The 57,671-nt window shown below is 69.6% G+C and carries 48 protein-coding genes (2 of these 48 cut by a window edge); 32 read left to right on the top strand and 16 right to left on the bottom strand.

Going from position 1 to position 57,671, the window contains the following annotated elements; translation table 11 throughout:
• The 3 genes in view from nthA to ACSSVZ_RS05175 are tightly spaced (each overlapping or abutting the next) and all read left to right on the top strand, a layout consistent with a single transcriptional unit that may run on beyond the window.
• Positions 1-256, top strand: the end of a protein-coding gene (gene nthA / locus ACSSVZ_RS05165; protein ID WP_453968721.1) for a nitrile hydratase subunit alpha. It extends 452 nt beyond the left edge of the window; 256 of the gene's 708 nt are visible here — the last part of the coding sequence; the start codon falls outside the window, past its left edge; its stop codon occupies positions 254-256.
• Positions 253-597, top strand: coding sequence for a nitrile hydratase (locus tag ACSSVZ_RS05170; RefSeq protein ID WP_453968722.1), 345 nt, complete (start codon positions 253-255; stop codon positions 595-597). The genes nthA and ACSSVZ_RS05170 overlap by 4 nt, the downstream gene beginning before the upstream one ends.
• Positions 594-1,010 (top strand): DUF302 domain-containing protein, encoded by a 417-nt coding sequence (locus ACSSVZ_RS05175; RefSeq protein ID WP_453968723.1) that lies wholly within the window; start codon positions 594-596, stop codon positions 1,008-1,010. Before ACSSVZ_RS05170 ends, ACSSVZ_RS05175 begins: the two co-directional genes overlap by 4 nt.
• A 197-nt stretch (positions 1,011-1,207) precedes the next feature.
• On the opposite strand, the gene ACSSVZ_RS05180 is transcribed toward ACSSVZ_RS05175, so the two are convergent.
• Together ACSSVZ_RS05180 and ACSSVZ_RS05185 are read right to left on the bottom strand one after the other, a co-directional pair.
• Positions 1,208-3,766: an ABC transporter permease gene (locus tag ACSSVZ_RS05180; RefSeq protein WP_453968724.1), complete on the bottom strand. Its 2,559-nt coding sequence runs from the start codon at positions 3,764-3,766 to the stop codon at positions 1,208-1,210.
• A 4-nt stretch (positions 3,767-3,770) separates the two neighbouring features.
• Complete coding sequence (locus tag ACSSVZ_RS05185; protein ID WP_453968725.1) at positions 3,771-4,472, bottom strand: ABC transporter ATP-binding protein; 702 nt, start codon at positions 4,470-4,472, stop codon at positions 3,771-3,773.
• A gap of 120 nt (positions 4,473-4,592) precedes the next feature.
• Between ACSSVZ_RS05185 and ACSSVZ_RS05190 the strand changes: the two genes are divergently transcribed.
• The 6 genes from ACSSVZ_RS05190 (at position 4,593) to ACSSVZ_RS05215 (ending at position 8,969) form a co-directional block, all read left to right on the top strand.
• Positions 4,593-5,228 (top strand): arylesterase, encoded by a 636-nt coding sequence (locus ACSSVZ_RS05190; RefSeq protein WP_453968726.1) that lies wholly within the window; start codon positions 4,593-4,595, stop codon positions 5,226-5,228.
• 56 nt (positions 5,229-5,284) lie between these two features.
• Complete coding sequence (locus ACSSVZ_RS05195; protein WP_453968727.1) at positions 5,285-6,052, top strand: sulfite exporter TauE/SafE family protein; 768 nt, start codon at positions 5,285-5,287, stop codon at positions 6,050-6,052.
• Positions 6,053-6,091: 39 nt separating this feature from the next.
• Entirely contained in the window at positions 6,092-7,045 is a 954-nt protein-coding gene (locus ACSSVZ_RS05200; protein WP_453968728.1) for a threonine/serine dehydratase, read from the top strand.
• Between the two features lie 140 nt (positions 7,046-7,185).
• Positions 7,186-8,301, top strand: a complete 1,116-nt coding sequence (gene leuB, locus ACSSVZ_RS05205; protein WP_453968729.1) for a 3-isopropylmalate dehydrogenase — start codon at positions 7,186-7,188, stop codon at positions 8,299-8,301.
• A 138-nt stretch (positions 8,302-8,439) separates the two neighbouring features.
• On the top strand, positions 8,440-8,670 hold the full coding sequence (locus tag ACSSVZ_RS05210) for a hypothetical protein (RefSeq protein WP_453968730.1): 231 nt from the start codon (positions 8,440-8,442) through the stop codon (positions 8,668-8,670).
• Entirely contained in the window at positions 8,667-8,969 is a 303-nt protein-coding gene (locus tag ACSSVZ_RS05215) for a type II toxin-antitoxin system RelE/ParE family toxin (protein WP_453968731.1), read from the top strand. The genes ACSSVZ_RS05210 and ACSSVZ_RS05215 overlap by 4 nt, the downstream gene beginning before the upstream one ends.
• Positions 8,970-8,972: 3 nt before the next feature.
• Here the strand turns inward: ACSSVZ_RS05215 and leuD are convergent, their stop codons facing one another.
• Together leuD and ACSSVZ_RS05225 are read right to left on the bottom strand one after the other, a co-directional pair.
• Positions 8,973-9,578: a 3-isopropylmalate dehydratase small subunit gene (gene leuD, locus ACSSVZ_RS05220; protein ID WP_453968732.1), complete on the bottom strand. Its 606-nt coding sequence runs from the start codon at positions 9,576-9,578 to the stop codon at positions 8,973-8,975.
• Between the two features lie 85 nt (positions 9,579-9,663).
• Positions 9,664-10,260, bottom strand: coding sequence for a peroxidase-related enzyme (locus ACSSVZ_RS05225; RefSeq protein WP_453968733.1), 597 nt, complete (start codon positions 10,258-10,260; stop codon positions 9,664-9,666).
• 313 nt (positions 10,261-10,573) lie between these two features.
• Here ACSSVZ_RS05225 and ACSSVZ_RS05230 point away from each other — a divergent pair, with 313 nt between their 5' ends.
• On the top strand, positions 10,574-15,406 hold the full coding sequence (locus tag ACSSVZ_RS05230; RefSeq protein WP_453968734.1) for an NAD-glutamate dehydrogenase: 4,833 nt from the start codon (positions 10,574-10,576) through the stop codon (positions 15,404-15,406).
• A 236-nt stretch (positions 15,407-15,642) separates the two neighbouring features.
• Positions 15,643-16,266, top strand: coding sequence for a hypothetical protein (locus tag ACSSVZ_RS05235; protein ID WP_453968735.1), 624 nt, complete (start codon positions 15,643-15,645; stop codon positions 16,264-16,266).
• A 165-nt stretch (positions 16,267-16,431) separates the two neighbouring features.
• Here the strand turns inward: ACSSVZ_RS05235 and ACSSVZ_RS05240 are convergent, their stop codons facing one another.
• From ACSSVZ_RS05240 to ACSSVZ_RS05250, 3 genes are all read right to left on the bottom strand, one after another.
• Positions 16,432-17,205 (bottom strand): DUF2092 domain-containing protein, encoded by a 774-nt coding sequence (locus ACSSVZ_RS05240; protein ID WP_453968736.1) that lies wholly within the window; start codon positions 17,203-17,205, stop codon positions 16,432-16,434.
• Between the two features lie 149 nt (positions 17,206-17,354).
• The gene (locus ACSSVZ_RS05245) at positions 17,355-17,711 is read right to left on the bottom strand and encodes a hypothetical protein (RefSeq protein ID WP_453968737.1); all 357 of its coding nucleotides are present in this window, start codon (positions 17,709-17,711) and stop codon (positions 17,355-17,357) included.
• 297 nt (positions 17,712-18,008) lie between these two features.
• The gene (locus ACSSVZ_RS05250; protein WP_453968738.1) at positions 18,009-19,520 is read right to left on the bottom strand and encodes an AMP nucleosidase; all 1,512 of its coding nucleotides are present in this window, start codon (positions 19,518-19,520) and stop codon (positions 18,009-18,011) included.
• 224 nt (positions 19,521-19,744) lie between these two features.
• On the opposite strand from ACSSVZ_RS05250, the gene ACSSVZ_RS05255 reads away from it, so the two are divergent.
• The gene (locus tag ACSSVZ_RS05255; protein WP_453968739.1) at positions 19,745-20,887 is read left to right on the top strand and encodes a DNA methyltransferase; all 1,143 of its coding nucleotides are present in this window, start codon (positions 19,745-19,747) and stop codon (positions 20,885-20,887) included.
• Positions 20,888-21,170: 283 nt separating this feature from the next.
• Here the strand turns inward: ACSSVZ_RS05255 and mutY are convergent, their stop codons facing one another.
• Entirely contained in the window at positions 21,171-22,274 is a 1,104-nt protein-coding gene (gene mutY, locus ACSSVZ_RS05260) for an A/G-specific adenine glycosylase (protein ID WP_453968740.1), read from the bottom strand.
• 85 nt (positions 22,275-22,359) lie between these two features.
• On the opposite strand from mutY, the gene ACSSVZ_RS05265 reads away from it, so the two are divergent.
• The 8 genes from ACSSVZ_RS05265 to ACSSVZ_RS05300 all read left to right on the top strand — a co-directional run bounded on the left by ACSSVZ_RS05265 (position 22,360) and on the right by ACSSVZ_RS05300 (position 30,409).
• Complete coding sequence (locus tag ACSSVZ_RS05265; RefSeq protein WP_453968741.1) at positions 22,360-22,914, top strand: DUF721 domain-containing protein; 555 nt, start codon at positions 22,360-22,362, stop codon at positions 22,912-22,914.
• A 128-nt stretch (positions 22,915-23,042) separates the two neighbouring features.
• Positions 23,043-23,690 carry a DsbA family protein gene (locus tag ACSSVZ_RS05270; RefSeq protein ID WP_453968742.1) on the top strand — a complete coding sequence of 216 codons (648 nt, stop codon included), beginning with the start codon at positions 23,043-23,045 and terminating at the stop codon, positions 23,688-23,690.
• 69 nt (positions 23,691-23,759) lie between these two features.
• A complete protein-coding gene (locus ACSSVZ_RS05275) occupies positions 23,760-27,218 on the top strand; it encodes a chromosome segregation SMC family protein (RefSeq protein WP_453968743.1) in 3,459 nt (1,152 codons plus the stop codon).
• 362 nt (positions 27,219-27,580) lie between these two features.
• Positions 27,581-27,964 (top strand): AtpZ/AtpI family protein, encoded by a 384-nt coding sequence (locus ACSSVZ_RS05280; protein ID WP_453968744.1) that lies wholly within the window; start codon positions 27,581-27,583, stop codon positions 27,962-27,964.
• Between the two features lie 35 nt (positions 27,965-27,999).
• Positions 28,000-28,761, top strand: a complete 762-nt coding sequence (locus tag ACSSVZ_RS05285; RefSeq protein WP_453968745.1) for a F0F1 ATP synthase subunit A — start codon at positions 28,000-28,002, stop codon at positions 28,759-28,761.
• A gap of 62 nt (positions 28,762-28,823) precedes the next feature.
• Positions 28,824-29,051, top strand: coding sequence for a F0F1 ATP synthase subunit C (locus ACSSVZ_RS05290; protein ID WP_018700796.1), 228 nt, complete (start codon positions 28,824-28,826; stop codon positions 29,049-29,051).
• A 304-nt stretch (positions 29,052-29,355) separates the two neighbouring features.
• A complete protein-coding gene (locus tag ACSSVZ_RS05295) occupies positions 29,356-29,919 on the top strand; it encodes a F0F1 ATP synthase subunit B (RefSeq protein ID WP_453968746.1) in 564 nt (187 codons plus the stop codon).
• A 4-nt stretch (positions 29,920-29,923) separates the two neighbouring features.
• On the top strand, positions 29,924-30,409 hold the full coding sequence (locus tag ACSSVZ_RS05300; RefSeq protein ID WP_453968747.1) for a F0F1 ATP synthase subunit B: 486 nt from the start codon (positions 29,924-29,926) through the stop codon (positions 30,407-30,409).
• Positions 30,410-30,673: 264 nt separating this feature from the next.
• Here ACSSVZ_RS05300 and ACSSVZ_RS05305 read toward each other — a convergent pair whose 3' ends face one another.
• The 3 genes from ACSSVZ_RS05305 to ACSSVZ_RS05315 form a co-directional block, all read right to left on the bottom strand.
• The gene (locus ACSSVZ_RS05305) at positions 30,674-31,276 is read right to left on the bottom strand and encodes an HD-GYP domain-containing protein (RefSeq protein WP_453968748.1); all 603 of its coding nucleotides are present in this window, start codon (positions 31,274-31,276) and stop codon (positions 30,674-30,676) included.
• A gap of 532 nt (positions 31,277-31,808) precedes the next feature.
• A complete protein-coding gene (locus tag ACSSVZ_RS05310) occupies positions 31,809-33,563 on the bottom strand; it encodes a hypothetical protein (protein WP_453968749.1) in 1,755 nt (584 codons plus the stop codon).
• Between the two features lie 374 nt (positions 33,564-33,937).
• Positions 33,938-34,594: a DUF1134 domain-containing protein gene (locus tag ACSSVZ_RS05315; protein WP_453968750.1), complete on the bottom strand. Its 657-nt coding sequence runs from the start codon at positions 34,592-34,594 to the stop codon at positions 33,938-33,940.
• 270 nt (positions 34,595-34,864) lie between these two features.
• Here ACSSVZ_RS05315 and ACSSVZ_RS05320 point away from each other — a divergent pair, with 270 nt between their 5' ends.
• Positions 34,865-35,500: a histidine phosphotransferase family protein gene (locus ACSSVZ_RS05320; protein ID WP_453968751.1), complete on the top strand. Its 636-nt coding sequence runs from the start codon at positions 34,865-34,867 to the stop codon at positions 35,498-35,500.
• A 70-nt stretch (positions 35,501-35,570) separates the two neighbouring features.
• Here the strand turns inward: ACSSVZ_RS05320 and ctrA are convergent, their stop codons facing one another.
• The gene (ctrA, locus tag ACSSVZ_RS05325) at positions 35,571-36,272 is read right to left on the bottom strand and encodes a response regulator transcription factor CtrA (RefSeq protein ID WP_453968752.1); all 702 of its coding nucleotides are present in this window, start codon (positions 36,270-36,272) and stop codon (positions 35,571-35,573) included.
• Positions 36,273-36,745: 473 nt separating this feature from the next.
• On the opposite strand from ctrA, the gene ACSSVZ_RS05330 reads away from it, so the two are divergent.
• The 6 genes from ACSSVZ_RS05330 (at position 36,746) to ACSSVZ_RS05355 (ending at position 42,379) form a co-directional block, all read left to right on the top strand.
• Positions 36,746-37,075, top strand: coding sequence for a hypothetical protein (locus ACSSVZ_RS05330; protein WP_453968753.1), 330 nt, complete (start codon positions 36,746-36,748; stop codon positions 37,073-37,075).
• Between the two features lie 334 nt (positions 37,076-37,409).
• Positions 37,410-38,423, top strand: coding sequence for a TRAP transporter substrate-binding protein (locus tag ACSSVZ_RS05335; RefSeq protein WP_453968754.1), 1,014 nt, complete (start codon positions 37,410-37,412; stop codon positions 38,421-38,423).
• Between the two features lie 159 nt (positions 38,424-38,582).
• Positions 38,583-39,116, top strand: a complete 534-nt coding sequence (locus ACSSVZ_RS05340; protein ID WP_453968755.1) for a TRAP transporter small permease — start codon at positions 38,583-38,585, stop codon at positions 39,114-39,116.
• Positions 39,109-40,404, top strand: coding sequence for a TRAP transporter large permease (locus tag ACSSVZ_RS05345; RefSeq protein ID WP_453968756.1), 1,296 nt, complete (start codon positions 39,109-39,111; stop codon positions 40,402-40,404). Before ACSSVZ_RS05340 ends, ACSSVZ_RS05345 begins: the two co-directional genes overlap by 8 nt.
• The gene (locus ACSSVZ_RS05350; RefSeq protein ID WP_453968757.1) at positions 40,401-40,889 is read left to right on the top strand and encodes a DUF3237 domain-containing protein; all 489 of its coding nucleotides are present in this window, start codon (positions 40,401-40,403) and stop codon (positions 40,887-40,889) included. Before ACSSVZ_RS05345 ends, ACSSVZ_RS05350 begins: the two co-directional genes overlap by 4 nt.
• A 170-nt stretch (positions 40,890-41,059) precedes the next feature.
• Entirely contained in the window at positions 41,060-42,379 is a 1,320-nt protein-coding gene (locus ACSSVZ_RS05355) for a mechanosensitive ion channel family protein (protein WP_453968758.1), read from the top strand.
• A 27-nt stretch (positions 42,380-42,406) separates the two neighbouring features.
• Here the strand turns inward: ACSSVZ_RS05355 and ACSSVZ_RS05360 are convergent, their stop codons facing one another.
• From ACSSVZ_RS05360 to ACSSVZ_RS05370, 3 genes are all read right to left on the bottom strand, one after another.
• Positions 42,407-44,023: a BCCT family transporter gene (locus tag ACSSVZ_RS05360; protein WP_453968759.1), complete on the bottom strand. Its 1,617-nt coding sequence runs from the start codon at positions 44,021-44,023 to the stop codon at positions 42,407-42,409.
• A 142-nt stretch (positions 44,024-44,165) separates the two neighbouring features.
• On the bottom strand, positions 44,166-44,579 hold the full coding sequence (locus ACSSVZ_RS05365; RefSeq protein ID WP_453968760.1) for a universal stress protein: 414 nt from the start codon (positions 44,577-44,579) through the stop codon (positions 44,166-44,168).
• 505 nt (positions 44,580-45,084) lie between these two features.
• Positions 45,085-45,333, bottom strand: a complete 249-nt coding sequence (locus tag ACSSVZ_RS05370; RefSeq protein WP_453968761.1) for a CsbD family protein — start codon at positions 45,331-45,333, stop codon at positions 45,085-45,087.
• A 306-nt stretch (positions 45,334-45,639) separates the two neighbouring features.
• Between ACSSVZ_RS05370 and ACSSVZ_RS05375 the strand changes: the two genes are divergently transcribed.
• Positions 45,640-46,746 (top strand): AI-2E family transporter, encoded by a 1,107-nt coding sequence (locus ACSSVZ_RS05375; protein ID WP_453968762.1) that lies wholly within the window; start codon positions 45,640-45,642, stop codon positions 46,744-46,746.
• A 30-nt stretch (positions 46,747-46,776) separates the two neighbouring features.
• Here the strand turns inward: ACSSVZ_RS05375 and bcsN are convergent, their stop codons facing one another.
• Positions 46,777-47,949 (bottom strand): cellulose biosynthesis protein BcsN, encoded by a 1,173-nt coding sequence (gene bcsN / locus ACSSVZ_RS05380; protein ID WP_453968763.1) that lies wholly within the window; start codon positions 47,947-47,949, stop codon positions 46,777-46,779.
• 402 nt (positions 47,950-48,351) lie between these two features.
• Between bcsN and bcsA the strand changes: the two genes are divergently transcribed.
• The 4 genes from bcsA to ACSSVZ_RS05400 form a co-directional block, all read left to right on the top strand.
• Positions 48,352-50,664 carry a UDP-forming cellulose synthase catalytic subunit gene (gene bcsA / locus ACSSVZ_RS05385; RefSeq protein WP_453968764.1) on the top strand — a complete coding sequence of 771 codons (2,313 nt, stop codon included), beginning with the start codon at positions 48,352-48,354 and terminating at the stop codon, positions 50,662-50,664.
• Between the two features lie 8 nt (positions 50,665-50,672).
• On the top strand, positions 50,673-53,618 hold the full coding sequence (locus ACSSVZ_RS05390; RefSeq protein ID WP_453968765.1) for a cellulose biosynthesis cyclic di-GMP-binding regulatory protein BcsB: 2,946 nt from the start codon (positions 50,673-50,675) through the stop codon (positions 53,616-53,618).
• Positions 53,618-54,739, top strand: a complete 1,122-nt coding sequence (locus ACSSVZ_RS05395; protein WP_453968766.1) for a glycosyl hydrolase family 8 — start codon at positions 53,618-53,620, stop codon at positions 54,737-54,739. The genes ACSSVZ_RS05390 and ACSSVZ_RS05395 overlap by 1 nt, the downstream gene beginning before the upstream one ends.
• 339 nt (positions 54,740-55,078) lie before the next feature.
• Positions 55,079-57,671, top strand: partial view of a hypothetical protein gene (locus ACSSVZ_RS05400; protein WP_453968767.1) — the 5' portion only. The gene runs 161 nt beyond the window's last position; 2,593 of the gene's 2,754 nt are visible here — the first part of the coding sequence; the start codon lies at positions 55,079-55,081; the stop codon falls past the right edge of the window.

The following is a 57,671-nucleotide window of genomic DNA, read 5'->3' on the forward strand; positions in this document are numbered from 1 at the left end:
GTACAAGCTGAAGCCCTACCGGGCCCGGGCGGTGAGCGAGCCGCGCAAGGTGCTCGAGGAGTTCGGCACCACCGTCCCCGACGACGTCGAGATCCGGGTCTCCGATTCCACCGCGATGGTGCGCTATCTGGTGCTGCCGCGGCGGCCGGAGGGGACGGAGGGCTATTCCGAGGAGCAGCTCGCCGCCCTGGTGACCCGCGACGCGATGATCGGCGTCATCCCGGTCACCCTTCCCGAAGAAGGACTTGCGGCATGAGCGGCACCGAACAGCTCCTGAAGCGCCTGCCCAATGACATCGGCGGCGACGGCGCCGGCCCGATCGAGCAGGTCGAGCACCCGCTCGAGCCGTGGGAGAAGCGCTGCCACGCGCTCGCCGACGTGCTGGACTTCCACAAGATCATCAACACGGAAGAAAAGCGCCGCGGCGTGGAGGCGCTGGGCGCCGAGATCATCGGCAAGCTCAGCTACTACGAGCGCTGGATCGCCGCATTCGGCAACATCCTGTTCGAGAAGGGGATTCTCACGCCAGAGGACCTCGCCCGCAAGATGAACGAGGTCGAGGCCCGCTACACCGGCGCGACGGGGACGGGCGCATGAGCGTCGAAGGGCTGATCGTACTGCCGAGCGCCCACGATGCGGAGCGGACCGCCGATCGGCTGATCGAGGCGATCGAAGGCCGCGGCATCACCGTCCTCGCCGACATCGATCACGGCAAGGCGGCCGCCGACGCGGGGCTCGACCTGCGGCCGACCCGGGTGATCCTGTTCGGCAACGCGAAGGCCGGAACGCCGGTGATGCAGGACGTCCAGACGGCGGCGATCGACCTGCCGCTGAAGGCGCTGGTCTGGCAGGACGCCGACGGCGCCACCTGGCTCGGCTACAACGACCCGGCCTGGATCGCCCGGCGCCACGGGGTCGGCACCGGCTCCGACCAGGCCGTCGCGCTGCTGGCCCGCGCGCTGGCGGCGGTTGCCGAGGAGGCCTGCGGCGGGGCAGCGAAAAAAGGCTGAACCGTGGCGATTTCCCGGCCGGCATTCGGAAACGGTTAATAACCGGGCGCTAGTCTCACCCGTGTCCCGACCTCCTTGCCCAACTCTCTCGGTCCGACCACCTGACGGAACGAGAGCGGGACGCAGATGGTGGCGGCGTGTCGGACCTTCGAACAGTCCGGCACGCCATCCCCTGTCCGGCCGCCGCTGCTGGCCGCCTACTGGTTGCGGAGGATCGCCGCCGGCTTCTCGCCGAGCGCGCGCCAGGTCCCGACCAGCCCCAGCCCGACGGTCACCGCCAGTGCCACCAGCACCGCGCCCACCGCCGTCAGCGGCATCATCTCGAACTCGATGTCCATGATCGCGGTGAGCACGTACCAGGCCGCAAGCGAGCCCGTCAGGATCGCGAAGACCGCCGTCGCCGCCCCGATGATCGCGTATTCCAGCGCATAGGCGCCGATCAGCCGGCCACGGGTGGCACCGAGGGTCTTCAGGATGACGGCGTCGTAGATGCGGGTGCGGTGGCTGGCGGCGAGCGCGCCGGCGAGCACCAGGATGCTGGCGACGAGCGTGACGCTGGCCGCCGCCCGGATGGCCAGCGCGATCTGCGCCACCACGCCGTTGACGGTGTCGAGGGCATCCTTCACCCGCACCGCCGTGACGGTGGGGAAGGTCTGGGCTAGGGTGCGCAGCAGACCCACCTCCTCCTCCGTGGTGCCGCCGTCGGGATAGGTGAGCGTCGCCAGATGGGCGTGCGGCGCGCCGGCGAAGGTGTTGGGCGAGAACACCATCACGAAGTTGATGGAGAGGCTTTCCCAGGCGACCGTGCGGAAGTTGGCGACCTGCGTCTCGATCTCGCGGCCGAGCACGTTCACCGTGACGCTGTCGCCGACCTTGAGGCCAAGCTCGGTGCCCAGCTCCTCGGCGAAGGAGACCAGCGGCACACCGTCATAGTTCTCCGGCCACCAGGCGCCCTGGACGACCTTGGAGCTCTCCGGCACGTCGGCGGAATAGGTGATGCCGCGATCGCCGCGGAGCACCCATTGGGCCTCGGGCGGGGCGGGATAGTCGGCCGCCGGGATGCCCTTCAACGCGACGATCCGGCCGCGCAGCATCGGCTGGGTCTCGATCACCGCGTCGGGGGCCTCGGCGTGCAGCGTCTTCAGGAACGCCGCCTTTTCCGCATCCTGGATGTCGACGAAGAAGAAGCTCGGCGCCTCGTCCGGCAGCCGCGACGTGAGCGTGTTGCGCAGGTTGCCGTCGATCAGCGCCAGGGTGACCAGCAGCGCCAGCCCGAGCCCGAGCGACAGCACCACCGTGGGCGTCAGCGCGCCGCGGCGGTGGATGTTGCCGAGCGCCAGCCGGGCACCGGCGGCGCGCGGGCGCGGACTGATGCGGGCGAGCGCCATGATCAGCCACGCGACCACCCTGAGCAGCGCGAAGGCGATCACCACCGCCACCACGTAGACGAAGGCGAGGAAGCGGTCGTGGGCGAGCAGCACGGCAACGGTGGCGAGCAGCAGCGTGACCGCCGCGGTGGCGGCCAGGTAGCGGCGGCGCGGCAGGCCGGCCTCGCCGCCCGAGCGCTCGCGGAACAGCGCGGTGGGCGGCACGTCGTGGGCGCGGCCGAGCGGCCAGAGCGCGAAGGCGAGCGCCGTGAGCAGCCCGTAGACCACCGACAGCCCCAGCTGGCCCGGATAGAGGCGGCCGAGAGCGGAGACCGGCAGGATGCCTTCCAGCAGCATCGCCGCGATCGGCGGGATGACGGCGCCGATCACCAGGCCGATGGCGACGCCGATGCCGGCGAGCAGCAGGATCTGCACCAGATAGACCCGGAACACGAAGCCGCCGTCGGCACCGAGGCAGCGAAAGGTGGCGATCACCGAGCGCTTGCGCTCCAGGTAGGCGCGGACCGCGTTGGCGACGCCGACCCCGCCAACCACCAGCGCGGTGAGGCCGACCAGCGTCAGGAACTGGGCGAAGCGGTCGATGGAATCGCGCAGGCCTGGGGCGGCGTCGGTGCGCGAGCGGATCCGCCAGCCAGCCTGGGGGAACGCGGCGTTGGCGGCGTCGGTGATTTCCTGGATGCGCCCGGCCGAGAGCGGTCCCCTTTCGCCGGCGATGCGGTAGTGCCAGCGCACCAGACTGCCCGGCTGCACCAGCCCGGTGTCGTCCAGCGCCGCCGAGGAGATCATCAGCCGGGGGCCGAACTCGACGCCGCCGGAGAGCTTGTCGGGTTCGGACTCGATGGTGCCGACGATGCGGACCTGGGTGCGGCCGAGGGCGAGAACGGACCCCACGTCGATGCCGAGCCGGGCCAGCAGCGTGGCGTCCGCCACCGCCGTGTGCTGGCCGTCGCGGTCGGCGAGCGCCAAATCGAGCGGCTCCCCGGTGGAAAGGGCGACCGTGCCATAGAGCGGATAGGCGCCGTCGACGGCCTTGAGCTCCACCAGCGTCTGGTCGGAGGTGTCCGGCCGGCGCACCATGGCGCGCATCTCGGCGATTTCCGAGAGCCGCCCCTGATCGTCGAGGAAGGCACGCTCCGCGCCCTCCAGCCGGCGGTGGATCAGCGAGACGTCGAGATCGCCGCCGAGGATCGTCTGCCCCTCGGCGACGATGCCTTCCGTCAGGGCGCTCGCCAGCGAGCCGACGCCGGCGATGGTGCCGACGCCGATGGCGATGCAGGCGATGAAGACGTAGAAGCCGGCGAGCCCGCCGCGCATCTCGCGCAGGGCGAACCGGACGGCCGTCGTGAGGCCCTGACTGTTGCGCGCCATCCGCTCAGACCGCGTGCACGGCGGCGGCCGCGGGGGCGTGGTCGACCTCGCCGGCCCGCATCCGCACCGTGCGGTCGCAGCGCCGGGCGAGTTCGGGATCGTGGGTGACGATCACCAGCGTCATGCCGCGCTCGGCGCAGGCCTGGAACATCAGGTCGACGATGGTGGCGCCGGTGTCCTCGTCGAGGTTGCCGGTGGGCTCGTCGGCGAGCAGCAGCGCCGGCTCCGGCGCCAGCGCCCGGGCGATGGCCACGCGCTGCTGCTCGCCGCCCGACAGCTCGGTCGGATAGTGGTTGGTGCGATCGGCGAGCCCGACGGCCGCGAGCTCGGCGCGGGCCCGGTCGAAGGCGCCGGCGACCCCGGCAAGCTCCAGCGGCACCGCGACGTTTTCCAGCGCCGTCATGGTGGGAATGAGGTGGAAGGCCTGAAAGACGATGCCGACCGAGCGGCCGCGGAACCGCGCCAGCTGATCCTCGCTGAGGCCCGTCAGTTCGTTGCCGGCGACCGCGACGGTGCCGGCATCGGCACGCTCCAGCCCGCCCAGGACCATCAGCAGCGTCGACTTGCCGGAGCCGGACGGCCCGACGATGCCGACGGACTCGCCGGCCGCGATCTCCAGCGAAACGCCCTTGAGGATATGGACGCGGGCCGCCCCAGACCCCAGACTCAGGTGGACGTCGTCGAGTGCGATTGCTGGTTCGGCCAAGATGGCCCCCCTTTCGTCGAGATCGTGAAGTATCCGCGGCAGGCCCGCCCCGCCCGATGACCTCGGGCCCTTCGGGCATATGGTCTTCGCCGCCCTCATATCCAGCCGAAGCGGACGCCCATGCGGATCATCCTTGTCGCAGCCCTCGCCCTCCTCCTCGCCCCGACACCGGGACGGGCCGAGAATCCGATCACCATCGTCGCCTTCGGCGACAGCCTGACGGCGGGCTATCAGCTCGGTCCCGACGAGGGATTCGCGGAGCGCCTGCAGGCCAAGCTCGCCAAGCGCGGCCAGGACGTGACGATCGTCAATGCCGGCGTGTCCGGCGACACCACCTCCGGCGGTCTTGCCCGCCTCGACTGGTCGGTGCCGCCCGACGCCGACGGCGTGATCCTGGAGCTCGGCGGCAACGACGCCCTGCGCGGCATCGATCCGGCCACCACCGAGGCCAATCTGGACAGGATGCTGACGCAGCTTTCGGAACGCGCCATCCCGGTGCTGCTGGCCGGCATGCGCGCGCCGCCGAACATGGGCGCCGACTACGAGGCGCAGTTCAACCCGATCTTCCAGAGGCTCGCCCGCCAGCACGACGCGATCTACTACCCGTTCTTCCTTGACGGCGTGGCCGGCGAGCCGGCCTACGGGCTCGGTGACGGCATCCACCCGAACGCCGCGGGTGTCGACGTGATCGTGGACAAAATCCTCCCGTCGGTGGAAAAGCTGATCGCACGCATCGAGCGCCGCTCGCCCTCCTGACCCCGCCTGCCGTCGCCTGCCCGCCCTGCCCTGCCGACCGGTAAGGACCACGACCGTTGGATCTCCTGTCGCTGCTGACGCCCGAGGGTCTGTCCGGCTGGTCGTCGGCCCTGCTGATCGCGATGTCCTGCCTGACCTCGGCGATGACCGCCGCGTTCGGCATCGGCGGCGGGCTGACGCTGATCGCGGTGATGATCCCCCTGGTACCGATCCACGCGCTGGTGCCGGTTCACGGGCTGGTACAGCTGGGCTCCAACAGCGGCCGCGCCATCCTGCAGGTGCGCCATGCCCGCTGGGACATCCTGGCGCTGTTCGCCATCGGCGCCGTCGTCGGCGCGATCATCGGCGGCATGGTGGTGGTGGACGTGCCCGAGGTCGCCCTGAAGCTCGGCGTCGGCGTGTTCGTGCTGTGGTCGGTGTGGGGCAGGATGCCGTCGATCGGCGACGGCAACCGGCTGCTGCTGCCGATCGGCGGGGCGATCTCGACGCTGCTGTCGATGTTCGTGGGCGCCACCGGACCGTTCGTGATGGCGCTCTACGCCCACGCCAGGTTCACCAAGGAAGAGCTGGTCGCGACGTTTGCCGGCTCGATGGTGATGCAGCACTGCCTGAAGGTGCTGGCCTTCGGGGCGCTCGGCTTCGCCTACGGCGCGTGGCTGCCGCTGGCCGCCGTGATGATCGCCGCCGGCTTCGCCGGAACGGTGATCGGCACGAAGGTGCTGCGCCGGCTGCCGGAACGCATCTTCCGGATCGCGCTGAAGATCCTGCTGACGCTGATCGGCATCGAGCTGGTCCTCACCGCCCTTCCCAAGCTGCTCGGCTGAGCGCCGCGGCAGACACGGACCCATGAAAGGTTTCCGCCGATGACCGAAGCCCTGCCCGTCGCGCGCGCCGACATCGAGGCCGCCCACGCGCGCATCGTCTCCCATGTCCGCCGCACCCCGGTGATCCGGCCGGGCTGCGGCGCCTTCGGGCTCGACCTCGACCTGGTGCTGAAGCTGGAGTGCCTGCAGCACATGGGCTCGTTCAAGCCGCGCGGTGCCTTCAACTCGCTGTTGTCGGCCGACGTGCCGGCGGCGGGCGTGGCGGCGGCCTCCGGCGGCAACCACGGCGCCGCCGTCGCCTATGCCGCCGCGCGGCTGGGCCACAAGGCGACGATCTTTGTGCCGGAGATCTCCTCGCCGGTGAAGATCGCCAAAATCCGCCAGGCGGGCGCCGAGGTGCACGTGGGCGGGGCGCGCTACGCCGACGCGGCGGCGGCCTGTGCTGAGTTCCGCGCGCGCACCGGCGCCATCGACATCCACCCCTACGACGCGGCGACCACCGTCGCCGGCCAGGGCACCGTCGGGCTGGAATGGGAGGCGGACGCCCCGGACCTCGACACCGTGCTGGTCGCGGTCGGCGGCGGCGGGCTGATCGCCGGCGTCGCCACCTGGTACGAGGACCGGGTGAAGGTGGTGGCGGTGGAGCCCGAAACCTCGTGCTGCCTGAAGGCGGCGCGGGACGCGGGGGAGCCGGTGGACGTCGACGTGGAGGGCGTGGCGGCGGACTCGCTGGGCGCCCGGCGGATCGGCGCGCTGCCGTTCCGGCAGACCCAGGCGTTCGTGGACGATGCCGTCGTGGTGCCGGACGCGGCCATCACGGCGGCCCAGGCGCTGCTGTGGCGCGACCTGAACCTCGCCACCGAGCCGGGCGGCGCCACCGCGCTGGCGGCGCTGCTTGCGGGCGCCTACCGGCCGCAGCCGGGCGAGCGCATCGGCGTGCTCGCCTGCGGGTCGAACGTCGACCTCGCCGTGCTGGCCGGGCTGTCGGCGTGAGCGACGGCGCGCCGGCGGCCGGAGGCGACCGCCGATACTTGCCTTGATCCGGGGAAGCCGATACGCAGCACGCTGCGCCGGTTTCCCGGCGCCCATCAATCAGCCCGCCGATACGAAGGCTTTCAGGAAAGGCTCCCCCGATGACGACCCATTCGCTTCTGCTGCTTCCCGGTGACGGCATCGGTCCGGAGATCATGGCGGCGGCGGTCGAGGTCATCGGCTGGTTCAACAAGCGCGCCGGCACCGAGCTGTTCACCACCGAGACCGACCTGGTCGGCGGCTCCGCCTACGACGCCCACGGCGTCGCCGTCACCGACGCGACCATGGAGAAGGCGCTCGCCGCCGACGCCGTGCTGTTCGGCGCGGTGGGCGGCCCGAAGTGGGACGACGTCGGCTACGACGTGCGCCCCGAGGCCGGCCTGCTTCGCCTGCGCAAGGACCTGCAGCTGTTCGCCAACCTGCGCCCGGCGATCTGCTACCCGGCGCTGGCCGACGCCTCCAGCCTGAAGAAGGAGCTGGTCGACGGCCTCGACATCCTGATCATCCGCGAGCTCACCGGCGGCGTCTATTTCGGCGAGCCGAAGCAGATCACCGACCTCGGCAACGGCCAGAAGCGCGGCGTCGACACCCAAGTCTACGACACCTTCGAGATCGAGCGCATCGCCCGGGTCGCCTTCGACCTCGCCCGCACCCGCCGCAACAAGGTGACCTCGTCGGAGAAGCGCAACGTCATGAAGACGGGCGTGCTGTGGAAGGAGGTCGTCGAGCAGGTGCACGCGGCCGACTATCCGGACGTGGAGCTCGACCACATGCTGGCCGACAACTGCGGCATGCAGCTGGTGCGCCGGCCGAAGCAGTTCGACGTGATCGTCTGCGACAACCTGTTCGGCGACATGCTGTCGGACGTGGCGGCGATGCTGACCGGCTCGCTGGGCATGCTGCCGTCGGCGTCGCTCGGCGCGCCGGACGCCGTCACCGGCCGCCGCAAGGCGCTCTACGAGCCGGTGCACGGCTCGGCCCCGGACATCACCGGCACCGGCCGCGCCAACCCGATCGCGATGATCGCCTCGTTCGGCATGGCGCTGCGCTACTCGTTCGGCATGATCGAGGAGGCCGACCTGCTCGACAAGGCGATCTCGGCCGCCCTCGACAGCGGCGCGCGCACCGCCGACATCGCGCCCGAAGGCGCCGACACGGTGGGCATCGAGGAGATGACCCGCGCCATCCTCGACGCGCTGGACAGCCTCGACGCCTGAGCGACGGGGACGCCGGACGGAAGACACGGAAAAGGGGCCGCGCGGCCCCTTTTTTTGCGGGATGGCAATGCCACGCCCCGCCACCGGCAGCGCGCCGATGCGCGACACCGCCGGTCAGGCCGTGCTAGACTTGCCGTCATGACGAAGCTCATGGAAGACGCCATCCGCGCGCTGTCGCAGCTGCCGGCCGATCGGCAGGATGCCCTGGCGCGGCTGATCCTCGACCAGATCGGGCCGGAGGGCGGACCGCTGACGCTGAGCGCGGCCGAGCGACGTGCGGTCGAGGCGGGAATCGCCGACAGCGACGCCGGGCGGTATGCGGACGAGGGCGCCCTGCAGGCGCATCTGGACCGACTGCGGTCGGCATGAAAGCGCGGCTCAGCCGCCGAGCCGATCGCGAACTCGCCGACGCCGTCGCCTATCTGCTGGACGAGAACCCCGCCGCCGCGCGGGGATTTGCGGACGCATTGGAAATCGCCATCCGCAGCCTCGAGCGCTATCCCCGGATCGGACGCGAGACGGATATTGCGGGTGTCTACGTGTTCACGCTCGCGCGCTTCCGCTACCGGATCTTCTACCGAATCCGGGGAGAGACGCTGAGCATCGAGAGCATCTTCCACACCTCGCGGAAACCCGAAGTGCCGGGTGAGGACGATGCCGGGTCGTAAGCCCTAGATCCAGGGGCGGTCCTTGGCGACCTCGTCCTCGTAGCCGCCGATGGTCGGTGCCTTCTCGAGCGTGAGCGCGATGTCGTCGAGGCCGTTGAGCAGGCAGTGCTTGGTCCACGGGTGGATGTCGAAGGCGATGACGCCGCCGTCGGGGCCGCGGATCTCCTGGGCTTCCAGGTCGACCGTCAGGCGGGCGTTGGCGCCGCGCTCGGCGTCGTCCATCAAGAGCGCCAGCTCGTCCTCGGACACCTTGATCGCCAGGATGCCGTTCTTCGAGCAGTTGTTGAAGAAGATGTCGGCGAACGAGGTGGAGATGACGCAGCGGATGCCGTAGTCGAGCAGCGCCCAGGGCGCGTGCTCGCGGCTGGAGCCGCAGCCGAAATTGTCGCCGGCGACGAGGATCTCGGCGTTCTGGTAGGCCGGCTTGTTGAGCACGAACTCCGGATCCGGGGTGCCGTCCTCCTTGTAGCGCAGCTCCGAGAAGAGGCCGGTGCCGAGGCCGGTCCGCTTGATCGTCTTCAGGTACTGCTTCGGGATGATCATGTCGGTGTCGACGTTGATCATCGGCAGCGGCGCGGCGACGCCCGTGAGGACCGTGAACTTCTCCATGGCGGCACTTTTCCAAGTTGTTCCAGAGTGGCGCTACTCCTAGCCTCCCGACCACCGCAAAGGCAAGCGGCGTGACCGCCGGCGGTCAGCGCGCGCGGGCGTGGTAGTCGGCGTTGGGGCGCATGTCGGTGGCGGCGGCGACGCGGTTGGACATGTTGTAGAAGCCGATCACCGCCGCGATGTCCCAGATGTCGCGCTCGGAGAAGCCCGCGGCGCGCAGCGCCTCGCGGTCCTCCTCGCCGACGCCGAACGGCTCGGCGGTGAGCTTCCAGGCGAAGTCGAGCATGGCGCGCTGGCGGGCCGGCAGCCGGGCGGCGCGGTAGTTCATCACCATCAGCTCGCCGAGCGCCGGATCGCCGGACAGCTCGCGCACCGCCGCACCGTGGGCGACCAGGCAGTAGTAGCAGCGGTTCACGCTGGAGACGACGACGGCGATCATCTCCCGCTCCAGCTTCGACAGGCCGGAGTCGGCGAGCATCAGGTCGTTGTACATGTCGGTGAAGGCGCGCAGCTTCTTCTCGTCGAAGGCGTAGGCCCTGAGCACGTTGGGAACCAGGCCGAGCTTCTCCGCGCACTTGGCGAAATAGGCCTCGGTCTCGGGGCTCATGGGCTCGGAGCGCTGCAGGTCCAGCGCGATGGCGGGATCGTCGAAGTCGGGGCTGTCGGCGCGCGCGTCGGTCATCGGGCGTCTCCCTCTCTGCGGGTCTCTCGGCGTCTCGGTGCGCGTTGGCCGCGGACGGGCGGGATGCGACGGAAACATGCGCCGCCTCGCGCGTTGGCTCCGCGCAGCCACGCCGACCACGGCCGCGCATGCTACCACGTCCGCTCCCGCGGCCGCATCGTCCGCGCACCCGGCCGAAACAGTCATCAACCGGTGAACTTGCCGTGAGAGCGATCGGCGAACCGCGATTGCGCGGGTCTCTCCCCGCGCTTCCCCTTGCCGCATCCCGGCAGCCCCGCTACCACCGAAGCGGAAGAAACGGTCAGAGGTCGTCATGCTCGATCGATACGAAGCCGAAAAGGCCGACAGGATCGCCGCCGCCGTCGAACGGATTTCGCCCGAGGACGACGGCTCCTCCCGCAGGCGCTTCACCGAACTCCTCTACGCGAGGGGGTCCGCCGAGGACCTGGTGAAGTGCGGCGCCGACGAGCTGTCCGCCCACGCCGATCACGCCTGGGCGCTCATGCAGGAGCGCAAGGCGGGCGAGCACCTGATCTCGGTGGCCAATCCGTCGTTCGACACCACCGGGCACGACCACCTGGGCCTCACCGTCGTCGACATCGTGAACGACAACATGCCGTTCCTGTTCGATTCGGTGATGAACGAGCTCTACGACTTCGGCGCCGACGTGCTGCTGGTGCTGCATCCGATCTACGCCTGCCGGCGCGACGAGGCGGGCCGGCTCGTCGAGTTCGTCGGCGAGGCCCCGGCCGACGGCAAGGCCGGGCGGGAAAGCCTGATCCACGTCCACATCGGCCGGATCGAGAGCGCGGAACGCCGCGCCGAACTCGCCCAGCGCCTCGACCAGACCCTGTCGGACGTCCGCGTCGCGGTGGCCGACTGGAAGCCGATGCGCGCCCGGGTGAAGGAGATCGTCAAGCGCTACCGCAAGGCCGAGCTGCCCATCGACGAGGCCGAGCTCAACAAGGCGGTGTCGTTCCTGGAGTGGCTGACCGAGGACGACTTCATCTTCCTGGGCCTGCGCGAATACCGGCTGGAAGGCGACGTGGAGACTGGCGAGCTGGAGCCGGAACTCGACACCGGGATGGGCCTGCTGCGCGACCCGGACATGCGGGTGCTGCGCCGCGGCACCGAATTCGTGGTGATGACGCCGGAGATCCGCGAATTCCTGCGCCAACCGCTGCCGCTGATCGTCACCAAGGCCAACGCCCAGACCCGCGTCCACCGCCGGGTGCACCTCGATTTCATCGGCATCAAGGACTACGCCAAGGACGGCGCGCTGAAGGGCGAGGTGCGGCTGGTCGGGCTGTTCTCGTCGCGCGCCTACACCAAGTCGGTGCTCGAGATCCCCTACATCCGCGAGAAGGTGCGCGCGGTGCTCGACCGCGCCGGCTACGACGCCGACAGCCACTCCGGCAAGGCGCTGCTGAACGTGCTGGAATCCTATCCGCGCGACGAGCTGTTCCAGATCGACACGGATCTGCTCTACCAGTTCGCCACCGCAGTGCTGGAGCTCGGCGAGCGGCCGCGCATCCGGGTGCTGGCGCGCACCGATTCCTACGAGCGCTTCGTCTCGCTGCTCGTCTTCGTGCCGACCCGCAACTACACCACCGAGCAGTCCAAGGAGATCGGCGCCTATCTTGCCCGGCTCTACGACGGCCGGGTGTCGGCAACCTACGTCGACTATCCCGAAGGGCCGCTCGCGCGCATCCACTTCATCATCGGGCGCCATGCCGGCCCGACGCCGCAGCCGTCCCGCGAGACCGCGGAGGCCGCCGTCGCCAAGATCGTGCGGACCTGGTCCGACGACCTCGCCGACGCGCTCTCCGGCGAACTCGGCTGGGAGACCACGGAACGGCTGCTCGGCCGCTTCGCCGATGCCTTCGACGGCGGCTACGAGGCGACCTATCCGGTCGAGACCGCCGTGCGCGACATCGGCATGATCGAGCGGGTGAGCGCCGACCGGCCGACCGCCATCGTGTTCTTCCGTCGCACCGGCGACGCCGAAAACCGCTGCTCGCTGAAGCTGTTCTCGCACCGCTCGCCGACGCCGCTGTCGGACCGCGTGCCGATCCTCGAGCAGATGGGCTTCCGGGTCATCAACGAGCGCACCTTCCGCATCGAGCTGGAAGGCGACGAGAACGTCTACATCCACGACATGTCGCTGGCCCGCACCGGTGCCGGCTCGATCGACCTGGACACCCTGGGCTCGGCGCTGGAGGCCATGTTCATGGCCGTCTGGACCCGGCGCGCCGAGAGCGACGGCTTCAACGCGCTGCTGGTGACGGCGGGCCTCGCCTGGCGCGACATCGCCATGCTGCGGGCGCTGGCGCGCTATCTGCGCCAGGCCGGCGTGCCCTATTCGCAGGACTACATCTGGGGAGCGCTGACCCGCTATCCGGCGGTGGCGCGGCTGCTCGTCGAGCTGTTCCACGTGCGCTTCGACCCGCGCGACGACACCATCGACCGGTCGCTTGCCGCCGCCCGGCTGCAGGAGCAGATCGACGCCGAGCTCGAGCAGGTCTCCAACCTCGACGACGACACCATCATCCGCCGCTTCACCAACCTGCTCTACGCGATGCTGCGGACCAACTTCTTCAAGCTCGGCGACGACGGCAACGTGCCGGACACCTTCGCCTTCAAGCTGTTCCCCGGCGCCATCGACGTGCTGCCGGCGCCGCGGCCGTTCCGCGAGATCTGGGTCTACAGCCCGCGGGTGGAAGGCGTGCACCTGCGCTTCGGCGAGGTGGCGCGCGGCGGCCTGCGCTGGTCCGACCGCGCCCAGGACTTCCGCACCGAGGTGCTGGGGCTGGTCAAGGCGCAGCAGGTGAAGAACGCGGTCATCGTGCCGGTCGGCGCCAAAGGCGGCTTCCTGCCGAAACAGCTGCCCGAGACCGGCGGGCGCGAGGCGGTGTTCGCCGAAGGCACCGCCGCCTACAAGATCTTCATCAACGCGCTGCTGAGCGTCACCGACAACCTGATCGACGGACAGGTGGCGCCGCCCGCCTCCGTCGTGCGCCACGACGCCGACGACACCTACCTGGTCGTCGCCGCCGACAAGGGCACCGCCACCTTCTCCGACACCGCCAACGCCATCGCCGAGGAGCGCGACTTCTGGCTCGGCGACGCGTTCGCCTCCGGCGGCTCCCAGGGCTACGACCACAAGGCGATGGGCATCACCGCCCGCGGCGCCTGGGAAGCGGTCAAGCGCCACTTCCGCGAGATGGACCTCGACATCCAGACGACGCCGTTCACGGTGGTGGGCGTCGGCGACATGTCGGGCGACGTGTTCGGCAACGGCATGCTGCTGTCGAAGGCCATTCGCCTGCTGGCCGCCTTCGACCACCGGGACATCTTCATCGACCCCGATCCCGACCCGGCGACCTCGTGGGCCGAGCGCAAGCGCCTGTTCGAGCTGCCGCGCTCGAGCTGGCAGGACTACAATCGCGAGCTGATCTCCAAGGGCGGCGGCGTGTTTTCCCGCGCGGCAAAGTCGATCCCGCTGTCCCCGGAGATCCAGGCGCTGCTCGGCCTCGACAAGGCCAGCGCCACGCCGCTCGACGTGATGCGCGCGATCCTGCGGGCCGAGGCGGACCTGCTCTGGTTCGGCGGCATCGGCACCTACGTCCGCGCCGCCTCGGAAACCAATCTGGACGTGGGCGACCGCGCCAACGACGCCATCCGGGTGACCGCGGAGGACCTGCGCGTCCGGGTGATCGGCGAAGGCGCCAACCTGGGCGTCACCCAGAAGGCGCGCATCGCGTTCGCCCGCTCCGGCGGGCGCTGCAATTCCGATGCGATCGACAACTCGGCCGGCGTCAACACCTCCGACGTGGAGGTGAACATCAAGATCGCGCTGCGCGCCGCCGAGGGCCAGGGACTGATCGACCGGGCGCGGCGCAACGAGGTGCTGGCGGCGATGACCGACGAGGTCGCCGCCATCGTGCTGCGCAACAACTACCTGCAGACGCTGGCGATCTCGCTGACCCGCGACCTCGGCCTGGAGGACACCGGCTTCGAGATGCGGATGATGCAGCTGCTCGGCGAGCGCGGCGTGCTCGACCGCGAGCTGGAAACGCTGCCCACCGACCAGGAGCTGACCAGCCGGGCCTCGCGCGGCGAGGCGCTGTCCCGCCCCGAGGTGGGGGTGCTGCTGGCCTACGCCAAGATCACGCTCTACGACGCGCTGCTCTCCTCGAGCGTGCCCGACGACACCTATCTCGGACGGGAGCTCCGCCGCTACTTCCCGGTGCTGATGCAGGAGGAGTTCGGCGACCAGATCGAGGGGCATCCGCTGCGCCGCGAGATCATCGCCACTGTGCTCGCCAACTCGATGATCAACCGCGGCGGCCCGACCTTCGTGGTGCGGATGAGCGACCAGACCGGGGCGGAGGTGGAGCGCATCGCCCAGGCCTTCGCCACCTGCCGGGATTCGTTCTCGCTCACCAGCCTCAACGGCGAGATCGACGCCCTCGATGCGCTGGTGCCGGGCGACGTGCAGCTGGCGCTCTACCGCGCCGTGCAGGACCTCGTCCTCGACGCGACCGTCTGGTTCATCCGCAACGCGCGCTACGACGAGGGGATCGAGGCGATCGTCAGCCGCTTCCGGGCGGGCATCGAGGCGATCGAGCCGAAGCTCGACCGGGTGATGCCGCAACACCTGCGCGACGCGACGGACGCGACCGCCACCGGATGGATCGAGGCCGGCGTTCCCGCCTCGCTCGCCCACCGGATCTCGCGGCTGGCGATCACCGCCTCGGTGCCCGACATCATCGTCGTGTCGGAGGAGACCGGCGCGCCGCTGGAACGCGCCGCGGAAGCCTACTTCGCCATCGACGGCCGCTTCCGCATCGGCCAGATCGAGGCGCTGGCGCGCACCCTGATCGTCGGCGACTACTATGACGGCCTGGCCCTCGACCGGGCCCGCCGAACGCTGGCGGAGGCGCACCGCCGGATCACCCAGGAGGTGCTTTCGGCAGGCCGGACCGACGAGCCGGGCATGGCGGTGGAAGCCTGGATCGCCGAGCGGGCGCACCAGGTCGAGCGGGCGCTCACCACCGTCACCCGGCTCGGCGAGACCGAGACGATCACCGTCTCGCGGCTGTCGGTGGCGGCCAGCCTGCTGGCCGACGTGGCGGGAAGCTGAGCCGGCTGACCATCGGTGTCCGGACATGGATGAAAGTTCATGCGCCGGGCAATCGTGCCCCATGGCCCGGACCGCGGCGCGGTGCTATCAGCATCGGCGCACCGGCCCGCCAGTGACCATTCCGAGATAGATTGGAACGTCGGGGCGTCCAGCAGCATTGAAGATATGACAACCGACCGCGGCAGAAGCCGACGGCCGGCCGCCGGCTGTCTCGGCCGGCCAAATGGAGGACTGACATGAGCGCTTTCAATTCGTCTCTGCGCGGCGTCGCCGCAGCCCTCGCGCTGTCCGCTTTCGCGGCCGCTCCCGCCCTCGCCCAGACGGCGACGACGGCCACGACGGCCACCACCACGGCCTCCCAGAGCTTCGTCGACGTGTTCGGCGACGCCACCGTCTCGACCTTCAAGGCGCAGGTCGCCACCACCAACGAGATGGAAAATCAGGTCGTCGTGAAACTGCGGAACGGCAACCAGTACGCCGTGCCGGTTCCGGACGGATTCGACCTGGCCGAGGTGCGCGAGGACCAGTTCGTCACCATCGAGCACCTGCAGGGCCTCATCCTCGACGTGCAGAAGAGCACGGCCGACCAGCCGGGCGTCACCTACAGCGTCGACAACGTCGCCCTCAACGACACCGACAAGCTGCCGGAAGGCCTGACCATCCGCAGCGTGACGCTGACCATCGAGATCGAGAAGATCGACCTCAAGGCCGGCACCGTGTCCTTCGAGGCGCCGAACGGCGAGAAGCGCACCGTGGCGCTGCTGCACCCGGACATGGTCAAGTCGCTCGACATCAAGAACGGCGACCTGGTCGACCTGACCTACTACGAGGGCGTCGGCATCTCGATCAGCAACACCTGATCGGGCTCTCCGCCCCACGCACAGCCTGAAACGACGAAGGCCGGGATCGACGATCCCGGCCTTTTTCATGTCCGCTTCACCGGCAGGCCGGTCTTCCCCGCCGCCTGGAGCCTATGTCCGGTCGGCCGGGCGATGCCCCTGACCGGCAGCGGCTCCGGCGAGGCGTCAGTTTCCGGCGGACAGCTCCACCGCCGTCCAGCCGTCGGGAATCTGCGCCTCGAACGTCGCGTCCGGCTGGTCCTCCTCGGAGAAGCCGTCGAAGGTGAGGATGTACTCCGGGTCGCCGACCTGGCGCACGTAGGTGATCACCAGCCGTTCCGGCAGCGGGGCGCCGCCGTCGGCGATCCACAGCTGGCTGGCGGCATCGATGGTGTCGATGTCGACCAGCGTGCTGGCGGCGTCGCCGAGGGTGCGGGTGCCGCCGAGCGAGATGTCGAGCACGTTGTCGGCGATGTCGTCGAACGGCTTGGAGCGGGCGAACATCAGGACCGGCAGGTTGAGGCCGAGGCGCGTCTGGATCGCCTCGATCAGCCCGTCGGTGTCGCCGTCGAAGGGCAGCGCGATGTAGGTCTCGTCGACGACGTTGGCGAGCGTCACCGTGGTGCCGTCGAACCAGACCTTGCGGTCGCTGCCGTCGTCGAACGTCGCCTCGAAGAACAGCTTGTCCGGCCGCTTGACGGCGACGTGGACGCTGCCGGCGCGCTTGCTGGGGGCGCCCTCCAGCACCGGCTCGTCGAACAGGGTGGTGGCGTCGAACGCGAAGCTCGACATGCCGGCGAGGTGGTCGGTCATGGCCTGGACGGCGGCGACGGCGTCGGGATCGGCGGCGGCCGGATCGGCGCTGCCGCCCTGGGCGGCAGCGGTGCCGACGGAGCCGGCGAGCACGGCGGCCGCGACCCACGGGCCGAGCCCGCGGGCGAAGGGGCGATGGAACCTCATGTGCGTGACTTTCCTCAGTCTCGAAGATGCCTGGACGGACGTCCGGGAGCCGGCGCCGCCTGCCGGCGGGGCCTCCCGGGCTTCATGGAAGCGGGGCCTCGCGGCCGGCGGGGCGGTGCGCCCGGCTGCCGGCGGCGCGGCGGTCGGGATCACCAGCGGCGGTCGACGCGGCGGGTGGTGCGCCGGGCGGTGCGCCGCGCCGTGCCGTTGACGCCGGCCGGGCCGTAGACGGGCGCGGCGTGCACCGGGCCCGGCACGTAGGCCGGATGCGCCGGATAGACCCAGTAGGGCGCGCCGACGGCGGTGTAGTACATCACCGGCTGGGTGATGACGCCGGTGTCGACCACCACCCGGGCGCCCGACTGGGTGTAGACGGTGACCTGGGCGGCCGCGGCGATGTCGGTGCCGACCAGCGAGGCGATGGAGGCCAGCACGGCGATGCGGGCGAGGCGCCTGAACGCCGGCCGCTGCCGGATGTCGGCGGGTCGGATGTCTGTCGAGGTCATGAAGCGGGAGTCCTCCTTGTCCGGCCGCCCTTCGAGGCGGCGTCTCAAGCTCGCGGGCGGCGGGTGCGGGGCGGAAAAGCCGGTCTCCGCTTGGCCTGCAGACGCTCGCGTGTGGTCACGGGGCCGGCGCGAACCGCCCGTCCGCACGGGACGCGTGATTCGGGCCGGCGCCCCGGCCCGGCCATCCTAGCGCATCCGGCGCGCCGGCGGACCCCCAAAGAATCGCCCCGATCGACGATAAGTGACTGAACATGCAACGTTTTCGTGGCGCTTGCGGGCTTCGACCGGGGGCCGCTTCTACTGGAACGCCACCTCCTCGAAGGAGCGCAGCTTGCGCGAATGCAGCCGCTCGCGCGGCATCGAGCGCAGGCTCTCCAGCGCGGCGATGCCGATCGCCAGGTGCTGGTCGACCTGGCGCCGGTAGAAGGCGCTGGCCATGCCGGGCAGCTTGATCTCGCCGTGCAGCGGCTTGTCGGAGACGCACAGCAGCGTGCCGTAGGGCACCCGGAAGCGGAAGCCGTTGGCGGCGATCGTCGCCGATTCCATGTCGAGCGCGATGGCGCGGGACTGGGAGAAGCGCTGCAGCGGCTCGCGCGGATCGCGCAGCTCCCAGTTGCGGTCGTCGATGGTGGCGACCGTGCCGGTGCGCATCACCCGCTTGAGCTCGTAGCCCGACAGGCCGGTGACGGCGGCGACGGCCTGCTCGATGGCCACCTGCACCTCGGCCAGCGGCGGGATCGGCACCCAGGTCGGCAGGTCGGCGTCGAGCACGTGGTCCTCGCGCACGTAGCCGTGGGCCAGCACGTAGTCGCCGAGGCGCTGGGTGTTCCTGAGGCCGGCGCAGTGGCCGAGCATCAGCCAGGCGTGCGGCCTGAGCACCGCCACGTGGTCGGTGATGGTCTTGGCGTTGGACGGGCCGACGCCGATGTTGACCAGCGTGATGCCGGCATGGTCGCCGCGCACCAGGTGGTAGGCAGGCATCTGCGGCATCCGGTCGGGCACCTGGCCGCTCGACGGCGCGCCGGACCCCGGCAGGGTGGTGCAGTCGCCGGGCTCCACGAAGGCGGCGTAGCCGTGGCCGCCCTCCTCCATCACCTTGCGGGCATGGGCGATGAAGGCATCGACGTAGAAGGCGTAGTTGGTGAACAGCACGTAGTTCTGGAAATGGCGGGCGCTGGTGGCGGTGTAGTGGCGCAGCCGGTGCAGCGAATAGTCGATGCGCGGCGCGGTGAACGGCGCCAGCGGCCGCGCCGATCCGGAGGCGCGGTCGAGGGTGCCGTTGACGATGGCGTCGTCCATGTGGGTGAGGTCCGGCACGTCGAAGCGGTCGCGCAGCGGCCACGCCATGCCCGGCCCGAGCGCGCCCTCGACGTTCATGCCCTCCGGATAGGCGAAGTGGATCGGGATCGGCACCGTCGATTCGCCGACGCTCACGGCGCTGCCGTGGTTGGCGACCAGCAGCGCGATCTGCTCGATCAGATAGTCGTTGAAGAGGTCCGGCCGGGTGATCGTCGTCGTATGGGCGCCCGGCCCGGGCACGAAACCGTAGGCGAGCCGCGAATCGACGCGGCCGAACGACTGGGTGGTGATCCTGATTTCCGGATAGACCGCCCGCACGCCGCGCTCGGGGATCTGCCCGTCGCGCACCACGTCCTCGAACCGGTCGCGCAGGAAGCCGGTGTTGCGCTCGTAGATTGCAGCGATCCGGGCGACCGCGGCGCGGGGATCGCGGAACGCCTCGGAGGGCCAGGCGGGCGGGTGATCGATCTCCGCCGCCGGCGGCGGGTCGCGTGGCTCGAAGCCGGTCATTCAGGGCCTCCGTTGCTGCCGGCCGGGTTCACGCTCCGGTCCCCGCCCTGCGGACGCGCCACTATTCCGGAAACACCGCGCCCGCGTCGAGGGCGAAAGCGCGCTGGCCCGCAACCTTGGCGGAAAGAATTGGTTAACCTTTTGAAAAATTTACGGAATTAACGGCGCCTTTACCAACCGCGACGCATAACGGTCCTGCCAATTGCGTGAGGTAATGCGTCGCAATGATGAGCAGTAAAACCGGGGCGTCCGCACGGGCGTCCCGGTCTCTCTCCCTCGCCGACAGTCTCGACCGCGTTCACGTGGGCGACACCGTCGAGATCCTGAACCGTCTCCCCGAAGCGTCGGTGGACGTGGTCTTCGCGGATCCTCCCTACAACCTTCAGCTCGAAGGCCAGCTGACGCGGCCGGACCAGTCGAAGGTGGACGGGGTCGATGACGCGTGGGACAAGTTCGCCTCGTTCGAGGCGTACGACACGTTCACCCGTGCTTGGCTGAGCGCTGCGAAGCGCGTGCTCCGGCCCGGCGGAACGCTGTGGGTGATCGGCTCCTATCACAACATCTTCCGCGTCGGCGCGGCGCTTCAGGACCTGGACTACTGGATCCTGAACGACGTCGTCTGGGTGAAGTCGAACCCGATGCCGAACTTCCGCGGCCGGCGCTTCACCAATGCCCACGAGACGATGATCTGGGCGGTGCGCGACAGCCACGAGACCCGCTACACCTTCAACTACGACGCCCTGAAGGCCTTCAACGACGGCCTGCAGATGCGCTCCGACTGGACGCTGCCGCTGTGCACCGGCCAGGAGCGGCTGAAGGGTGACGACGGCCACAAGCTGCACCCGACCCAGAAGCCCGAGGCGCTGCTCTACCGGGCGCTGCTGGCGAGCACCAATCCGGGCGACATCGTCTGCGATCCGTTCCTGGGCTCCGGCACCACCGCCGCGGTCGCCAAGGCGCTCGGCCGCCATTTCATCGGCATCGAGCGCGACGAGACCTACGCCGCCGCCGCCCGCGAGCGCATCGCCGGCGTCCGCGCGGCCCCGGACGAGGGGCTCCGGACCGTGCTCAGCAAGCGCGCCGCACCCCGCATCCCGTTCGGCACGCTGCTGGAGGCCGGCCTGATGCGGCCGGGCGACGTGCTCACCTGCCCGAAGAACCGCCACAAGGCCATCGTGCGGGCCGATTCCTCGCTGGAGGCGGACGGCCACGTCGGCTCGATCCACAAGGTCGGCGCGCTGGTCCAGGGCCTTGATGCCTGCAACGGCTGGACGTTCTGGCACTATGAGCGGCGCGGCAACCGCCAGCCCATCGATACCCTGCGCGAGGCGATCCGCGCCACGGCGGCGGCCGCCCAGGCGGCGTGAGCAAACAGTGGCAGGAAAAGTGGCCGCCGGGTGTCGCGGAGGGTTCCTATACACCCCGCTCATTCCCGCGAAGGCGGGAATCCATAGGGCCTTTCGAGAAATTCCTTCATGAAATGAGAAGGAAGGCGGGGCCATAGGCGGAGCAGTCCCGGTCCTCCAGCGTCCCCTCACGCTCAGTATGGATTCCCGCTTTCGCGGGAATGAGCGGAAATTGGGGTTGGCGACGGGAATGCCTTTTCTCCCTCGCCCAGGCGTCGAGGACAGGCCGGACCTGCCCGGATTCCTACCCCTCCAGGGCGGCCGCGACCACCTTGCGCATGACGGTGGGCAGCGCCTCGCCGTCGAGCCGGTCGCGTGGCGACCACCACGCATCCGCGGGCGCGGCGATGTCCCTGGCCACCTCCGCCCGGTAGACGTCGAGGGTCAGGTGGAAGTGGGTGAAGGTGTGCCGCACCGGCGCCGGCAGCCGGCGCCAGTCGGCCCTGAGCGGCGGGTCTTCGTCTTCCGTCTCGCCCTTGCCCGCCGCCCATCCCGCCCCCGGCACCTCGGCCATGCCGCCGAGCAGCCCGCGCTCGGGCCGCCTGCGCAGCAGCACCGCCCCGTCGGCGCGCACCGCCACGTAGGCGACACCGGTGCGGGTCGGCTTGTCCTTCTTCGGCGCCTTGACGGGATAGAGCTCCTGGTCGCCGGCGGCGCGGGCCGCGCAGCCCTCCGTCAGCGGACAGATCGCGCAGGCCGGCCGCCTGGGCGTGCAGATGGTGGCGCCGAGGTCCATCATCGCCTGGGCGAAGCAGCCCGGCCGCCGCGCCGGCGTCATCGCCGCGACCACGTCGCGGACCTCGGCCTTCGCCTTCGGCAGCGGCGTGGCGATGCGCTCCAGCCGGGTGACGACGCGCTCGACGTTGCCGTCGACCACCGGCACCTGCTCGTCGAAGGCGATCGCCGCGATCGCGCCGGCCGTGTAGGGGCCGATGCCCGGCAGGGTCGACAGCGCGGCGGCGGAGCCCGGAAAGCGGCCGCCGTGCTCGGCGGCGACGATCTCTGCACAGCGCTTCAGGTTGCGGGCGCGGCTGTAGTAGCCGAGGCCGGCCCACTCCTGCATGACGGAGTCGGTCTCCGCCGCCGCGAGATCGGCGACCTTCGGCCAGCGCGCGACGAACCGGCCGAAATAGGGACCGACGGCCGCCACCGTCGTCTGCTGCAGCATGATCTCCGACAGCCACACCCGGTACGGATCCGGCCGCTCGCCGGCCGTGCGCGCCGCCGGCCCGATCCGCCACGGCAGGCGACGGGCATGGACGTCGTACCAGGCGAGCAGGGCGCCGGCGCGGTCGGGAGGCGGGGAAGCGGATGAGGACGGGCTCGGCATCGATCGCGTGTCGCCCATGGCCCCCGGAAGATCAAGCCTCGCGCGGGGCCGGTCCGTCGATTAGACTGCGCGCTTCACTTTTCCCTCCCGATGAAGGCCCCCCATGACTCGCGGGAGCGCACCCAAGGACACCCACCGGGCCCCGCCGTTCGCCAAGCGGCGGCGGGCGGTGCCGCTTGCCGACCTGATCGGCGACGCGCTGACGCCGTCCGCCCGCAAGCGCGGCTTCGCCTCGGCGGCGATCCTCACCCATTGGGACTCGATCGTCGACGCCGAGACGGCGCTGACCGCACTTCCCGAAAGATTGATCTGGCCGCGACGACGGGCCGGCGACGAGGAAGCCGGCGGCGGCGCCACCCTGGTCGTGGCCACCAACGGCGCCTCGGCGATGGTGCTCCAGCACACCGCGCCGCTGCTGATCGACAGGCTCAACACCTTCTTCGGCTGGCGCGCCGTGGAGCGCCTGAAGATCGTGCAGCGCCCGATTCCCGTCCGCGAAGCGCCGCCCCCGCCGCCCCCTCCGCTGTCGGCCGAGGACGAGGCGGCGCTTGCCGAACGGCTTGCCGCGCTGGAGGATTCGCCGCTGAAGGCGGCTCTCGAACGGCTGGGGCGCGCCGTACTTTCGGCCCGCCCGGCCCGCACCGAAGATGGCGGATAGGGCCTCGCCATGACCCGGCGAGGCCACTTGTCCGCGTCTTCGCGCTTGCCATGTTCCGCCACGATCGGCACGTAGGGATCGAGATGCGTCCCCGTTCGGGAGCACAGGAGCTCAGGAGGATACCGAAAGTGACGCTTACCCGCAGGACCGTACTCGCCGCCGGCGCGTTCGCCTTCGCCTTCGTGGCGCTGGGCGCCCCCGCCTTCGCCCAGGAAGCGGAACGGACCGTCGACGTCGACAAGCTGATGGCCAAGGGGCCGCTCGACGAGATGGCCCTGGGCTCCGAGGATGCGCCGGTCACGATCGTCGAATACGCCTCGATGACGTGTTCCCACTGCGCCGACTTCCACGAGAACACCTTCCCGGCGCTGAAGGAGAAATACATCGACACCGGCAAGGTCCGGTTCGTGCTCCGCGAGTTTCCGCTCGACCCGCTCGCCGCGGCCGGATTCATGCTCGCCCGCTGCCGCCCGAGCGACCAATATTTCACCATGGTCGACCTGTTGTTCGACAAGCAGCGTCAGTGGGCCTACGCGCAGGATCCGGTGACCGCGCTGCTGAACATCGCCAAACAGGCCGGATTCACACAGGAAAGCTTCGAGGAGTGCTTGACGAATCAGGAACTTCTCGACGCAGTGAACGAGGTGAAGGATCAGGGCGCCAAGAACTTCGGCGTGTCGTCGACCCCGACCTTCTTCATCAACGGCCGCATGTTGCGGGGAGCCCGCGGGATTGACGAGTTCTCGAAAGCCATCGATCCGGAACTCAACGGCTAGCACGCCCACGTCCAGGCGCGTCTCGACGCGCCTGACCAGCCGGACGCCGAGCGGGCGGCGGGGGACGCCATGAAGTTCTCCCGCCTCCGCCTCTCCGGCTTCAAGTCGTTCGTCGACCCGACCGATTTCCTGATCGAGCCGGGGCTGACCGGCGTCGTCGGGCCGAACGGCTGCGGCAAGTCGAACCTGGTCGAGGCGCTGCGCTGGGTGATGGGCGAAAGCTCGTACAAGTCCATGCGCGCCTCGGGCATGGACGACGTGATCTTCGCGGGGTCCGGCAAGCGGCCGGCCCGCAACGTCGCCGAAGTGGGCGTCGTCCTCGACAATTCCGACCGCTCCGCCCCGGTCGGCTTCAACACCGAAGACCACATCGAGATCACCCGCCGGATCGAGCGCGAGAGCGGCTCGGTCTACCGCGTCAACGGCCGCGAGGTGCGCGCCCGCGACGTGCAGCTGCTGTTCGCCGACGCCTCGACCGGCTCGCGCTCGCCGTCGATGGTGCGCCAGGGCCAGATCGGCGAGCTGATCAGCTCCAAGCCGACCGCCCGCCGCCAGATCCTGGAAGAGGCGGCCGGCATCTCCGGCCTGCACGCCCGCCGCCACGAGGCCGAACTGCGGCTGCGCGCCGCCGAGCAGAACCTCGACCGGGTCGAGGACGTGGTCGGCGAGATCGGCACCCAGCTGGAAAGCCTGAAGCGACAGGCGCGCCAGGCCAGCCGCTACCGCGCGCTGTCGTCGGAAATCCGCAAGATCGAGGCGCTCGTCCTGCATCTGCGCTGGCGCGACGCCCGCGCCGCCGCGAGCGCCGCCGCGACGACGCTCGCCGAAGCGAAGACCGCCGCCCAGGGCGCCGCCGAGGCCCAGTCGACCGCCGCCCGCGACCAGGCGGTGGCGGCGAGCGCCATGCCGCAGCTGCGCGACCGCGAGGCGGCCGCCGGCGCCACCCTGCAGCGGCTGCGCCACGCCGCGACGGCGCTGGAGGAGGACGAGCGCCGGATGCGCGAGCGGCTGGGCGAGCTGGACCGCCGCATCGGCCAGATCGCCGCCGACATCGACCGCGAGGCCGCCGTGCTGGGCGACGCCGAGGACGCCGTCGCGCGGCTGGAGGCCGAGGCCGCGACGCTCGACGCCGAGGAGGGCGGCGCGGCCGACCGCCGCGCCGCGGCCGAGGCGCGCCTTTCCCAGGAGCAGGAGGCGCTGACCGCGGCGGAGGCGCGACAGACCGAGGCGACGCGCGCCGAAGCCGGCGCCACCGCCGAGCGCCGCCGGCTGGAGCAGGACCGGGCCCGCACCGCCCAGGACCTCGCCCGTGCCACCGCCGAGCGCGACAAGGTGCGCGCCGATCTCGCCCGCATCCAGGCGGAGCTGGACCGCACCAGCGGGGTGGCCGCCGCGCGCGCCGCGCTGGAGGCCGCCGAGGCCGCCGAGCTCGCCGCCGTCGGCGCCGGCGAGGCGGCCGAGACCCGCTCCCGCGAGGCCCGCGACGCCGCCGACCAGGCGCGCGCGCCGGTGGGCGAGCGGGAGAAGGAGATCTCGGCGCTGGAGACCGAGCAGCGGACGCTGGAGAAGATCCTGGCGACCCAGGGCGACGGCCGCTTTCCGCCGGTGGTCGACCGGCTGAAGGTGGACCGGGGCTACGAGGTGGCGCTGGGGGCGGCGCTCGGCGACGACCTGGATGCGGCGCTGGATCCCGAGGCCGCCATCTTCTGGAGCGGCGGCGCCATCGCCGGCGACGACCCGCTCCTGCCGGAAGGCGCCGAATCACTCGGCGCCCACGTGCGCGGCCCGGCCGAGCTGGCCCGCCGGCTCGCCCAGATCGGCGTGGTCGACGCCGAGGCGGGCGCGGAGCTGCAGAAATCCCTGAAGCCCGGCCAGCGGCTGGTGTCGAAATCCGGCGACTTCTGGCGCTGGGACGGGCTCGTCGCCCGGGCCGACGCGCCGAGCGCCGCCGCCCAGCGGCTGGCCCAGCGCAACCGGCTGGAGGCGCTCGCCGGCGAGCTGGAGACCGCCAACGCCGCCCTTGCCGTCGACCGGAGGGCCCTCGACGCCGCCCGCGCCGCCTCCGCCGAGGCCGCCGCCGCCGAGAAGACCGCCCGGGAGACCGCCCGGGCCGCCAGCCAGGCGAGCCGGGACGCCCGCACCCGGCTGGCATCTGCCGAGAAGGAAGCCGCCCAGCTGGAGAACCGCCGCAGCGCGCTCTCCGAGGCGGCGAGCCGCAGCGACGCCACCGTCGGGGCGGCCGAGGCCGCCGCCGCCGAGGCGGCAGCCGCCTTCGCGGGCGCGCCGGACCTGACCGAACTCGCCCGCCAGCGCGAGGCGGCCGATGCCTCCGCCTCGGCGCTGCGCCGTTCGGCGGCGGAGGCGCGCGCCCGGCTCGACAGCGAGCGGCGCGAGAACGAGCTGCGCACCGGCCGCAAGGCGGCGATCGCCCAGGAGATCGACAGCTGGCGCACCCGCGTCGGCACCGCCGCCGCCCACCGCGAGGAGCTGGCCGGCCGGCGCAGCGAGGCCGAGGCGGAACGCGCCCGGCTGATGGAGATGCCGGAGGATCACGACCGCAAGCGCCGGGCGATCGCCGGCGACATCGCCACCGCGGAGACCGAGCTTGCCAAGGCCTCCGATGCCCGCACCGCCGCGGAGACCGCCGTCGCCGAGACCGACCGGGCCGCCAAGGCGGCGCTGGAGGCGCTGAGCACGGCGCGCGAGGGCCTCGCCCGGGCGGAGGAGCGGCTGACCGCCGCCCACGACCGGCAGGCGGCGATCGCGGCGGAGATCGAAGAGACGCTGGAGTGCGACCCGGAGGAGGCCGGCCGCATCGGCGGGGTGCAGGCCGATGCGCCGCTGCCCGACATGAGCGGCGCCGAATCCCGCCTCGACCGCCTGAAGGCCGAGCGCGAACGGCTCGGCGGCGTCAATCTCCGGGCCGAGGAGGAGGTGCGCGAGTTCGAGGAGCGACGCGACACACTGACGCGGGAGCGCGACGACATCATCAACGCCATCGCCCAGTTCCGGCAGGCGATCTCCAACCTGAACCGCGAGGCGCGCGCCCGCCTGACCGACGCCTTCGACACCGTCAACAACCACTTCAAGACGCTGTTCATCCACCTGTTCGGCGGCGGCGAGGCGGAGCTGACGCTGGTGGAGGCCGACGATCCGCTGGAGGCCGGGCTGGAGATCATCGCCCGCCCGCCCGGCAAGAAGCCGCAGGTGCTGAGCCTGTTGTCGGGCGGCGAGCAGGCGCTGACGGCGATGGCGCTGATCTTCGCGGTGTTCCTGACCAACCCGTCGCCGATCTGCGTGCTGGACGAGGTCGACGCGCCGCTGGACGACGCCAACGTGGAGCGCTTCTGCGACCTCGTCGAGGAGATGACCCGGCGCACCGAGACGCGCTTCATGATCATCACCCACAACCCGATCACCATGGCGCGGATGCACCGGCTGTTCGGCGTGACGATGGGCGAGCGCGGCGTCTCCCAGCTGGTCTCCGTCGACCTGGAGACGGCCGAGCGCTTCCTGGAGGCCGTGTAGGGCCCGCCGGCCCGGCCGCCGGGCGAGCGCACCGGGACGGCAGCCGGCCGGATGTCCACAAGAATCGGTCCGCCGGCCGCCGCTTTCGCACTGCGGCACGGCGCCCCTGCGGGCGCGGCCCCGGGCACGGCCGCCCGGTTTGCCCGCCGGGACGGCGCCAAACGCGGTTTCGCCCGGCCGGCCGGCCTTTCCCCCGCCTTCGCCGCCGCGAATGGCCGCTTGACTCCAGAAATTTGCACTGCATAACGTGCGCGCCATCCAGCAGGGGTGGTGGTGGCGTCAGCTCGTGCCGGTCCTTCGTATGGGCACGCGGATGGTCCGTCGTCCAATCGGACGCGGGCCCGGATAGCGGTCGAACGAAGATGGCGGGCGACGACGATCAGCACGGCAAGGCAGGCGGAACGGGCGACCTTTCCACACGGCTGAGCAAGCTCTCTGGCAAGATCGAGGCCCAGCGCGCGGCTCGTCGGAAGCGGGATGGGACCGATCGGTCCTCCTCCTCGACCTACTCCGGCATCGGCCAGGCGCTCAAGCTGAGTTCGGAGTTCGTGGGCGGCGTGGCCGTGGGTGCGGCCATCGGGTGGGGCATCGACACCTGGCTCGGCACCACGCCCTTCGGCCTCATTGTGTTTCTGATGCTCGGCTTTGCGGCGGGCGTTCTGAATTTGATGCGATCGGCGGGGTTGATCCAAACCCCGGAACCCGGCAAAAGGCGGGTCGACGAAGACGGGAGCGACGGTCGCTAGGCGACCGGCGCCCATAATCAGGAGCAGCGGAGCAGGTGGCGGAAGCAGGCGGACTTGATCCGATCCATCAGTTCGAAGTCCATCCGATCGTCGACATTCATGTCGGCGGCATGGATCTGTCTTTCACCAACGCATCGCTGTTCATGCTCGCCACCACCGCCGTGGTGGCGCTGTTCCTCATCCTGTCGACCGGCGGCCGCGGCCTGGTGCCCAGCCGATGGCAGTCGATGGCGGAAATGAGCTACGAGTTCTCCGCCTCCATGCTGAGAAGTTCGGCAGGCGCCGAGGGCATGCGGTTCTTCCCGCTGGTGTTCTCGCTGTTCATGTTCATCCTGGTGGCGAACCTGATCGGCATGTTCCCCTATTTCTACACCGTCACCAGCCAGCTGATCGTGACCTTCGCGTTCTCCATGCTGGTCATCCTGACGGTCGTCATCTCCGGCATCCGCCGCCACGGGCTGCGCTTCTTCAAGCTGTTCGTGCCGGACGGCGTGCCGATTGCGATCCTGCCGCTGGTCAGCGCGATCGAGGTGATCTCGTTCCTTTCCCGCCCGGTCAGCCTCGCGGTTCGTCTGTTCGCCAACATGCTCGCCGGCCACATCACGCTGAAGGTGTTCGCCGCCTTCGTCGCCGGCCTCAGCGCGCTGGGCTTCATCGGCATCATCGGCGCGATCCTGCCGCTGATCATGACGGTCGCGATCACCGCGCTGGAATTCCTGGTCGCCGGTCTGCAGGCCTACGTGTTCGCGGTCCTGACCTGCCTCTACCTCAACGACGCGCTGCATCCGTCGCACTGACGGTCCGCGCACTTCCTAACGTTCGCAACCAAAACACCCGTTCACGCTAAGGAGCACACCTCATGGAAGCGGAAGCTGCGAAGTTCATCGGCGCCGGTATTGCCTGCCTCGGTCTCGGCGGCGCCGGCATCGGCCTCGGCCACATCTTCGGCAACTACCTGGCCGGCGCCCTGCGCAACCCGTCTGCGGCCGATGGCCAGTTCGGCCGCCTGATCTTCGGCTTCGCCGTGACGGAAGCCCTGGGCATCTTCTCGCTGCTGATCGCCCTGCTGCTGCTGTTCGCCGTCTGATTTCGGACCCGGCCCGTCCGCAGCAGCGGACGGGCCGGCGTTGCTGGAGCCGTTTCCGACCGCGTGGCGACACCAGGTCGAACCGGGACGGCTGCAGATCGAAGACCTTGAGCAGTTCCTGTTCGTTCGGATCGCGTCGACCCGAACGGGAAATGCGCAAGTGCGGGATGCGGAAGAGCGGGACCGGTTATCCGCCCGCGCCCCGCTCTTGAGCCTTGGAATCGGTCGCGGTTCATGACTTCGGGTCGCATCGGCCCGGCGTGGCCGCGATCCAGGGAATGCCGGCGCGAGAGGACGTGAAGAGATGGCGAGCGAAGCCCTGGCCCAACAGGCCGCCAACGTAGGTCATGGAGCCGTCGACACCCCGATCGGGGTGGAGAGCGCATTTCCTGCGTTCGACGCGGCCTCGTTCCCGTCGCACCTGTTCTGGCTGACGGTCTCGTTCGGCCTCCTCTATTTCCTGATGATCCGGGTGATCGTGCCGCGGCTTGGCGGGATCATCGAGGATCGTCGCGACCGCATCGCGGGGGATCTCGGCGAGGCCGACCGGCTTCGCGAGGAAACCGACGCCGCGATCGAAGCCTACGAGACCGAACTGGCCGAGGCGCGCAAGAAGGCCCATGGGATCGCCGCCGAGCGGCGCGAGCATATCAAGGCCGACAACGACGCCAAGCGCCGGAAGGCCGAAGAAGGCCTGACCGAAAAGGTCCGCCAGGCGGAAACCCAGATCAACGAGATCAAGGCGCAGGCGCTCGGCGAAGTCGAGGGCATCGCCGCCGACGCCGCCGAAGCGGTGCTGGCGACGATCGCGTCGGTGACCGCCGACCGCGCCGAGATCACCGACGCCGTCAAGGCCGTGAAGGAGTAGCGCGATGGGTACCGCAGACGCATTCTGGGCACTCGTCAGCCTGATCATCTTCATCGGGATCATCATCTACTACGGCGTTCCGGGCATGGTCGTCCGCTCCCTCGACGGCCGCGCCGACCGCATCAGCAAGGAACTCGACGAGGCCCGCCAGCTTCGCGAGGAAGCCCAGGCGCTGCTGGCCGAATACCAGCGCAAGCGCCGCGAGGCCGAGGAAGAGGCGGAACAGATCGTCGCCGACGCCAAGGCCGAGGCCGAACGCATGACCGAGGAGGCGAACGCCAAGCTCGAGGACATGATCGAGCGGCGGACCAAGTCGGCCGAGGACAAGATCGCCCAGGCCGAGCACCAGGCCGTCGCCGAAGTGCGCGCCCGCGCCGCCGATCTGGCGATCGCCGCCTCCGAGCGGGTGCTGATGCAGAAGGTGAAGGGCCCCGTCGCCGACGAGATCCTCTCCCAGAGCATGAACGACCTGAAGGGCCGCCTGAACTAGACCAGGCCCAGCGATCCGGGCGCCCCGGAGCGTTTTTCGATCAGGCGGGACCACCTGATCGACAAGAAATGCTCTGGTTCACGCCCGACGACGAGACAACGCCGGCGCATCTGCGACCGGCGTTTTTCGTTTCTGGGGATTGCAGGCGGAGGGCGCCAGATCAGGCGCGTCGTGGGGAAGACCGGTCCTGCCCTTCTTCCCGTCCCGCATTTTTCGCGAAGCCATCTCCCGTCGACCGGACGGCCGATCCGCATGGACGGGGCTTCAGGTCGCTTCGTGGACCTTCGACAGTTCGGCCACCACCGGGCCGACGAGGTCGGGATCGAACAGCAGCCCCGCTCCCGCCCGCAGCGCCTTGCGGACGTCATCCATCGGCAGCGCCCGCTTGTAGGCGCGCCGCGACAGCATCGCATCACCGATGTCCGCCAGCATCACCAGCCGCGCTTCCTCGCAGATCTCTGCGCCGCGCAGGCCGGACGGATAGCCGCTGCCATCGAGCCGCTCGTGATGCTGCTGGACGATGCGCGCCACCAGCGGCGGGAAGCCGTTCTCGGTGACCAGGCGGGTGCCGTAGACCACGTGATCGCGCATGGCGACCTGCTCGCTCGCCGACAGCGGGCCCGGCTTGAGCATCACCTGCCGCGCCACGCCGAGCTTGCCGATGTCGTGGAGGAGCGCCCCGAAGGTCGTCCAGCGGACCCTGTCGGCGTCCCAGCCGAGGGCGGCCGACACCGCCTCGACGGTGGCGGCGGTGCGCCGCAGATGCCCGGCGGTTTCCTCGTCACTGGCGGCAAGCAGGTTGAGAAGCTGGCCGGCCCGGACCGACGCGGTGGCGGGATCGAGGTCGGCGCCGCCCGGCGATGCCATCGGCAGTGGTGGTCCGGGGAGCGGCGGCTGACGCGGGGACCGATCCGGGCCGGCGGCCCGCGACAGGCCCGAGCGCTCACCGGCAGGATCGATCGGTCTCTGCGCTCCGGAGTCGGGCCCGCGCGCCGCGATGTCGTCCGGAGGTACCGCCGGATCTTCCCGCGACCAGGTGGTTCGAGCATCGGCCCGACCGGGCACATGCGGTGGATGCGGCCGCTTCATATGCTGTTTTACCGAACCGCCGATCGTTTGATTGACCCCGCCGGGTCAATCCTCCCCGTCCGAAACGCTGTTTTTTCTTATTCTGGAATATATCTCGACTGGCGACCAGACCAGAATTTCACTGAAGTGTCACGAAAGCCGTTCCGAAACCACCCCCCAATCGCCGCGCTGAAATCGGCGCGTCCATGCGGTGGCGACGGTGGGCGGATGCCCGGGCAGGCTGCCGGCGGAGGGTCTTCGACCGGGCGCTCCGTCCGAACGCCCGACCGCGCGGGATCGTACAGGCGCGGCGGCAGGGCATCGGCCAGGGTCAGAGAGCCCGGCGGCGCTTCAGCGCGCGCACCCGCGAGGCAAGGCTCGGGCCGTCGCGATCCGGCGCGCCGATGGCGTCGCGGCTTTCGCCGGGAAGGGCCTCGCCCTCCTGCAGCAGGGCGTTGGAGCCGGACGCGCGCGCCGCGACGACGGCGATTTCGGCGGCGATGTCCTGAAGGCGTTCGCGCAGGACGGCGGTCTCCAGCCGGTCCATCTCGCCGTGGCCATCGGCCTGCCGGGCGAGCGCCGCGTTCTCGGCGCGCAGCCGCTCCAGCTCGTGGCGCAGTTCGTCGATCTCGTCCTGACCGTGGTCGGGCTCCGGGTATGCGCGCGCGGCGCTGGAGACGACCGACGCCGCCCGGGCGACCCGCTCCAGCTCGTGATCGCTGCCGTTCGCCGCCTGCCCGGCGGCAGCCTGCGTGCCGGGAAGCGCCGCTTCCACCGCCGCCGCGGCGGTGGCCTTCGCCTCCAGGCTCTCCTTCTGGAGCCGGACGACGTCGGATTCCAGGGCCATCCGCCGGCTCTTCTCCGCCGCAAGCGCGTTGTTCGCCTCGTTGAGGCTCAAACGGATGCGGGCGAGCTCGGCGGCAACCGCGTCGTCCGCCGGCGCAGGGGCCGCCGGAGCGGGCTCGGCGGGCGCCTTGGCCACGGGCCCGGCTGCGGCCTGAAGGCGCCGGACCGTGCCGTCCAGTTCCACCCGCCGGGCGCGCTCTTCGGCCAGGGCTGCATTCGCCTCGCCGAGCGTCCGGCGCAGCTCAGCGACTTCGTCGCCGCTGACCCGCGCCGCGCGCAGATCGGAAAGCTCCTGGGAGAGGAGATCGATGCGTGCCTTCGCCGACGCCGCAGAGGCGCGGTCGTAGTCGCCGTCGTTCATCATCGCCCGCAGCTGCCGCTCGGCGGTCTCGCGGGCCGCCTCCGCCTCGTGGAGGGCGGCGGTCTTGTCGGCCAGTGCCTTCTCGTGGCGCGTGACCTCCAGCCGCGCCGTCTCGGCGCGGTTTTCGGCGTCGCGGATCGCCGCGGAGTGGCCATCGAGGTCGCGCTCGCGCTCGTTGAAGCGCCGCTCGGCCTCGATCCGCTGGGCCTTTTCGGCGGCGTGCTCCTCGGTCGACCGGGACAGGCTGGCGCGCAGGGCCGCGACTTCCTCGTTGCTGACCTGGGCCGAGCGCATCTCGGCGATCTGCAGCGACAGGGCCTCGGCGCGGGTCGCCGCCTCGGTCTTCTCCCGGCGCAGCGTCTCCAGTGCGGCACGGGCGGCTTCCAGCTCGCCGCGCGCCGTCCGGGCCTCCTCGCGGGCGGTCTCCGCCTGCTGTTCGATCTCCGCCGCGCGCGTCGCCTGGGCGGCGAGGTCCTTCTCGCGCTCTTCCAGGCGATGCGTCAGCTCGCTGACGCGACCACGCTCGTCGGCTATCTCGCGTTCCAGCCGGTTCTGGGCGGTCTCCGACTTCACCGCCCGCTCCAGCGCCCGGGTGAGGTCGTACTGGAGCTTGTTGTCGCGGGCGGCGGCGAGCCTGGCGACGCCCAGCTGGGCCTTGGCGTCCTCGAGCTGCTGCTCCAGGCTGCGCATCTCGACGGCGTGCTCGGCACGGTGCACGTCGCGTTCGGCGCGCGCCTCGGCCAGCGCCATCGGCCGCGCCCGTTCGGCACGGCGCCGCGCCCGGCGCGCCGAGGCCCGCCAGTAGAGCGCCAGAAGGAAAGCGATGACGAAGCCCGCGATCGGGCCGTAGGTCACAAGCAGGGAGAGCCGGTCGTCCACATCATCCTCCGCGGTCCGCGGACCTCGGTAAGCCACCAGCGACCTACCGCGACCACGGACAGGTCAGCACGCCTGTCTTTAGCGCGAACGACGGTCCGGGGCCACTTCACGATTTCGCAGCCGGCCATCTGCGGCCGCTCCGGCCGATATGCCGCAAGCGCGCGCCGGCGGCTGAGCATTTTCTGCCGCGCACCGCCGATCCGTGCGGAGAGCAGCCCTGAAGCGGGTCTTCCGGACCGGCTTTCCCTCCGCACCCCGTTCTAGAGCATTTCCCGTTCAGATCGACGCGATCTGAACGAAAAGGAATTGCTCAAGGCATTGATTCTGGAGCCATTTCTCGTCGATCAGGTGATTCCACCTGATCGGAAAAGGCTCTAGAACGGATTCCAGGTCGGCTTCGGCGTGAACTTCAGGTAGCCGAGGTTGACGCCCAGGCGCGCGCCAAGGCCCGAGCGCACCGGGACCACGTAGGTGGTGTCGGCCGCCAGCAGCGTCATGCCGAAGCCGCCGACCAGATAGGCCGAGCCGTTGACGCCGACATAGCGCTGGAAGATCGCCTGCACCGTCGGCAGGTCGTAGACCAGCATCATCACCCGGGCGCCGTCGCCGCCGAAGTCCCAGCCGACCGACGGGCCCTGCCAGTAGACCTTGGTCTGGCCGAGGCGCGTGTAGAGCGTGCCCTCGCCGTAGCGCAGGCCGCCGATGATCGCGCCGGAGCCCTCCTGGCCGAGGACGTAGGCATTCGGTTCGCCGTATTTGGAGAAGGCGTTCTCGATGACGGAGGCCAGCCCGCCCGACACCTCGCCGAAGAACTTGTGCCCGGTGGCGGCGATCTCGTCGGGGCTGTAGGTCTCGCTGCCCGGAGGCGCGCCGGTCTGGGCGGGCGCCGCCCCGTAGGCGGTGCCGCCCGAGGGGGCGAGCGACTGCTGGGCGGCGGCAGCCGTCGGCATCGCGAGCATCATCAGCGCCACGGCGAGCATCGCCCAGAGGGGCCCGGCCACGCCGCGCCGGCTCGGCTTGTTTGCGGTCATCTCACTCTCCTCCTGGCGACGGGAAAGCCCGCGCCGGTTCGTCGGCCTCAGGGGCCAGATTCCGTCGGATGGAAACGCTCCGGACGGCGAGGGATTGCTCAAGCATCTGAAACCAGGGCCGTTTCCGATCGATCAGGCGGCGCGGGGCGGCCGGCAGGGGCGCCGCGGCGGCAGTTGGCACGCACGGCGGCGCCGTGTAACGCTCGCCCGGACGTCCGATTCGCGCCGCCGCGCGCGCCCCACCGCCATCCTGCAGGGATCATCGCTTCCGTGTCTTCCGAAGAGCTCCCCGGCCCCCTCGAGCTTGCCAGCCTGCTGTCCAGCCGGATCTGCCACGACGTGGTGGGCCCGGTCGGCGCGATCATCAACGGACTGGAGTTGCTGGAAAGCGACGATTCGCCGGAGACGCGCGAGCTCGCCATGCAGCTCGTCGAAAAGAGCGCGCGGCAGGCCTCGGCGTCGCTGCAGTTCATGCGGCTCGCCTTCGGCGCCGGCGGCTCCGCCGGATCGATGATCGACCTCGCCGATGCGGGCCGGATGATGGAGGCGCAGTTCGAGCACGAGCGCGCCGACCTGGCGCTGCAGCTGCCGGTGGCGATCGCCCCGCGCTCGGCGGTCAAGGTGCTGCTCAACCTCGCGATCTTCGCGGTGCGGGCGATCCCCCGCGGCGGCACGGTGGCGGTGACGGTGCAGATGGAGGGCGAGAAGGCGGCCTTCACGGTCGTCGCGCAAGGCGTCAAGGCGCGGGTGCCGGACACCACGCCCTTCGTGATCGGCGAGCCTTCGGATGTCCCGCTCGACCCGCATTCGATACAGCCCTACCTGACAGGTTTGCTGGCGCGCGACATCGGCATGACGGTGACCGCCAGCCTCGACGAGGATCGCTTCACCCTCGACGCGCGCTGAACTGGAGCGGGCCGCGGGCGCCCGGCAGGCGTCGTCCGCGGCGATCCGGCGTCGACCGGCCCGAAAGGGCTCAGGCCGATTCCTTCGCCGCTTCCTCTTCGAGTTCCCGAAGGACATACCCGCGACCCCATACGGTCTCGATGTAGTTCTTGCCCCCGGTCGCCGCCGACAGTTTCTTGCGCAGCTTGCAGATGAAGACGTCGATGATCTTCAGCTCGGGCTCGTCCATGCCGCCGTAGAGATGGTTGAGGAACATCTCCTTGGTCAGCGTGGTGCCCTTGCGCAGGGAAAGGAGCTCCAGCATCTGGTACTCCTTGCCGGTCAGGTGGACCCGCTGGCTGGCGACCTCGACGGTCTTGGTATCGAGGTTCACCGCGAGTTCGCCGGTCCGGATGATCGACTGGGCGTGGCCCTTCGATCGCCGGACGATGGCATTGATGCGGGCGACCAGCTCGTCCTTGTGGAACGGCTTGGTCATGTAGTCGTCGGCGCCGAAGCCGAGACCACGCACCTTGTCCTCGATGTTGCCGAGCCCCGACAGGATCAGGATCGGCGTCGCCACCTTCGACACACGCAACGTCCGCAGGACCTCGTAGCCGGACACGTCCGGAAGATTGAGGTCGAGAAGGATGATGTCGTAGTCGTAGAGCTTGCCGAGATCGATGCCCTCTTCACCGAGATCGGTGATGTAGACATTGAACTTCTCGGAATTGAGCATCAGCTCGATGCTCTGCGCCATCGCGCGGTCGTCTTCGATCAGCAGTACGCGCATGCCAATCCCCTCGTGCCACCCGCCCTCGGGTTCGTCATGTCCGCCAGGTCCGAAAGCGACGGCGTCGACGTGGTCTGTTTCCCGATTCGAGAGACTGACCCATAATGGTTAACAAATGCCGAAACGGACCCCAAGGGCCTTAAATACGCAGATTGACGGTTCACTATAAGCCGTTGCGAAAAAGGCATTCTTTCATCCACAGCTGGATAGGGTCGCGGTCGGAACGAACCGGTTTCCGCCACCCCTCTCGAGGTCGCGGCCTCCGACCGGCGCATCAGACGCCAGGCGGGTGCGAGGCTCATGGTGAACAAGAGCCGTAAACGATCTGTTACCAAGCGGGCCGAAAACACTCCCGCCGCCGACCGCGTCGCGAAAAGGTAACCGCGCGACGGCGAATTTCGCCGATCATGCGAACGCTTTGGCAAGGACTCGCCACTACGGTCCGCTACCGGCATCGGGGGAGTGAGTACGTCATGAAGCCGCGAGAGAGTTCAGTTCGCAACAAGGAATTCGAGGTCAGGGAGCTGGAGCGCCAGCTTGCCCAGTCCGACATGATGATCGCCGACTTCCGGCGCATCGCGGACGATCTCGACCGACAGATCGAGGCGGAGGAGCGACGCACCGGCGTGCAGGACCCCTCCCATTTCGCCTATTCGACCGCCGCCCGGGCGGCGCGGCAGCGCCGCGACAAGCTGGAATCGTCGATCGCCGGGCTGGAGGAACGCCGCGCCACCACCGCCGCCGACCTGGCCGCCGTCACCGACGTCTACCAGTCGATGGTGAGCGCGATCGACGCGGCCTGACCGCCCGCGCCCGACCGGCCCCCGACCGGACCCGAGCTGCAACCGCCCCGGCGTAACCCGCCGGGGCGTTTTCGCGTCGCCGGGCCGCCGCCGCACCCTTCCGGCGGCCCGCAAACGAAGATCCGGCGGCCCCCCCCCAAGGTCGATTGCGTTCACCGTACGGACTGGTATGGTTGCGACCCAAACGAACTCGCATTCGTTCAAGCGACGGGATTTGACGTCCTTCGGTCGACATCCGCGACCTTCGACCGGCCCACAGAGGCCGCCTGCGGATCCGTCGACCCTGGCCCGAAAACCCGTTGGGACTGTCGCAAACCAGGGAGGATAGCGACCGATGAAGGGTACTTGGCTCGCCGCAGCTGCCGCCGCCGGCATGGTCTTCGCCACGCAGGCGCACGCACAGACGGAATACTCGTTCTCGACCTGGGTTCCGGCCCAGCACCCGCTGCAGCCGACCGGCCTCGAGCCCTGGGCCGAAGCGATCTCCGAAGCCTCCGACGGCCGGATCAAGATCACCATCTATCCGGCCCAGCAGCTCGGCGCCGCACCGGACCACTACGACATGGTCCGCGACGGCATCGCCGACTTCGGCTACATCAATCCGGGCTACCAGGCTGGCCGCTTTCCGGTGATCGCCCTTGGCGAAGTGCCGTTCCAGATCGACAACGCCACGCGCGGCAGCAAGGCGTTCGACGAATGGTACCGGCAGTACGCCGACAAGGAGATGGCCGATGTCCATTTCTGCATGGCCTACCTGCATTCGCCCGGCACCTTCCATTCCAAGGAAAAGCTGACCTCGCCGGCCGACGTGAAGGGCAAGAACATCCGCCCGGCCCACGCCACCATGGGCCGGTTCGTCACCATGCTGGGCGGCTCCAACGTGCAGGTGTCGGCACCGGAATCCCGCGATGCGCTCGCCAAGGGCGCGGCCGACGCGATCACCTTCCCGTGGAACTCGATCTGGCTGTTCGGCATCGACAACGTGACCAAGCACCACCTCGACATGCCGATGTACGTGACGACGTTCGTGACCGTCATGAACAAGGCGCGCTACGAGGCGATGTCGCCTGAGGACAAGAAGGTCATCGACGACCATTGCACGCCCGACTGGGCCGAGAAGGTCGCCTCCGGCTGGGCCAACTGGGAAGACGAGGGCCGCGAGAAGGCGCTCGCCTCCTCCGACCACTTCGTCGACGAGCCGACCCCGGAAGAGATCCAGGCCTGGAAGGACGCCGCCGCGCCGCTTCTCGACCAGTGGAAGACCGACGTGAACGGCCGCGGCTACGACGCCGACGCCATTTACAAGAGCTTCAACGAGACGCTCGAGAAGAACGACTCTCGGTACTGATCCGGACGCCGCCGCGCATCGGGCGCGGCGGCACCGATTCTCCATCGACGGGCGGGGTCCGGCCGCATCCTGCCGGACCTCGCGCCACCCGCCGCCATCGGAATGCCGCCCCGCGCGCACCGATCGACGGCCCATCCCTCCCGAGCCCGAGCCGCACCCATGCGATCGATCTTCCGTAACCTCGAACGCTTTTCGAAAGGCGTCGACGTGATCGCCGGAATCTGCCTCGGCGTCGTCACGCTGCTGGTCTTCGTCTCGGCGATCGGCCGCTACCTCTTCAGCTTTCCGATCCCGGATTCGTTCGATCTGTCGCGGCTGCTGCTCGGCGTCGCGGTGATGTGGGGCCTCGCCTCGATCGGCTTCCGGGGCGGGCACATCGCCGTCGACATCCTCGCCCAGGTCGTGCCCGCGCGGGTGGGGCGGATGATGGAGGCGTTCGGCTGGGCCGTGCTGCTCGTGTTCACAATCGCGCTCGCCTACAAGCTCTTCGAGCGGGTCGACAGCGCCTACAATTCCTACGAATCCACCTTCGACCTGCGCTGGCCGGTGTGGCCGTGGCTGGCGCTCGCCTGGGCCGGCGTGGTGGTGTCGATCTTCACCGTCGCGGCAAGGCTCCTCTATCTGCTGACCGGGGCCGACAGTCCCCCCGCCGATCCGGACATCCACCAGCCGGCGGAGTCCGGATATGAGTGAGCGCGATCTCGTCGCCGTTCTCGGCTTCATCTCCCTGTTCGGCATGATGGTGGTGCGCGTGCCGGTCGGCATCGCCATGGGCGTCGTCGGCGTCTGCGGCTTCGCGGCGATCGTCGGCTGGGGTCCGGCGCTCAACCTGCTCGCCACCTCTCCCATCCGCACCGTCACCGACACCAATCTCAGCCTCGTGCCGATGTTCGTGCTGATGGGCGTGCTCGCCACCAATTCCGGCCTGTCGCGCGAGCTGTTCCGCGCCGGCAACGCCTGGCTCGGCCAGTTGCGCGGCGGCCTGGCGCTGGCGACGATCGGCGCCTGCGCCGGCTTCGCGGCGATCTGCGGATCGTCGGTCGCCACCGCCGCCACGATGACCAACATCGCGCTGCCGGAAATGAAGCGCTTCGGCTATCCGGACGACGTCTCGACCGGGGTGATCGCCGCCGGCGGCACCCTGGGCATCCTGATCCCGCCGTCGGTGGTGCTTGCCGTCTACGCCTTCATCACCAACCAGGACGTCGGCAAGCTGTTCGTCGCCGGCATCATCCCCGGCATCCTGGCGATCCTGTTCTACATGCTGACGGTGCAGATCGTGCACGGCCGCCGGCTGCCGGCCGGCGAGCGCCAGAGCCTGCGCGAGCGGCTGGTCTCGCTGCGCGGCGTGTGGGCCGTCGGGCTGCTGTTCATCGCCATCATCGGCGGCATCTACGCGGGCGTCGTGACGCCGACGGAGGCTGCCGCCGCCGGCGCGGCGCTGACCGCCATCATCGGCATCGCCCGCCGCCGGCTCGGCGTGAAGGCGCTGCTGGCGAGCCTCGCGGAGGCGCTCAGGACCTCCGTGTCGATCTACACGATCCTGATCGGCGCCCTGCTGTTCGGCTATTTCCTGACGATCACCCAGACCCCCCAGAAGATCACCTCGTTCCTGGTCTCGCTGGATCTCGGCGCCTACCCGACGCTGGCGCTGATCCTGGTCTTCTTCCTGCTGCTCGGCTGCATCCTCGATGCCATGGCGATGATCATCCTGCTGGTGCCCATCGTCTTCCCGGTGGTGCAGGCGCTCGGCTTCGATCCGATCTGGTTCGGCATCATCGTGGTGATGACCGTCGAGCTCGGGCTGATCACCCCGCCGGTCGGCATGAACGTCTTCGTCATCAACTCGATCACGCCGACGGTCAGCCTCACCCAGATCTACAAGGGCGTGATGCCGTTCGTGCTGGTCGACATTCTCCGCCTGATCCTGCTGGTCGCCTTCCCGGCGATCGTGATGTTCCTGCCGCGGACCATGCAATGAGCGACGCCGACACGGCTTTCCCGACGCTGCCGGCGCCCGAGCTCGGCCACCTGTGCGATCTCCGGATCGAGCTGTCGCCGCCCCACGAGATGGGCGACGGCGCCAAGGGCAAGCATCGGATCATCCCGATCGTCGGCGGCACGGTGCGCGGCGCCCGCCTCAACGGCCGGATCCTGCCGATCGGCGCCGACTGGCAGCTGGTGCGCACCGACGGCATCGCCGAGCTCGATGCGCGCTATGCCTTCGAAACCGACGACGGCGCAGTGGTCGAGATCCAGAATTTCGGGCTGCGCCACGGGCCGACCGAGGTGCTGGCCGCGGTCGCGCGCGGCGAGCCCGTCGACCCGGCGCTCTATTACATGCGCACCAAGGCGCGCTTCATCTCCGCCGACCCGCGCTATGACTGGCTTGCCGGGATGATCCTCGTGGGCACCGGCGCGCGCCTGGCGAGCGCCGTGGTGCTGTCCGTCTACGAAGTGCGCTGACCACCATCCACGGCGGCATTTCCTCGGACACGGCGGCGCGCTACTGTTTCCATTCGGGGCAGCCAACGGGGGCATTGGCGGCGGCGGCATGCCGGCGGGATCGAGCGATCCGGCCGGCGGGTGCCGACGCCGGGACATCGGCCCGATGGCGACACGGCGAACCCTGCTGAATGGATGAGATCCAGGACACCGCGAGCGGCATGGTTCACGCGTTCGAGCGTCCGCTGGAGCAACTGCTCGCGCGCTCGACCGAACCGGAGGCGATCCTCCAGCTCGTCCTGCTGGCCGTCGCCGTCCCGCTGGCCCTGCTGCTCGGCCGGCTGATCGAGCCGCTGCTCGAGGCCCGGCTGAGGCGGGTGCGCGACCGGCCCCGGCTGCTGCGCTTCCTCGCCGTCGTGCTGCGCCGGACGAAGTTCATCCTGCTGGCGGTGTTGCTGTGGATCGCCTACGCCGCCGCCCTGCGGATCGGCGGCAGCGAGGCGGTGCTGCTGCTGCGGCTCGCCGCGACGCTGGTCTCCGCCTGGGTGGTCATCTCCATCGCCTCGCGGGTGGTGCGCAACCGCACCGCCGCCCGCACCGTCGCGCTGATCGGCTGGACGCTGCTCGCCCTGGAGCTCCTCGGCGTGCTCGATCCGCTGTCGATGATCCTCGATGCCCGCGCCGTATCGCTGGGATCGACGCGGATCTCGCTGCTGTCGCTGGCCAAGGGCGTGATCATCCTGGTGGTGATGCTGTGGCTGTCGAAGCTGCTGGCCGAAGGCATCCAGCGCCGGGTCGATCGCACCACCGACCTGACGCCGTCGGTGCAGGTGCTGGTCGGCAAGCTCGTGCGCATCGCCTTCGTGGCGATGGCGATCTTCGCCTCGCTCGCCGCCGTCGGCATCGACGTGACCGCGCTCACCGTGTTTTCCGGTGCGCTCGGCCTCGGCATCGGCATCGGCCTGCAGACGATCGTGTCGAACTTCATCAGCGGCCTGATCATCCTCGTCGACAAGTCGATCAAGCCGGGCGACGTCATCGAGATGGGCGACATGGTGGGCTGGGTGCGCTCGCTCCGGGCGCGCTTCGTCTCGATCGTGGCGCGCGACGGCCGCGAGATCCTGGTGCCCAACGATCACTTCGTGAAGGAGCGGGTGGTCAACTGGTACTACACCGACACCCGCGCCCGCCTCGATGTGACGTTCGGGGTGAGCTACACGAGCGATCCGCATCTGGTGCGCGTCATCGCCCGCGAGGCCGCGGCCAAGGTCGAGCGGGTGATGCAGGACCCCGCGCCGGTGTGCCACATCACCGGCTTCGGCGAATCGTCGATCGACTTCGTCCTGCGCTTCTGGATCCCCGACGCGCAGAACGGCCTGACCAACGTGCGCGGCGACGTGTTCCTGGCGCTCTGGGACGCGCTGAAGGAGAACGGGATCGAGATCCCGTTCCCGCACCGCCAGCTCGTCGTGCCGGCCGGCGCGCGCATCGTCGGCGTCGAGCCCGGCTAGACCGGGCGATGGCCGAGGGCGGTGCTGTCAGGCGCCGCGCGGTTCCGACAACAGCCCCTTCACCAGCGCCACGCAGCCCAACAGCAGCACGATCGCGAACGGCAATCCCGTCGACACCGCCGCCGCCTGCAGCGCCGTCAGCCCGCCGCCGAGCAGCAGCGCGATCGCCACCAGCCCCTCGAAGCTCGCCCAGAACACCCGCTGCGGCACGGGCGCGTCGACCTTGCCGCCGGCGGTGATCGTGTCGATCACGAGGGAGCCGGAGTCCGAGGAGGTCACGAAGAAGACGATGACCAGCACGATGGCGATGAACGAGGTGATGCTGGCCAGCGGCAGGTCGCTCAGCATGGTGAACAGCTTCAGCGGCAAATCGGCTTCCGCGATGTCCTGGTAGCCCTCGTTCAGCATGGTGATCGCCGTGCCGCCGAAGGCCGTCATCCACAGCACCGACACCAGCGACGGGATGAGCAGCACGCAGAAGATGAACTCCCGCACCGTCCGGCCCCGGCTGATGCGGGCGATGAACATGCCGACGAACGGCGACCAGGAGATCCACCAGGCCCAGTAGAACGCTGTCCAGCCCTGGCTGAAGTTGGTGTCGGAGCGGCCGAACGGATTGGCGAGCGCCGGCAGGTACTCGCCGTAGGCGAGAAGGTTGGCGAAGAAGCCCTTGAAGATGAGCAGCGTCGGCCCGACCGCGATGACGAAGGCCAGCAGCAGCGCCGCCAGCACCATGTTGATCTCCGACAGCCGCTTCACGCCGGCATCCAGACCGGCCACCACCGAGAGCAGCGCCAGCCCGGTGATGCCGCCGATCAGGATGACCATCGACATGTCGGTCTCCGGAACGCCGAACAGGAAATTCAGGCCGGCATTGGCCTGCTGGGCGCCGATGCCGAGGGAAGTGGCGAGGCCGAACAGCGTGGCGAACACCGCCAGCGTGTCGATGACGTGGCCGACCCAGCCCCAGACCCGCTCGCCGAAGATCGGATAGAACATCGAGCGGACCGAAAGCGGCAGGCCCTTGTTGTAGGCGAAGATGGCCAGCGACAGGCCGACGATGGCGTAGATCGCCCAGGGGTGCAGGCCCCAGTGGAAGATGGTGGCCGCCATGGCGAGGCGGCGGGCCTCCAGCTCGAGGCCGGCGGCCCCGCCGAGCGGCGCCCAGCTGTCGGGCGAGCCGGCCGTGTCGGCGAGCGACGAGGTGTAGTGGGAGATCGGCTCCGACACGCCGAAGAACATCAGGCCGATGCCCATGCCGGCGGCGAACAGCATCGCGAACCAGCCGGAATAGGAGTAGTCGGGCGTCGCCTCCGTGCCGCCGATCCGCACCTTGCCGAGCGGCGAGACCATCAGCACCAGCGCCAGGATGACGAACACGTCGCCGGTGAACAGGAACACCTCGTCGAAGGTGGCGGTCAGCGTCGGGCGCAGCCAGCCGAACAGCGTGCTTGCCTGCTCCGGCGCGAGGATCGCGAAGACCACGAACGCGACGATGGTGAGACCGGAGACCAGGAACACCGGATTGTGGATGTCCATCCCGATCGGGCCGAACTGCGGCTGGATGTTGTCCTGGCCGACCGTGTAGTCGGTCTCGATGAGGGTCACGTCCCCATCGGGGGTGACGATGGTTTCGTCGCTCACGGTCGCATTCCTTTCATTCAAGTCACATCGGACCAGGGGTCCGGGCCCGGAGCGGACGAAGGCCTGGCGGGCAGCCGGCCCGCCGCTTCCGGAGCGAGTGTCCGATCGGCCGGGAGCCCCGGCCGGCACAGGCGCGTGCGCGCTATCTCACCACGAAGACGGACACGGGCGCGTGCGAGGCGACCGCGCCGCCGTGGGAGGCAAAGAAATGGTCGGGGATGCCGGGGACGTGGGAGGCCATGACGATCAGGTCGGCACCGGTTTCGCGCGCCGCAGCCAGAAGCATCCGGTTGAGATCGACGGCGGGATCGTGGGCCGCACGCGCCGTGGCGTCGACCACGACGCCGTGCGTCTCGGCAAGCTCCTCGGCGAACCGCGCGAGCTTGGCGCCGTATTCGGCGGGATTGTGGGCGACCGAGGTTGCCGTCTCGGCCGTCACGCCGACGACGGTGATCGGACAGTCGTAGAGGCGGGCAAGATCGACAGCAGCCCGCAGCGCCTTTTCGAGCTTGGCGACGTGCGCCAGATCGATCGGCAGCATGAGCTTCTTGAACATGTCGCTTCCTGTCGTGCCAACGTCTTCGGGAGGCGCCACCGGCTGAGCCGACGTCGCCGAACGCAGGAACAGCAGACCTGTGTCGCCCCGCCCGTGTCGCCCCGCCGGCACGGATGGCCGGCCTTCGGCCAGGCCCCGCGCCCACACCATTCTGGCAGCAACGTGTCAGTTGAGGCAGGGCAAGTCAATCCGCCGCACCCTGCCGGCGCCGCGCCCGTCCGCATCGGTTAATCACGGTCACGTATTCAATTGCCGGCATCTTGCGAAAGACAGAAGACGCCAGTCATACAATTGATAAACTTCGAAAATTCGGATTCACCGATCTGCGAATGCAAAGAAAAGGGGCACGCCTGCGGACAGAACGTCTTCGAAGGGGCACTTAGCAAGCGTCGACTGCCAAAAAAAAACGCCGCCCCGGGTGCTCCGGGTCGGCGCTGGATGGTCAGGAGACGGATCCGGCGGGGCCGGTGCCCCGCCCGCCTCGCCCACGGCGAGGCCGGCACGCTCAGACGTGCGCGATCGGCCGGGACATCGTCCGGATCGAGCGCGAGCATTCGGGGATCAGCAGCGCGTACCACTGGTTGATCTCCGCCGACGCCTCGTCGGACGATATGCCGTAGCGGGCCGAAATGCGGCGCACGAGGCGCTCCAGGCGTCCGTCGATCTGATCGAGGTCGTCGTCGGTCAGACGAAACCAGCGCTCCTGCACTGCGCCTTTCATCGGCCGCCAATTGTCGCGGATCTGGTCCAACATCTTCAACATCCTCCACGCGTCACAGCGACCCACCGCCCGCTGCACAATCAACGTGGCTGACCGGCCAAAAGTTCCCTGGCGCGTCTGCCGTCGACACGGACCCCGCCCGGATGAAGGGGTGGCGCAGGCGGGTTCGGACGGGCCCCGCGGAACCGCCTCCGCCTTCGGGCATTGACCCTTCGCCCCGCCCGCGACAACGAGAAAAGAAGGTTCCCCCCGTGTGCGCCCCGGACACCGACCCGCCGACCGCCCCCGCAGCCCCTGCTCCGATCGCCGGCCGCGGCGAGACCAAAGCGGCGGCCCTCCGTGGATAGGCAGCCAGGCGACCGACCGACGATAGCCGCGCTGGCCCAGCCAGCCACCGACGAGACCGGCGGCGTGCGGCGGCCGATGGCGGGCGCCGCGAGCTTCGCCACCGTCGGCCTGTTCGTCATCGCGGTCGCCGCCGTCCTGCACTTCGGGCGCGACGTGCTGGCCCCCACCGTCGCCGGCCTGCTGGTCGGCCTGACGCTCGCCCCGATCGTCGACTGGCTTGGCCGGCGCGGCCTGCCGGCCGCCCTGTCGAGCGCGCTGATCGTGCTCGGCTCAGTAGCGGTGACCGCGAGCCTCGTGGTGGCGATGGCCGTGCCGCTCGAGACCTGGTCCGCCCGAATCCCCGAAATCACCTCCGAACTGGAGATGAAATGGCAGGAGATCCGCGGACCGCTCGAAAGGCTGAAGCAGGTCGAACAGCAGGTTCAAGAGGCGACCGATAGCGACGAAGACGCCGCCATGCAGGTCGCGGTGCAGTCGCCCGGCATCGTGACCGCGATGGTCTCGTCCGCCCCTGACGTCAGCGCCCACGTGCTGATCTTTCTGGCGACGCTCTATTTCTTCCTCTCCGGACGCAGCGCGCTGCGCCGGCAGGTGCTGGGAAGCTTCGTGCGCTTCCGGCGCCGGCGCGCGGCGGTGCGCATGCTCCGCGACATCGAGCGCTCGCTGTCGCACTACGTGCTGACCATCGCCGCCATCAACGCGGCGTTCGGCGTGGTGGTCGGCCTGGCCATGTGGCTGCTCGGCCTGCCGTCGCCGCACCTGTGGGGCGCGCTGGCGGCGATCCTCAACTTCGCGCTCTATATCGGGCCGGCCGCCATGGCGGTGATCCTGCTCGGCGTCGCCGCCATCACCTACGACGGCATGTCGGCCGCGATCCTGCCGCCGCTCGTCTATGTCGGGCTCAACCTGCTGGAGGGGCAGTTCGTCACGCCCACCATCCTCGGGCGGCGCTTCACGATGACGCCGCTGGTCGTCTTCCTGGCCCTGGTGCTGTGGCTGTGGATCTGGGGCGTGCTCGGCGCATTTCTGGCCATTCCGATCCTGATCGTGGCGCGGATCGTGCTCGTCCACCTGGCGCCGCGCTTCCGGTTCGCCTGATGCGGCACGCGGCCGACCTGCGAACCGGCGCTAGCGAATGACGTCGGGCGCCCTGGGGGCCGGCGCGAGGTTGGTGGACGGCCCCACCGTCCGCACCCCGTCCGACGCCGTCCCAGACGACCCGCCCGCCTGCGGCGTGGGGATCGCGTCGGAGGTGGTCGGAGCCGGAATGGACGGAGCCCGCACCGTCGGCTTGATGGCGGTGGCCGGCACCGTCTGGCCCTGGGGTTGCGGGATGCCGCCGGTGCCGGACGGCGCCGAAATCGACGGCGCCCGCTGCGCCTGCGGCTGGTTGGGCGTGATCACCGTCGGACTGCGGCTGGCGCTGGTGGTGGGCAGCGTGGCGGCGCGGGCCGGCGGCGGCACCACGGCGGCGCCGGCGGCGGGCTCGTTCTCCATCGTGCGCGTCTCGAGCGTGGCGGCGACCGGGGCGGAGCGACGGCGCGTCGTCGTCCGGGTGTTGCGGTAGTTGCCATAGCCCGACGGCGGCGCCATCGACAGGTCCTCGACCACCTTGTCCGGCCCGAGCGGCTTGCCGAGCTTGCCGATGTCCGGGTTCGGCTCCGGCGGCTGGCCGTAGATGTTCCAGTTGTCCTGCAGGAAGTAGACGTTCACGTTGAGCCCGTAGGCCAGATACAGGAGCTCGCGCGGCGTGGCGTTGGCATCGCAGAAGCGCAGGCGCCAGGTCACGGCGCCGCGGTAGCCGGGGAACAGCACGCTCTTCTTCGCGCGGATCTCCTGCCAGGCATAGATGCAGCTGACGCCGCTGCGCAGCTGTCCCGTCGCGAAGGCGAACGGGCCGTAGCGGTTCTGCACGTAGGATTCGGAAATCGTCATGTTCACGCCGGGGAAGCGCTGGCGCATCTCGCGGCGGATGTCGGCGGTCGTCGGCTCGTCGAGCGACATGCGCTCCATGCCGCGATCTTCGCCCATCGGCCCGAAGGCGCGGGCCACCAGGACGTTCTCGCCGGCCGAACTCGTGGGATTCTCCAGCAGGATCTCCTGCAGGACGCCGTTGGAGAAGCGCTGCTCGATCACCGCGATCGGCTGCGGTCCGCCCGGCGGCGTGCTGATGAAGGCATTCTCGACCGAAACCTTGTTGGCGAGCGTCGCGAGACGCGGTCCGCGCGGCTTGTAGGAACAGGCCGCCACCGCCAGGACGAGACAGACGATCAGACTTGTCCGCGCCAGAAGCTTCACCATGGGCTTTCTACTCTCGTGCCGTCCGCCTAAACGACGCAGCGTCCGAACCGACCGAATCGGTGCAGATGCCGCAGAACGCGCGGATTGAATGGTGCTAGCGCCCAAGCGTTGAGAATCGGTTAACCATATTCTCTCCTCCGGCCGGACCATCTCCGAGGGGATTTTCCGGCCCGATGGGTCTATGGTTGCGGGGGCGCGATCGAGAAGGCCCGCCTGACGTTTTTCGGCGACCGCGCCGGGCGCTTTGGGCTAGACCTTGACGAAGAGTGGCGGCATTGAGGCAGTCAGAGGCTGTTAACGTTGGTCCGGGTACGATGCCCGGAGATCGGGGACAGGCAAAGGGTCGAGCATTGCCGCCTCGCGAGCACCATCCCGGCGGCGAAAGCGCATGGCGTGAACTGAATGGCTAGAATCTTCAATGTAGCCACGTGGATGCTGTTCGCCCTCATCATGATTTTCATGGTGACGCAGCCGATCGACATCAACACGCATTTCGTCACGGCGATGCTGGTCGCCGCGATCATCGCGATTCTGAAATATTTCAAGCGCGAGGGCGCGCTGCGGCTGGTGGTGCTGGCGCTCGGCACCTCGGTGGTGCTGCGCTACTGCTACTGGCGCACGACCAGCACGATCCCGCCGATCGGCCAGCTGGAAGACTTTATCCCGGGCGTCATTCTCTATCTCGCCGAGATGTACAGCGTCTTCATGCTGTTTCTCAGCCTGTTCGCCGTGTCGGACCCGCTGGAACGGCCGCCCGCGCCGATCCTCCCGGACGAAGACCAGCCGACGGTCGACGTCTTCGTGCCCACCTACAACGAGGAACCGGCGCTGCTGGCGACCACGCTGGCGGCGGCACGGCAGATGGACTACCCGGCCGACAAGTTCATCGTCTATCTCCTCGACGACGGCGGCACCGACCAGAAGTGCGAGGACGAGGATCTCGACAAGGCCGCCCAGGCGCAGGCGCGCCGGCGCGAGCTGCAGCAGCTCGCCCGCGACATGGGCGCCCGCTACCTGACGCGTGCCAAGAACCTCCACGCCAAGGCCGGCAATCTGAACAACGGTCTCGCCCATTCCCACGGCGAGCTGGTGGTGGTGTTCGACGCCGACCACGCCCCGTCGCGCGACTTCCTGAAGCAGACGGTCGGCCTGTTCCGCCAGAACAAGCGGCTGTTCCTGGTCCAGACGCCGCATTTCTTCATCAATCCCGACCCGCTCGAGCGCAATCTCGAGACCTGGAACCGGATGCCGTCCGAGAACGAGATGTTCTACGGCATGATCCAGAAGGGGTTCGACAAGTGGGACGGCTCGTTCTTCTGCGGGTCGGCCGCGGTGCTGCGCCGGGCCGCGCTGGAGACCGCCGGCGGCTTCTCCGGCGTGTCGATCACCGAGGACGCCGAGACCGCGCTCGAGCTGCATTCCCGCGGCTGGCACAGCGCCTATGTCGACCGGCCGATGATCGCCGGCCTGCAGCCGGAAACCTTCGCCAGCTTCATCGGCCAGCGGTCGCGCTGGGCCCAGGGCATGCTCCAGATCATCCTGTTGAAGCGGCCGTTCCTGAAGCGCGGGCTGCGTATCCCGCAGCGGCTCTGCTACATGGCCGCGTCGATGTTCTGGCTGTTTCCGTTCGCGCGGCTGACCTTTCTGTTCGCGCCGCTCGCCTACCTGTTCTTCTCGCTGCAGATCTTCAATGCGTCCGGGGCGGAATTCGCCGCCTATACGATGACGTACATGCTGATCAACATCCTGATGCAGAACTATCTCTATTCGAGCTTCCGGTGGCCGTTCATTTCGGAACTCTACGAGACGATCCAGTCGGTCTACCTGATCAAGGCGCTGGGGGGCGTGCTGCTGAACCCGAAGAAGCCGACCTTCAAGGTGACGGCGAAGGGCGAGACGACCACCAAGAGCCGCATCTCCGAACTCGGCTGGCCGTTCTACATCATCTTCTTCATCCTCCTGTTCGCGGTGCTGGTGACGATCTGGCGCGTCTGGACCCAGCCCTACGTCGCCGACATCGCGATCGTGGTGGGCGGCTGGAACATCTTCAATCTCATCATCATGGGCGCGGCGCTGGGCGTCGTGTCGGAGCGGCGGAACCTGCGCCAGAGCCAGCGCGTCACGGTGAACCGCAAGGCCGAGATCATCTTCGGTGACGAGGTGGTGTCGGCGAAGATCGACGACGTCTCGGTGACCGGCACGCGCATCCTGGTGCCGGCCAACGCGCTGCGTGGCCTCAAGCGCGGCCAGGAAGTCATCATGCGGTTCGAGCCGAAGGCGAAGCTCAACTCCAACGCGCTGCCCCTCAAGGTGATGGGCATCATGCGCGACCAGGGCGGCCAGGCGCTGGGCTGCCAGTTCGCCACCAAGGAAGCCGCCCACTTCCGGCTGGTGGCCGATCTGGTGTTCGCCGAATCCGAGGAATGGGTGGCCTTCCAGAAGGGCCGGCGCAAGGACATCGGCGTGCTGCGCGGCATCGTCGAGTTCTTCGTGATGGCGTTCTACCAGACCGTCCGCGGCCTCTCCTACCTGTTCCCGCGCAAGGACGAGGAGGCGCCGGACCAGGGCATCTCCTCCGACAACGCCAGCACGGCAAAGCACGGCCCGCCGGAACGGCTGCCCCCGCCGGACCATCCGACCGGCAGCTACGACGACTTCGACGACGGTCCCGCATCGCCTTCGCCGCACGGCTCGCGCGCCGTGCCGGCCGAATGAGGTACAAGATGGACCGCCGCCGCGCGCGCCGTCTCAGCCGACTGCTCCTCGCCGGCGCGATCGCCCTGGTCGGTGGCCTCGCCGTGCACGCCCAGGAGGGCCCGGCGCCCTTCCAGATGGCGCCCGACGACGCCGGATCGTCCGCCTCCCAGCCGAGCGGCCAGAGCAACGCCCCGTCCCGGCCCAGCGGCCGCGCCCCCGTCAGCCAGGGACAGCCGCCCTCCGGATCGGGATCCGGGTCGGGTGCCCAGCAGCCCGCCCCGGCGTTCGGGTCGCAGACCCTGAGCGACACGGCCTCGCAGTATTTCTCCTCGAGCCCGTCCGGCTCCGCGCCGACGCTGCAGTCGATCGACCAGCCCCAGCCCGACAGCTCCGCGACCCCTCCGCCGTTTTCGCTCGGAGGCGGCAATCAGGGCGGCGGACAGCAGGCTGCGCCAGCGCGGCAGCAGAATCCGGCGCTGCCGCCGGTGGAGACGCTGCTCGACCCGAGCCGGGCCCCCGGCTGGAACACGGCGCCCGCGCCGGCGGCAAACCAGCCCGGCAGCCAGCAGAACCCGATCACCGTCGACACCTCCAACCAGCTCGACGAGCTCAACCGCTTCCTCGAGGACGACACCGATACCGGCCAGCGGACCATGGAGGTGTCGCTGGGCAACTCCGAAGGCACGCTGCCGGCGGTCGACCGGCCGATCGTTCCGTTCGCCCACCTGCGGCTGGAGGGCGAGGTCGATTTCCGCAGCTGGACCATCTATCTGAGCGCCGCCCAGGCGGCCCGCGGCGCGACGCTGACGGTCGCGTTCACCAACTCGGTGCTGGTGCTGCCGGAGGCGTCGCAGCTCAGGGTCTATCTCAACACGCGCGAGATCATGACCACCCAGATCGATTCGCCCGACAACACCAAGGTCGTCGCGGTTCCGATCACCCCCGACATGGTGCGTCCCGGCGCCAACGCGATCCGCTTCGAGGTCGACCAGCGCCACCGCATCGACTGTTCCCTGCAGGCGACCTACGAGCTGTGGACCCGCATCGAGCCGCGGCTGACCGGGCTGTCGTTCCGCGGCGGCGACGTGCCGCTGCAGAGCCTGGCGGAGCTGCCTGCCGTGGGGGTCGACACCACCGGCGCGACGCGCATCCGCGTGCTGCAGCCGGCCAGCATGACCTCGGGCGCCCAGAACAACATTCTCGAGGCGGTGCAGACGATGGCGGTTCGCGGCCGCTTCGAGCATCCGCTGGTCGAGATCCTCACGCCCGGCATGCCGGCCCCGCCGCAGCCCGGCGTGGTCAACCTGGTGATGGGCACGTTCGCCGAGATCAGCCGGCTCGTCCGCGACGTCTCTCCGGACGCCCAGTCGATGCCGATCGCGGTTCTCCAGGACCGGCCCGACATCGGACCGACGGTGTTCGTGGCGGCTCCCGACGAACGCAGCCTCATCGTGGCGCTGCGGCGCCTGGAGGCGGAGATCGACCCGATCTCGCGGGTGAACCCGATCGCCGCGACGCCGCCCTGGCATTCCCCGGATGCCATCGAGATCGACGGCGCGGAGCGGTTCTCGCTGCGCGACGCCGGCGTGTTCACCCAGGAATTCTCGGGCCGCCGCTTCGAGACGCATTTCCAGATCGAGCTGCCGCCGGACTTCTTCGCCGCCGCCTACGGCCAGGCGACCATCGAGCTCGACGCCGCCTATACCCCCGCCGTCCTGCCGGGCAGCCGGCTCAACGTCTACGTGAACGGGGCGCTGGCCACGGCGCTGTCGTTCACCACCAACGACGGGCGCGTGTTTTCCAAGTTCCCGGTGCGGATCCTGCTCAAGAACTTCCGGCCGGGCCTCAACGACGTGCGCATCTCGGTCAATCTGCTGACCGACGCGGACACGCTGTGCCTGCCGGGCGGCACCGTCTCCACCCAGCAGCGCTTCGTGCTGTTCAACACGACGGAGTTCGTGTTCCCCGCCTTCGCCCGCATCGGCCGGGTGCCGGACCTCGCGTCGTTCGGCGCCGACGGCTTCCCGTATTCCATCGGCGACAAGCCGATCGCGGTGCGCGTCTCGGGGGATTCGCGGGACACGCTCGGCGCCGCGGCAAGCCTGATGGCGCGGCTCGCCGTGACCCGCGGCAAGCGCCTGAACGCGGTGGCCGTCGACAGCATCTCCTCGCTGATCGGCCGGCCGGCGATCGTGGTCGGCGCCTTTTCGGAGGTCACCCCGCTGGTTCTCCAGCAGACCCGGGTGGACCGCGTCATCCCCCAGAGCTGGCTGACCCCGCGGGCCGCCGGCAACCGGCTGCAGCCGGAAGGCCTCAGCCAGTACGACGAAATCCTGAAGCGCATGCGCGAGCAGACCCGCGAGGAGGACGCGCTACGCAACCGGAACGTCGCGGTCGACGAGTTCCGCTCGACCGACGACCTGATGACCGACGAGCGCAGCCAGACCGAGGAACTCTACGACCGCTGGCGCACCGACGTGCGCCATGGCGAGGGCCTCGCCGGCACGCTCGGTGACCTGCGCGCCTGGTTCGGCCGGCAGTTCGACGTCTCCTTCGACGCGCTGTCCAATCGCAACGGCACCGACGCCGGCCCGCAGGTGATGGAACAGGCGACGCTGATCATCGCGCAGGCCGCCGCGCCGCAGTCGGTCGACGATGCGTGGACGCTGGTCACCGCGCCCACCCCGGCGCTGTTGTCGGCCAGCGTCGCGTCGATCTCGGCCTCCGGGCAGTGGGACCGGATGGGCGGCCGCCTCTCCGCGTTCCAGTTCGACAGCGATGCCGTCCAGGTGATGCCGGCGGAGAACCCGGTGTTCATCGTCACCGAGCCGCTCAGCTTCCAGAACATGCGCCTGATCGCCGCGAACTGGTTCTCGCTGAACAACGGCATCTACGCTCTGGTCATGATCTTCGCCGCCGTGGTGCTGGGCGTCTTCACGCACCGGGTCATTCAGCCGATGGGGAGAAAGTAGTGACTCTGCAAACGACGCTGATGCGCCGCTTCGCCGCGCCACTGACGCTTTCCGCCGCGATCCTCGCTTGTCTCCTCCCCGGCATCGCGCCCGCCACCGCCCAGGACTACGGCGTCGGCGTGAGCGCCACCGCACCGACCGTCTCGTCGCAGGACTGGGCGGCCTATCGGGAGAAGTTCCTCGCGCCCGACGGGCGCATCGTCGACACGGGGAACGGCAACATCAGCCATTCCGAGGGCCAGGGCTACGGGCTGCTGCTGTCGGTCGCCGCCGACGATCGCGCCACCTTCGAGCAGATCTGGACCTTCACGCTCACCCAGCTGCTGATCCGCGACGACGGGCTGGCCGCGTGGAAATGGGTGCCGGACGCCGATCCGCACATCGCCGACATCAACACGGCGACCGACGGCGACATCCTGATCGTCTGGGCGCTGCTGCGGGCGGCCGAGCGCTGGGGCATCGATCGCTACCGCGACCACGCGCAGCGGATGGCCGAAACGATCGGCAAGACGCTGATCATCCAGGAAGGGCGGATGAACCTGATCCTTCCCGGATCCCAGGGTTTCACCAAGGCGGAACGCCCGGACGGGCCGGTGGTCAATCCCTCCTACTGGGTGTTCTCGGCGCTCGAGGCCATCAAGGGCCTCGACCCGCAGACCGACTGGAGCGGCGTGCGCGCGAGCGGGCTGGTGCTCCTGAAGGAGGCGCAGTTCGGCAGCTTCAAGCTGCCGTCCGACTGGATATCGATGCAGGCCAACCAGCCGCCGCGCCCGGCCGAAGGCTTCGAGCCGGAGTTCGGCTACAACTCGATCCGCATTCCGCTGTACCTGATCCAGGCGGGGATCACCGACACGACGCTGCTGGAGCCCTACGACAAGGCCTGGAACCAGAGCGGCGCCGGGCGTCCCGCCGTGGTCAACGTCACCACCGACCAGATCATGCAGCAGCTCGACGACCCCGGCTACCGCATCCAGGCCGCCCTGGTCGCCTGCGCGCTGCGCCAGACGCCCATTCCCTCCGACCTGCAGGTCTTCCAGCCGACGAGCTACTATCCCTCGTCGCTGCAGCTGCTCGCGCTGTCGGTGGCGCGCGACAGCTATCCGCGCTGCCTGTCGACCTGACCCGCCTCCGCCCCCTGGCCGCGTCCGCTCGAAGCCGCGCCGCGGCGCCGCCGGCAACCGCGGCGGCGGAAGGTTTCAAGGTCTGTTAACCAATCGACCGGAAGCGCGGCAATTGCACAAAACTTGGCTTTGAGGGCCGGTTGCTATCGCGGTAAAATCGGGAATGGCGCGAGTTTTTGGCCCTTCTTACCGCTCCTCTTACGATCTATTAACCGTGTCACGGCATGGTCGGCCAGGAGATTTCCGCAGGATCTCCGTCGTGCTGCACAATCGGCGCTCAAACGCATGCGAAGGATCGGGCGATAGCCGCCTCGCCGAGGCTGTCGGAGTGGAAATGTAATGAGTGCCGGCCACGAGCCAGGATCAGAAAGGTGGAAGCCGCACGCGCTGAGACGCTCTCCGCGCGACACGCCGACAGCCCAGATCCTCAACGGTCTACGCTCGGCGATCGCCGGCGACGGATTCGGCTCGCACCCGGTCGACGCCGGCCTGCGCCTCAGCCGCAAGCACCACATGATGATCGGCGCCGCCTGCGCGCTCGTCGTCGGATACCTCCTCAACATCGGCCCGTGGCCCCAGGGGACCGACAAGTTCCTGCTGCCGGCCCGCGCCCAGGACCAGATTTCCTTCTCCAGCCAGTCGCGCCCCCGGGTCGCGGCGCCGTCGGCCGCCGACGAAAGCGCGCTGCGCTATTTCGCGCGCCAGGGCGACGTCGACCGGCTGGAGGCGGAGCTGCGCCGCCTGCGCGCGCTCTATCCCGACTGGGAGCCGCCGACCAACCTGCTCGACCCGGTCGGCGAGGACCAGCAGACCCAGCAGATCTGGAACCTCTACGGCGAAGGCCGCTTCGGCGAGGCGCGCGAACTGCTTGCCCAGCGCCAGCAGCGCGACCCGAACTGGGAGGCCCCCACCGCCCTGGTCAACGCGTTGAACGAGGCCGAAGCCCGCGAGCGGCTCACCAACGCCTCCAAGCTCGAGCAGTGGCAGGCGGTGATCCGGATCGCCTCGGAGAATTCGGCCCTGCTGGTGTGCGGCAACGTCGACGTCCTGTGGCGCGTCGCCGAGGCGTTCGCCAAGACCGACAAGCCCCAGCGCGCCTATGACGCCTATGCCTACGTCCTGGAGAACTGCCAGGACAACCAGGAGCGCATCGCCACCGTCGAGAAGGCCTCGGACCTGCTGCCGGACAATCTGCTCGAGCAGCTCTTCAGGTTCGGCCGCACCGGCCCGGACGGAGAGAACGAGTTCGCCGTCGTCCAGCTCAACACCATCCGCCGCGCCGTCGGCCGGGCCGCCGAGGATCCGTCGATCACCGTGCCGGAGGCCCAGCTGCAGGTGCTGGCGAAGGACGCCGCAACCGGTCGCGACACCAACGACGCCACCCTGCTCGGCTGGTATCTCTACCGCCACGACAACCCCCAGGACGGGCTGGAGTGGTTCCGCTTCGCGCTGGAGCGCGGCCACGGAGTGGAAGCCGCCCAGGGCTTCATCCTGTCGCTGCGCGCCATGAACGACGAGGCGCGGGCGCGCGAGGCGGCCTACATCTGGCGCGACACCTCCAAGAACATCATGGCCATCTACCTGGAGGCGGTGGCGACCTTCCTGACCGGCAAGGACATCTATGCCATCGACCAGGAAACCGTGTCCCGGTTCGCCCCGGTGGTCGTCCAGCAGAAGGATCCCAACGGCGCCCAGGCGCTCGGCTGGTACGCCTACAACACGTGCCAGTTCCAGAGCGCCGAAGACTGGTTCGTGACGTCTGCCGGCTGGAAGCCGTCGGAGGCGGCGCTGTTCGGCCTGGCGCTGGCGCGGCTGCGGCTGGGAGACACCGTCGGATTCGACGAGGTGGTCGACGAATGGGGCACCGTCTACCCGGCGGTCGAAAGCCTGCGCACCGGCAGCGGCGTGCAGCCGGAAGCGCCGAGCCAGACCGAGAACCCGGACGAAACACTGCTCCAGAGCGGCGTCCAGCAGATCGACTGCGGAACGGCCTCCATCCGCGACCAGGCCGACGAGGCCCGGGCCCGGGACCGCGCCACGACAACCCCGCCTGCCGGAACGCGCCAGCGCACCGAGCCGGTCCCCCAGCGCGTGAGCCGTACGCCGACGCCGCAGCGCGACGGCACGATGGCGCAGACTTCGGCGCGGCCCGTCGCCCAGCGCCCCGCGGCCACGCAGACGCGCACGACCACCGCCGCACCGGTGCGCACGAGCACCGCGGCCCCCGGCGGGGCGTTCCAGATGGACGAGGAGCCGACGGCGGCCTTCGACGCCGGCGGCTCGGGTTCGACCGGCACCTCGTTCAGCGGCTACCAGCCCCGCGCCGGCCAGGCGTCCAGCGGCGGCGCGATCATCTACACCGGCGGCGCCCCAAACTGGGGCAGCGACACCTCCACCGCGACGGTGATCGCCACCGGCGGCCCGGACGTCATCGCCATCAACACCGACCTTCCGGCCGGGCCGACCCGAGCCACTTCCCGCACCCGGCTGATCGACAACACCCCAAACGCGTCGCCGCAGGTCCGCAGCGCCTATTCCAGCGGCGACTACCAGCGCTGCGTCGGCCTGACCGACGCCGCCATCAAGCGCGGTGCGCTGCGCGGCGGCGACGCGCTCGCCCGCGGCTGGTGCCTGATGGAGCTGAAGCGGCCGGTCGAAGCGGCGATGGCCTTCGAGGCGGCGTATACGAGCACCTTCGACGCCAAGCGCATCGCCGACTCGGCCTACGGCGAGACCCTCGCCAAGGCGGCCTCCAACCTGACCAACGAGGCCGCGGTCGCCGCCACCAAGTCGCCGCAGCCCCGGACCCGGCGCGCCGAGATCGCCCGCGAGCTGATCACCCAGCGGGCGCTGGCCGCCTACCGCGACGGCAAGTACGCCGACGCCATCATGGCCCTGGACGAGCGCTCGCGCCTGGCGCCGGAGCAGCGCG

It is taken from the genome of Amorphus sp. MBR-141, from assembly GCF_053628695.1.

Bases quoted from the DNA above. Each gene is read 5' to 3' on its own strand.
- ACSSVZ_RS05170 (WP_453968722.1), top strand. From the start codon at position 253: ATGAGCGGCACCGAACAGCTCCTGAAGCGCCTGCCCAATGACATCGGC.
- ACSSVZ_RS05175 (WP_453968723.1), top strand. From the start codon at position 594: ATGAGCGTCGAAGGGCTGATCGTACTGCCGAGCGCCCACGATGCGGAG.
- ACSSVZ_RS05180 (WP_453968724.1), bottom strand. From the start codon at position 3,766: ATGGCGCGCAACAGTCAGGGCCTCACGACGGCCGTCCGGTTCGCCCTG.
- ACSSVZ_RS05190 (WP_453968726.1), top strand. From the start codon at position 4,593: ATGCGGATCATCCTTGTCGCAGCCCTCGCCCTCCTCCTCGCCCCGACA.
- ACSSVZ_RS05200 (WP_453968728.1), top strand. From the start codon at position 6,092: ATGACCGAAGCCCTGCCCGTCGCGCGCGCCGACATCGAGGCCGCCCAC.
- leuB (WP_453968729.1), top strand. From the start codon at position 7,186: ATGACGACCCATTCGCTTCTGCTGCTTCCCGGTGACGGCATCGGTCCG.
- ACSSVZ_RS05210 (WP_453968730.1), top strand. From the start codon at position 8,440: ATGACGAAGCTCATGGAAGACGCCATCCGCGCGCTGTCGCAGCTGCCG.
- ACSSVZ_RS05215 (WP_453968731.1), top strand. From the start codon at position 8,667: ATGAAAGCGCGGCTCAGCCGCCGAGCCGATCGCGAACTCGCCGACGCC.
- leuD (WP_453968732.1), bottom strand. From the start codon at position 9,578: ATGGAGAAGTTCACGGTCCTCACGGGCGTCGCCGCGCCGCTGCCGATG.
- ACSSVZ_RS05225 (WP_453968733.1), bottom strand. From the start codon at position 10,260: ATGACCGACGCGCGCGCCGACAGCCCCGACTTCGACGATCCCGCCATC.
- ACSSVZ_RS05230 (WP_453968734.1), top strand. From the start codon at position 10,574: ATGCTCGATCGATACGAAGCCGAAAAGGCCGACAGGATCGCCGCCGCC.
- ACSSVZ_RS05235 (WP_453968735.1), top strand. From the start codon at position 15,643: ATGAGCGCTTTCAATTCGTCTCTGCGCGGCGTCGCCGCAGCCCTCGCG.
- ACSSVZ_RS05240 (WP_453968736.1), bottom strand. From the start codon at position 17,205: ATGAGGTTCCATCGCCCCTTCGCCCGCGGGCTCGGCCCGTGGGTCGCG.
- ACSSVZ_RS05245 (WP_453968737.1), bottom strand. From the start codon at position 17,711: ATGACCTCGACAGACATCCGACCCGCCGACATCCGGCAGCGGCCGGCG.
- ACSSVZ_RS05250 (WP_453968738.1), bottom strand. From the start codon at position 19,520: ATGACCGGCTTCGAGCCACGCGACCCGCCGCCGGCGGCGGAGATCGAT.
- ACSSVZ_RS05255 (WP_453968739.1), top strand. From the start codon at position 19,745: ATGATGAGCAGTAAAACCGGGGCGTCCGCACGGGCGTCCCGGTCTCTC.
- mutY (WP_453968740.1), bottom strand. From the start codon at position 22,274: ATGGGCGACACGCGATCGATGCCGAGCCCGTCCTCATCCGCTTCCCCG.
- ACSSVZ_RS05265 (WP_453968741.1), top strand. From the start codon at position 22,360: ATGACTCGCGGGAGCGCACCCAAGGACACCCACCGGGCCCCGCCGTTC.
- ACSSVZ_RS05275 (WP_453968743.1), top strand. From the start codon at position 23,760: ATGAAGTTCTCCCGCCTCCGCCTCTCCGGCTTCAAGTCGTTCGTCGAC.
- ACSSVZ_RS05280 (WP_453968744.1), top strand. From the start codon at position 27,581: ATGGCGGGCGACGACGATCAGCACGGCAAGGCAGGCGGAACGGGCGAC.
- ACSSVZ_RS05290 (WP_018700796.1), top strand. From the start codon at position 28,824: ATGGAAGCGGAAGCTGCGAAGTTCATCGGCGCCGGTATTGCCTGCCTC.
- ACSSVZ_RS05295 (WP_453968746.1), top strand. From the start codon at position 29,356: ATGGCGAGCGAAGCCCTGGCCCAACAGGCCGCCAACGTAGGTCATGGA.
- ACSSVZ_RS05300 (WP_453968747.1), top strand. From the start codon at position 29,924: ATGGGTACCGCAGACGCATTCTGGGCACTCGTCAGCCTGATCATCTTC.
- ACSSVZ_RS05305 (WP_453968748.1), bottom strand. From the start codon at position 31,276: ATGGCATCGCCGGGCGGCGCCGACCTCGATCCCGCCACCGCGTCGGTC.
- ACSSVZ_RS05315 (WP_453968750.1), bottom strand. From the start codon at position 34,594: ATGACCGCAAACAAGCCGAGCCGGCGCGGCGTGGCCGGGCCCCTCTGG.
- ctrA (WP_453968752.1), bottom strand. From the start codon at position 36,272: ATGCGCGTACTGCTGATCGAAGACGACCGCGCGATGGCGCAGAGCATC.
- ACSSVZ_RS05330 (WP_453968753.1), top strand. From the start codon at position 36,746: ATGAAGCCGCGAGAGAGTTCAGTTCGCAACAAGGAATTCGAGGTCAGG.
- ACSSVZ_RS05335 (WP_453968754.1), top strand. From the start codon at position 37,410: ATGAAGGGTACTTGGCTCGCCGCAGCTGCCGCCGCCGGCATGGTCTTC.
- ACSSVZ_RS05340 (WP_453968755.1), top strand. From the start codon at position 38,583: ATGCGATCGATCTTCCGTAACCTCGAACGCTTTTCGAAAGGCGTCGAC.
- ACSSVZ_RS05345 (WP_453968756.1), top strand. From the start codon at position 39,109: ATGAGTGAGCGCGATCTCGTCGCCGTTCTCGGCTTCATCTCCCTGTTC.
- ACSSVZ_RS05350 (WP_453968757.1), top strand. From the start codon at position 40,401: ATGAGCGACGCCGACACGGCTTTCCCGACGCTGCCGGCGCCCGAGCTC.
- ACSSVZ_RS05355 (WP_453968758.1), top strand. From the start codon at position 41,060: ATGGATGAGATCCAGGACACCGCGAGCGGCATGGTTCACGCGTTCGAG.
- ACSSVZ_RS05365 (WP_453968760.1), bottom strand. From the start codon at position 44,579: ATGTTCAAGAAGCTCATGCTGCCGATCGATCTGGCGCACGTCGCCAAG.
- ACSSVZ_RS05370 (WP_453968761.1), bottom strand. From the start codon at position 45,333: ATGTTGGACCAGATCCGCGACAATTGGCGGCCGATGAAAGGCGCAGTG.
- bcsN (WP_453968763.1), bottom strand. From the start codon at position 47,949: ATGGTGAAGCTTCTGGCGCGGACAAGTCTGATCGTCTGTCTCGTCCTG.
- bcsA (WP_453968764.1), top strand. From the start codon at position 48,352: ATGGCTAGAATCTTCAATGTAGCCACGTGGATGCTGTTCGCCCTCATC.
- ACSSVZ_RS05390 (WP_453968765.1), top strand. From the start codon at position 50,673: ATGGACCGCCGCCGCGCGCGCCGTCTCAGCCGACTGCTCCTCGCCGGC.